Source organism: Nonomuraea insulae, from assembly GCF_042656245.1.
In genome coordinates this window covers 1-56,790 of sequence record NZ_JBHSPA010000064.1, presented here as the reverse complement: position 1 = coordinate 56,790, position 56,790 = coordinate 1, and the positions used below count along the sequence as shown (strand labels likewise).

The 56,790-nt window shown below is 68.2% G+C and carries 49 protein-coding genes and 3 pseudogenes (1 of these 52 only partly in view); 21 read left to right on the top strand and 31 right to left on the bottom strand.

Annotation, left to right across the window (positions count from 1 at the left end; all coding sequences use genetic code 11):
• Together ACFPZ3_RS47120 and ACFPZ3_RS47115 are read left to right on the top strand one after the other, a co-directional pair.
• A protein-coding gene (locus ACFPZ3_RS47120; RefSeq protein ID WP_379520937.1) for a type II toxin-antitoxin system Phd/YefM family antitoxin crosses the window boundary here: on the top strand, positions 1–56 show its final stretch. It extends 238 nt beyond the left edge of the window; the window shows 56 of its 294 coding nt (coding positions 239–294); the start codon falls outside the window, past its left edge; it ends in the stop codon at positions 54–56.
• A gap of 531 nt (positions 57–587) precedes the next feature.
• The gene (locus ACFPZ3_RS47115; protein ID WP_379520936.1) at positions 588–1,763 is read left to right on the top strand and encodes an outer membrane protein assembly factor BamB family protein; all 1,176 of its coding nucleotides are present in this window, start codon (positions 588–590) and stop codon (positions 1,761–1,763) included.
• A gap of 115 nt (positions 1,764–1,878) precedes the next feature.
• Here ACFPZ3_RS47115 and ACFPZ3_RS47110 read toward each other — a convergent pair whose 3' ends face one another.
• The 3 genes from ACFPZ3_RS47110 to ACFPZ3_RS47100 all read right to left on the bottom strand — a co-directional run bounded on the left by ACFPZ3_RS47110 (position 1,879) and on the right by ACFPZ3_RS47100 (position 5,185).
• On the bottom strand, positions 1,879–2,658 hold the full coding sequence (locus ACFPZ3_RS47110) for a class I SAM-dependent methyltransferase (protein WP_379520935.1): 780 nt from the start codon (positions 2,656–2,658) through the stop codon (positions 1,879–1,881).
• Positions 2,659–2,844: 186 nt separating this feature from the next.
• Entirely contained in the window at positions 2,845–4,941 is a 2,097-nt protein-coding gene (locus tag ACFPZ3_RS47105) for a golvesin C-terminal-like domain-containing protein (protein ID WP_379520934.1), read from the bottom strand.
• Positions 4,942–5,005: 64 nt separating this feature from the next.
• Positions 5,006–5,185, bottom strand: a complete 180-nt coding sequence (locus ACFPZ3_RS47100; RefSeq protein WP_379520933.1) for a hypothetical protein — start codon at positions 5,183–5,185, stop codon at positions 5,006–5,008.
• A 77-nt stretch (positions 5,186–5,262) separates the two neighbouring features.
• Here ACFPZ3_RS47100 and ACFPZ3_RS47095 point away from each other — a divergent pair, with 77 nt between their 5' ends.
• The 3 genes from ACFPZ3_RS47095 to ACFPZ3_RS47085 all read left to right on the top strand — a co-directional run bounded on the left by ACFPZ3_RS47095 (position 5,263) and on the right by ACFPZ3_RS47085 (position 7,169).
• On the top strand, positions 5,263–6,501 hold the full coding sequence (locus ACFPZ3_RS47095; protein WP_379520932.1) for an FAD-dependent monooxygenase: 1,239 nt from the start codon (positions 5,263–5,265) through the stop codon (positions 6,499–6,501).
• Positions 6,502–6,594: 93 nt separating this feature from the next.
• Positions 6,595–6,720 (top strand): hypothetical protein, encoded by a 126-nt coding sequence (locus ACFPZ3_RS47090; RefSeq protein ID WP_379520931.1) that lies wholly within the window; start codon positions 6,595–6,597, stop codon positions 6,718–6,720.
• 53 nt (positions 6,721–6,773) lie between these two features.
• Positions 6,774–7,169, top strand: a complete 396-nt coding sequence (locus tag ACFPZ3_RS47085) for a hypothetical protein (protein WP_379520930.1) — start codon at positions 6,774–6,776, stop codon at positions 7,167–7,169.
• Between the two features lie 94 nt (positions 7,170–7,263).
• Here ACFPZ3_RS47085 and ACFPZ3_RS47080 read toward each other — a convergent pair whose 3' ends face one another.
• Both ACFPZ3_RS47080 and ACFPZ3_RS47075 read right to left on the bottom strand, forming a co-directional pair.
• Positions 7,264–8,535, bottom strand: a complete 1,272-nt coding sequence (locus tag ACFPZ3_RS47080; protein WP_379520929.1) for a serine hydrolase domain-containing protein — start codon at positions 8,533–8,535, stop codon at positions 7,264–7,266.
• A gap of 1,066 nt (positions 8,536–9,601) precedes the next feature.
• Positions 9,602–9,877, bottom strand: a pseudogene (locus tag ACFPZ3_RS47075) (transposase); the annotation flags it as partial.
• Between the two features lie 139 nt (positions 9,878–10,016).
• On the opposite strand from ACFPZ3_RS47075, the gene ACFPZ3_RS47070 reads away from it, so the two are divergent.
• Positions 10,017–12,821 (top strand): AfsR/SARP family transcriptional regulator, encoded by a 2,805-nt coding sequence (locus ACFPZ3_RS47070; protein WP_379520928.1) that lies wholly within the window; start codon positions 10,017–10,019, stop codon positions 12,819–12,821.
• An 11-nt stretch (positions 12,822–12,832) separates the two neighbouring features.
• Here the strand turns inward: ACFPZ3_RS47070 and ACFPZ3_RS47065 are convergent, their stop codons facing one another.
• The 8 genes from ACFPZ3_RS47065 to ACFPZ3_RS47030 form a co-directional block, all read right to left on the bottom strand.
• Positions 12,833–13,261, bottom strand: a complete 429-nt coding sequence (locus ACFPZ3_RS47065) for a S26 family signal peptidase (RefSeq protein WP_379520927.1) — start codon at positions 13,259–13,261, stop codon at positions 12,833–12,835.
• Positions 13,258–15,093, bottom strand: a complete 1,836-nt coding sequence (locus ACFPZ3_RS47060; protein WP_379520926.1) for an ABC transporter ATP-binding protein — start codon at positions 15,091–15,093, stop codon at positions 13,258–13,260. Before ACFPZ3_RS47060 ends, ACFPZ3_RS47065 begins: the two co-directional genes overlap by 4 nt.
• Positions 15,090–15,629 (bottom strand): TlpA family protein disulfide reductase, encoded by a 540-nt coding sequence (locus tag ACFPZ3_RS47055; protein ID WP_379520925.1) that lies wholly within the window; start codon positions 15,627–15,629, stop codon positions 15,090–15,092. Before ACFPZ3_RS47055 ends, ACFPZ3_RS47060 begins: the two co-directional genes overlap by 4 nt.
• 13 nt (positions 15,630–15,642) lie before the next feature.
• Complete coding sequence (locus ACFPZ3_RS47050; RefSeq protein ID WP_379520924.1) at positions 15,643–16,164, bottom strand: MauE/DoxX family redox-associated membrane protein; 522 nt, start codon at positions 16,162–16,164, stop codon at positions 15,643–15,645.
• 51 nt (positions 16,165–16,215) lie between these two features.
• A complete protein-coding gene (locus tag ACFPZ3_RS47045; protein WP_379520923.1) occupies positions 16,216–16,431 on the bottom strand; it encodes a hypothetical protein in 216 nt (71 codons plus the stop codon).
• A gap of 226 nt (positions 16,432–16,657) precedes the next feature.
• Positions 16,658–16,780, bottom strand: coding sequence for a hypothetical protein (locus ACFPZ3_RS47040; RefSeq protein WP_379520922.1), 123 nt, complete (start codon positions 16,778–16,780; stop codon positions 16,658–16,660).
• A 28-nt stretch (positions 16,781–16,808) separates the two neighbouring features.
• Complete coding sequence (locus tag ACFPZ3_RS47035) at positions 16,809–17,474, bottom strand: DUF5317 family protein (protein WP_379520921.1); 666 nt, start codon at positions 17,472–17,474, stop codon at positions 16,809–16,811.
• A gap of 531 nt (positions 17,475–18,005) precedes the next feature.
• On the bottom strand, positions 18,006–19,424 hold the full coding sequence (locus ACFPZ3_RS47030) for a M4 family metallopeptidase (RefSeq protein ID WP_379520920.1): 1,419 nt from the start codon (positions 19,422–19,424) through the stop codon (positions 18,006–18,008).
• A gap of 577 nt (positions 19,425–20,001) precedes the next feature.
• On the opposite strand from ACFPZ3_RS47030, the gene ACFPZ3_RS47025 reads away from it, so the two are divergent.
• Genes ACFPZ3_RS47025 through ACFPZ3_RS47015 form a run of 3 tightly spaced genes read left to right on the top strand, consistent with a single transcriptional unit; the run spans position 20,002 to position 22,570 of the window.
• On the top strand, positions 20,002–20,481 hold the full coding sequence (locus tag ACFPZ3_RS47025; protein WP_379520919.1) for a MarR family winged helix-turn-helix transcriptional regulator: 480 nt from the start codon (positions 20,002–20,004) through the stop codon (positions 20,479–20,481).
• Positions 20,478–21,977 (top strand): MFS transporter, encoded by a 1,500-nt coding sequence (locus tag ACFPZ3_RS47020; protein ID WP_379520918.1) that lies wholly within the window; start codon positions 20,478–20,480, stop codon positions 21,975–21,977. The genes ACFPZ3_RS47025 and ACFPZ3_RS47020 overlap by 4 nt, the downstream gene beginning before the upstream one ends.
• Positions 21,974–22,570 carry a cysteine hydrolase family protein gene (locus ACFPZ3_RS47015; protein WP_379520917.1) on the top strand — a complete coding sequence of 199 codons (597 nt, stop codon included), beginning with the start codon at positions 21,974–21,976 and terminating at the stop codon, positions 22,568–22,570. The genes ACFPZ3_RS47020 and ACFPZ3_RS47015 overlap by 4 nt, the downstream gene beginning before the upstream one ends.
• Before the next feature lie 376 nt (positions 22,571–22,946).
• On the opposite strand, the gene ACFPZ3_RS47010 is transcribed toward ACFPZ3_RS47015, so the two are convergent.
• The 5 genes from ACFPZ3_RS47010 to ACFPZ3_RS46990 form a co-directional block, all read right to left on the bottom strand.
• A complete protein-coding gene (locus tag ACFPZ3_RS47010; RefSeq protein ID WP_379520916.1) occupies positions 22,947–24,431 on the bottom strand; it encodes a GMC family oxidoreductase in 1,485 nt (494 codons plus the stop codon).
• Between the two features lie 10 nt (positions 24,432–24,441).
• Entirely contained in the window at positions 24,442–24,639 is a 198-nt protein-coding gene (locus ACFPZ3_RS47005; protein ID WP_379520915.1) for a CDGSH iron-sulfur domain-containing protein, read from the bottom strand.
• Positions 24,640–24,654: 15 nt separating this feature from the next.
• Positions 24,655–27,252: a molybdopterin cofactor-binding domain-containing protein gene (locus ACFPZ3_RS47000; protein ID WP_379520914.1), complete on the bottom strand. Its 2,598-nt coding sequence runs from the start codon at positions 27,250–27,252 to the stop codon at positions 24,655–24,657.
• A gap of 133 nt (positions 27,253–27,385) precedes the next feature.
• Complete coding sequence (locus ACFPZ3_RS46995) at positions 27,386–27,700, bottom strand: alpha/beta hydrolase fold domain-containing protein (protein ID WP_379520913.1); 315 nt, start codon at positions 27,698–27,700, stop codon at positions 27,386–27,388.
• Between the two features lie 25 nt (positions 27,701–27,725).
• Positions 27,726–27,965, bottom strand: coding sequence for a hypothetical protein (locus ACFPZ3_RS46990; protein WP_379520912.1), 240 nt, complete (start codon positions 27,963–27,965; stop codon positions 27,726–27,728).
• Between the two features lie 165 nt (positions 27,966–28,130).
• Here ACFPZ3_RS46990 and ACFPZ3_RS46985 point away from each other — a divergent pair, with 165 nt between their 5' ends.
• A complete protein-coding gene (locus ACFPZ3_RS46985; RefSeq protein ID WP_379520911.1) occupies positions 28,131–28,574 on the top strand; it encodes a nuclear transport factor 2 family protein in 444 nt (147 codons plus the stop codon).
• 65 nt (positions 28,575–28,639) lie between these two features.
• Here the strand turns inward: ACFPZ3_RS46985 and ACFPZ3_RS70350 are convergent, their stop codons facing one another.
• The 9 genes from ACFPZ3_RS70350 to ACFPZ3_RS46935 form a co-directional block, all read right to left on the bottom strand.
• Positions 28,640–29,041 carry an aldo/keto reductase gene (locus ACFPZ3_RS70350; RefSeq protein ID WP_465263589.1) on the bottom strand — a complete coding sequence of 134 codons (402 nt, stop codon included), beginning with the start codon at positions 29,039–29,041 and terminating at the stop codon, positions 28,640–28,642.
• A gap of 32 nt (positions 29,042–29,073) precedes the next feature.
• Complete coding sequence (locus ACFPZ3_RS46970; protein ID WP_379520910.1) at positions 29,074–29,502, bottom strand: nitroreductase family deazaflavin-dependent oxidoreductase; 429 nt, start codon at positions 29,500–29,502, stop codon at positions 29,074–29,076.
• Positions 29,503–29,657: 155 nt separating this feature from the next.
• Complete coding sequence (locus ACFPZ3_RS46965) at positions 29,658–30,569, bottom strand: alpha/beta hydrolase (RefSeq protein WP_379520909.1); 912 nt, start codon at positions 30,567–30,569, stop codon at positions 29,658–29,660.
• Between the two features lie 333 nt (positions 30,570–30,902).
• The gene (locus ACFPZ3_RS46960; RefSeq protein WP_379520908.1) at positions 30,903–33,536 is read right to left on the bottom strand and encodes a winged helix-turn-helix domain-containing protein; all 2,634 of its coding nucleotides are present in this window, start codon (positions 33,534–33,536) and stop codon (positions 30,903–30,905) included.
• On the bottom strand, positions 33,533–33,841 hold the full coding sequence (locus ACFPZ3_RS46955) for a hypothetical protein (RefSeq protein WP_379520907.1): 309 nt from the start codon (positions 33,839–33,841) through the stop codon (positions 33,533–33,535). The genes ACFPZ3_RS46960 and ACFPZ3_RS46955 overlap by 4 nt, the downstream gene beginning before the upstream one ends.
• Positions 33,832–36,228, bottom strand: a complete 2,397-nt coding sequence (locus ACFPZ3_RS46950) for a hypothetical protein (protein ID WP_379520906.1) — start codon at positions 36,226–36,228, stop codon at positions 33,832–33,834. Before ACFPZ3_RS46950 ends, ACFPZ3_RS46955 begins: the two co-directional genes overlap by 10 nt.
• A gap of 62 nt (positions 36,229–36,290) precedes the next feature.
• On the bottom strand, positions 36,291–37,307 hold the full coding sequence (locus ACFPZ3_RS46945) for an alpha/beta hydrolase family protein (RefSeq protein ID WP_379520905.1): 1,017 nt from the start codon (positions 37,305–37,307) through the stop codon (positions 36,291–36,293).
• A gap of 389 nt (positions 37,308–37,696) precedes the next feature.
• The gene (locus tag ACFPZ3_RS46940) at positions 37,697–38,107 is read right to left on the bottom strand and encodes a DUF1801 domain-containing protein (protein WP_379520904.1); all 411 of its coding nucleotides are present in this window, start codon (positions 38,105–38,107) and stop codon (positions 37,697–37,699) included.
• A 260-nt stretch (positions 38,108–38,367) separates the two neighbouring features.
• On the bottom strand, positions 38,368–38,661 hold the full coding sequence (locus ACFPZ3_RS46935; RefSeq protein ID WP_379520903.1) for a hypothetical protein: 294 nt from the start codon (positions 38,659–38,661) through the stop codon (positions 38,368–38,370).
• Positions 38,662–39,140: 479 nt separating this feature from the next.
• On the opposite strand from ACFPZ3_RS46935, the gene ACFPZ3_RS46930 reads away from it, so the two are divergent.
• From ACFPZ3_RS46930 to ACFPZ3_RS46915, 4 genes are all read left to right on the top strand, one after another.
• Positions 39,141–40,487: a cytochrome ubiquinol oxidase subunit I gene (locus tag ACFPZ3_RS46930; protein WP_379520902.1), complete on the top strand. Its 1,347-nt coding sequence runs from the start codon at positions 39,141–39,143 to the stop codon at positions 40,485–40,487.
• Positions 40,480–41,697 (top strand): cytochrome d ubiquinol oxidase subunit II, encoded by a 1,218-nt coding sequence (locus ACFPZ3_RS46925; protein WP_379520901.1) that lies wholly within the window; start codon positions 40,480–40,482, stop codon positions 41,695–41,697. Before ACFPZ3_RS46930 ends, ACFPZ3_RS46925 begins: the two co-directional genes overlap by 8 nt.
• A gap of 350 nt (positions 41,698–42,047) precedes the next feature.
• Positions 42,048–44,396: an FdhF/YdeP family oxidoreductase gene (locus tag ACFPZ3_RS46920; RefSeq protein ID WP_379520900.1), complete on the top strand. Its 2,349-nt coding sequence runs from the start codon at positions 42,048–42,050 to the stop codon at positions 44,394–44,396.
• An 894-nt stretch (positions 44,397–45,290) separates the two neighbouring features.
• Positions 45,291–46,733 carry a DUF7405 family protein gene (locus ACFPZ3_RS46915; protein ID WP_379520899.1) on the top strand — a complete coding sequence of 481 codons (1,443 nt, stop codon included), beginning with the start codon at positions 45,291–45,293 and terminating at the stop codon, positions 46,731–46,733.
• On the opposite strand, the pseudogene ACFPZ3_RS46910 reads toward ACFPZ3_RS46915, so the two are convergent.
• Positions 46,642–47,253 (bottom strand): annotated as a pseudogene (locus ACFPZ3_RS46910) (IS5 family transposase); the annotation flags it as partial. The gene ACFPZ3_RS46915 and the pseudogene ACFPZ3_RS46910 overlap by 92 nt on opposite strands.
• Here ACFPZ3_RS46910 and ACFPZ3_RS46905 point away from each other — a divergent pair.
• The 5 genes from ACFPZ3_RS46905 to chrA all read left to right on the top strand — a co-directional run bounded on the left by ACFPZ3_RS46905 (position 47,147) and on the right by chrA (position 50,978).
• On the top strand, positions 47,147–47,434 hold the full coding sequence (locus tag ACFPZ3_RS46905; RefSeq protein WP_379520969.1) for a hypothetical protein: 288 nt from the start codon (positions 47,147–47,149) through the stop codon (positions 47,432–47,434). The pseudogene ACFPZ3_RS46910 and the gene ACFPZ3_RS46905 sit on opposite strands and share 107 nt — an antisense overlap.
• A gap of 57 nt (positions 47,435–47,491) precedes the next feature.
• Positions 47,492–47,974 (top strand): Chromate resistance protein ChrB, encoded by a 483-nt coding sequence (locus tag ACFPZ3_RS46900; RefSeq protein WP_379520898.1) that lies wholly within the window; start codon positions 47,492–47,494, stop codon positions 47,972–47,974.
• Positions 47,971–48,402: a chromate resistance protein ChrB domain-containing protein gene (locus ACFPZ3_RS46895; RefSeq protein WP_379520897.1), complete on the top strand. Its 432-nt coding sequence runs from the start codon at positions 47,971–47,973 to the stop codon at positions 48,400–48,402. Before ACFPZ3_RS46900 ends, ACFPZ3_RS46895 begins: the two co-directional genes overlap by 4 nt.
• Positions 48,403–48,531: 129 nt before the next feature.
• Positions 48,532–49,614 (top strand): MFS transporter, encoded by a 1,083-nt coding sequence (locus ACFPZ3_RS46890; RefSeq protein ID WP_379520896.1) that lies wholly within the window; start codon positions 48,532–48,534, stop codon positions 49,612–49,614.
• Between the two features lie 11 nt (positions 49,615–49,625).
• On the top strand, positions 49,626–50,978 hold the full coding sequence (chrA, locus tag ACFPZ3_RS46885) for a chromate efflux transporter (protein ID WP_379520895.1): 1,353 nt from the start codon (positions 49,626–49,628) through the stop codon (positions 50,976–50,978).
• A 51-nt stretch (positions 50,979–51,029) separates the two neighbouring features.
• On the opposite strand, the gene ACFPZ3_RS46880 is transcribed toward chrA, so the two are convergent.
• Positions 51,030–51,404, bottom strand: coding sequence for an ArsR/SmtB family transcription factor (locus ACFPZ3_RS46880; protein WP_379520894.1), 375 nt, complete (start codon positions 51,402–51,404; stop codon positions 51,030–51,032).
• 65 nt (positions 51,405–51,469) lie between these two features.
• On the opposite strand from ACFPZ3_RS46880, the gene ACFPZ3_RS46875 reads away from it, so the two are divergent.
• Positions 51,470–53,470 carry a heavy metal translocating P-type ATPase gene (locus ACFPZ3_RS46875; RefSeq protein ID WP_379520893.1) on the top strand — a complete coding sequence of 667 codons (2,001 nt, stop codon included), beginning with the start codon at positions 51,470–51,472 and terminating at the stop codon, positions 53,468–53,470.
• A gap of 232 nt (positions 53,471–53,702) precedes the next feature.
• Here the strand turns inward: ACFPZ3_RS46875 and ACFPZ3_RS46870 are convergent, their stop codons facing one another.
• The gene (locus tag ACFPZ3_RS46870; RefSeq protein ID WP_379520892.1) at positions 53,703–53,831 is read right to left on the bottom strand and encodes a hypothetical protein; all 129 of its coding nucleotides are present in this window, start codon (positions 53,829–53,831) and stop codon (positions 53,703–53,705) included.
• A gap of 586 nt (positions 53,832–54,417) precedes the next feature.
• On the opposite strand from ACFPZ3_RS46870, the gene ACFPZ3_RS46865 reads away from it, so the two are divergent.
• Positions 54,418–55,566, top strand: a complete 1,149-nt coding sequence (locus ACFPZ3_RS46865) for a glutathione-independent formaldehyde dehydrogenase (protein ID WP_379520891.1) — start codon at positions 54,418–54,420, stop codon at positions 55,564–55,566.
• A gap of 218 nt (positions 55,567–55,784) precedes the next feature.
• On the opposite strand, the pseudogene ACFPZ3_RS46860 reads toward ACFPZ3_RS46865, so the two are convergent.
• Positions 55,785–56,233 (bottom strand): annotated as a pseudogene (locus ACFPZ3_RS46860) (transposase); the annotation flags it as partial.
• Between the last annotated feature and the right edge of the window lie 557 nt (positions 56,234–56,790).

The window sequence follows — 56,790 nt, the reverse complement described above, 5'->3', positions numbered from 1 at the left end:
CACGCCGTTTGGACATCGCGGCACAGGACAGTCCGCCGGGCGACGCCTCCTGCTGAATCTCCCCGCACCGCGTGTGTACGCGGTGGCCCGTAAGGCGGCCCGCATCGGTGAACAGCCAGACAACCTGATCAGCGGTGGGCGGAATCCTCAGTCGGGCTTCGGCGTGGCAGTGACACCCAGCCTGCGCGGGGGCGTTGCCGTTGCTACGGCGCTGGGCCGGGGCCATAGGTGCGGTGGATCAGTTGAGACGCAGGAACGACGGTCAGTCCGCAGCCTGAACCGCATCATCGTCGGCGAGAATCCGGTAGACGCCGGCGACGGATGGATGCCTGCCTTTGTTCTTGCCCGTAGGGATGACCAGCTTGCCAGCGATATCAGGCACGGCCACGCCACGGGTGCGCAGCGTCGGCGCACAGTCGACTCCCCGACATACGAGGACGCCGATCGCCGTGGGGGTGAGGGTCCGCAGCAGGGACTCCTACTGGCAACGGAATCTGGCGCTAACGGGGTTCACACAAGTCAGCAGGTTTTCGAGTGGCCTTTCGTTTTGGCCGCATTCGACGCGTTAAGGGGCCATGCTGGGCCTTATGCGGTTGATCCACATCGTGGCATGCGCCGTCGTCAGCATCCTGCTGCTCGGGCTCGTCGGCTGGCCGGGCGAGACCATGACGCCGGTGGGGGACTCCTCCTATCCCTGGCGTCCGGCGGGGCGGGGGACGCCGTCGATCGACGTCGTCGGCAGGGCTCCCTTCGCGGCCGAGGTCTACGGTGACGTGGCGGTGCGTTCGCGGTGGGGCCTGCGTACCGAAGGACTGGTCGGAGAGCGGATCACGGACGGATCCACGGCCTGGCGGTACGAGAACGCCTGGGCCGACGACTCGCTGGGGCCCGTCCGGGTGAACGATCGCCGGGTCGCGGGCATTTGGCGGGACGGCCGGGTCAGCCTCATCGACGTGCCGGACGGCCGCATCGTCTGGCAGGCCGACCTGCCGCCGGGCCCGTACCACGAGGCCAACCGGGCCTACGACGAGGAATGGGGGGCGGCCTGGGAGATCTCCGTGGCCAGGGACGGCTCCGTTCCCCTCGTGGTGGTCCTGCACGACGGCCGACTCGACGTGCTGGACGGCCGCACGGGGACGATCCGCTGGTCCTACCCGTCTGCCTCGTCCGCTTCCTGCCACACGGGAGACCCCGTCCTCGGCTCGGTCCGCAGCGCGGGCGAGACCGTGCTCGTCTTCCAGGACTGCGCGGGCGCGGAGTCGAACGTGGCGCTCAGCGCCGCGGACGGCAGGCGGCTGTGGGGGTTCGACGGGGGAGAGTTGTGGCACGCGCGTGCGCTCGGTGCAGATCGCCTGGCGTCGGTGGACGATGGCGGCGCTCTGGTCGTCCGCAGGGTCCAGGACGGGAAGGTACTCTGGCGCGTCCCGTCGGCGGGGCTCAAGGACAACCCCTACGGGGACGCGATGGGGGCGTCGGACGAGTTGGTGACCGTGCGCTCGGAGACCGAGGTGGCCGCCTACCGGATCGCCGACGGCGAGGTCGCCTGGCGCCGTACCCTGGGCGACGCGTGGAACGGCACCGTGCTGACGGACGGCGTGGACACCTACGTCGCCGAGGACGCGAGGACGCTCGTCAAGCTCGACGCCCGCACGGGACGCATCATCGACCGGCACCGCTTCGAGGACGACATCACCCCGCGATGGATGCGCGACGGCCTGGCCGGGATCGGCGTGGGCACCGGCGACGACGTGGTGATCGGCTGACTCGTCCCTCGTAAGCCCGCTGCGCCCGGGCGAGCGCGGCCACCGCCTGGTTCAGGCATGAACGACTGAGCCGATCGCAGTGAGCCCGCGACCGGTGGCGCAGATCACGCTCGGTTCAGCCGGTTGACGAGGCGGGCCGTCGGTGGCAGATCAGGGCGGTGGTTTCGTGCTGCATGCGTACATGACCGCCCAGGGACTCGATCGTGCCGTGCACCACCCGCAGCAGTGCCGCGAGCCGTTCGGCCCCGAGCCGGAGGTGATCGCTCGACGTCGCGACGAGCCCGACCCACTGATCGGCGGTCAGAACGCGTTCCCGCCGGTAGACCTTCTCCTCGATCGGGGAGAAGGCGTCGCGGCCGGACAGCGGCACACGTTCGGAACGGGTCGTGTCCCGTGGCCCCCAGACCCAGACGATCTCCGGCGCGTGCTGCTCGTACACGCGGGCGAACGCCGAAGCCACCGGCTCCTCGACCTGCGAGGAGTTCCAGAACCACGCCATGGTGCCACCGGTGGCCAGCACCCGTGCGGCCTTCGCGACGCCGGCGTCGGGGTCGATCCAGTGCCACGCGTCGCCGCAGGTGAGGAGGTCGAAGCGACGCCCCGCGTCATCCCAGGCCTCGAACGGTGCGACCTCCACCTCGACGCCGTGGCCCCGTGCGACGTCGGCCATGCGCTCGTCCGCCTCGACCCCCAGCACCGCCAATCCTCGCCTGGCCAGCGTCCGGGCCACTTTGCCGGTGCCGCATCCGACGTCGAGCACGCGAGTCGGACGGCCCGCCGTGAGTTCGTCGATCAGCTCGTCCGGGGCCTCCGGGCGGTACCGGTCATACTGCTCGGCCACCGACCCGAAGGACGTGCCACGTGCGCGGTCCAGATGAAGCTCATGAGATTCCATGATCCGACCATACGAGCCCGCCGCGCGGCAGAGTCAACACCTGACCGTGGTGACGCTGTCGCCGGGATCCGCGTCATCCATGCCGACCCCGTCGCCGACCTGCGGCGGCGGGGTGCGGACGTGGGGCGGGCGGTGCGCTGGCACAGCGAGGACCGCGTGAAAGGCGGGTCCGATGGCCGCATGCCGTTACCCGGATGCGCGGAGCAGGCGGACGGCGTCGGCGATGACCACCCCGTTCGCGGCGTTGCTCAGTTCGACCCTGCCCACGCCCTCGGAGATGCGGTACGTGCCGAGCGAGACCCAGGAGCCGCCGCGAGGCTCCGTCGCCCCGCTCTTGCCCTGATCGATCCGCACGAGCGTGGTCCCGTTGGCGTGGCGGATGCTGAAGGGTGCGTTGCTCGCGCGGTTGGCGTGCGCGGTGTAGGAGACCTGTACCTCGTAGTCGCCGGTGTGCGGGACCACGGGCCGCCACCGGACGACGTGTCCGCCCGTGCCGGAGGGCGCGTAGCGGTAGTCGCCGCCCCGGTAGCCGGGCACACCGGAACTGGCCGACCAGGTGCCGCTGATCACCTCGTAGCCGAGTTCGTCGTTGTCGACCACCACCTCGTCCCGGACATCGGGCTGCGAAGGCGCGGTTATCAAGCTCAGCGTGTCCAGCGAGACCAGCCTGCCGCCGCCCCGGCCCACCCCGGACGCGGTGAACCGGATCGTGTGCGGGCCGGCTGCCAGGTCGAGGCTGCCGAGTTGTACGACGTCGTAGCCGTCAGCCCGGTCAGCGGTGGTGTCCACCAGCGCGGCCCTGGGCTTGAGACCGTCGACCGTGACGGTGACCAGACCTCCGGCAGCACTCCGGAAGTAGCGCGACAGCAGCTCATAGGTGCCGGGCGTCTGGACGTTCACGGTGTATTCAAAGTAAGCGCCCGTCTGGGACGAGGTGAACACCACCCGGTTCCCCCCACGGGCCACCGGGTCTCGGACGACGGACATGGTGCCGCCGGAGGTGGAGGCACTGGCCGTGAGATCGACGAGACGTTCGGCGTAGCCGGGACCCCCGGACAGGCTGTCTCGGCCGTCGCTCAGCCATTCGAGCGAGAACCGGCACATGACCACCCGGCGAGGGAAACTCGGGTTGTCGCCGTCACGGCCGTACAGGAGCAGAATCCTTCCGTCGGAAAGCCGGCCGAGTTCGGAGTAGTACGACCGCCCCTCATGGATCACACGGCTGTAGCGGAAGGAGTGCGCGTCGTCGTAGCTGATCGATACGGTCAGGTTGGTACGCACCGGGGAGTCGGGGCGGCTGAACAGCACCCTGCTCACCTCGGACCCGCCCGGCCCGCCGGTGTAGCGCAGCAGGCTCGCATCCACGGCGTTGAACGTGCCGGTGGCGCCGTCCATACGCGGCGGCGACCAGGTCAGCCCGCGATCGGCGCTGACCGACACGATCCGCTGCCGGTTGCCGCCCGCCGCGGCCCGGCCGTTGATCAGCACCGTGCCGTCGGACCTCTGGACCAGCCTGGCCTCGTTGATGGGGTAGGCGGCGGAGACCGGCACCTCCCCGGTGGCCTGCCAGGTCCGGCCGTGGTCGTCACTGTAGATCGCCGCCACCCCGTAGAAGCGTTCCGTGACGGTGTTGCCCGTGACCTCGCGGCGGTGGCCGCAGTTGAGCAGCAGCCAGCCGTTGTCCAATTGGATGCCGTGTCCGGGGCCCGGGCCGTGCAGCGTCCATTTGTAGGGGAAATGGGAGAACAAACCCGACATGTCGCTCGGCTTGCTCCAGGTGAGGCCACCATCGCCGCTGGAAATCATGTACAGATCGCCGATGTCGCCGGAGCAGCCGGTATTCCCCGGCAGCCGGATGGACAGCATGTAGAACAGGAAGACGTCGCCGGTGATCCGGTCGACCACGAAGGTCGGGTTCCCCCACGACCGGCCGCCGATCGAGGCGACCAGCGTTCGCGTCGGCTCCCAGCTGTCACCGCCGTCGGGGCTACGGCGTATGAGCAGGTCCCGGGGGCCCGCGTCGCAAACCTCGTGCCGGCCTTCCGTGGCGACCAGGATGCTGTCGTCCGGCAGTACGGCCAGCCCGTGAACGTGGTAGCTCTCCAGCGGGTCCACCGTGTTGTCCCACAGCGTCGTCTCGTCGAACAGCATCGCCGATCGCCGTAACTCCGTCGCGCCCGCGGGTAACGCGGGGCCGAATGCGGCGGTCATCGACGCCGCGGCGACTCCGAGGCCGAAGGCCCTGCGGCTGATGAGGGGGTGACGGGGATCTGGCTGTGACATCTGGTGCCCTTCGTTTCAGGGGGATGTGGGGGCGAAACATGGTGTCGGTCGCGGGCTCAGGAGATCAGCATCGCGTGTCACTCTGGAAGTCTGCCGTCCCCATGAGCGGAACAGGACGGTCGAGCAGTGCGCCACTGTCTTCCAGCGCGGTGCGCAACTCGGCCACGTCGATGCCGGTGGGCGGCACGCCGGACCCGGCCGCGACGGCCGCCGCCGGCCTGGCCGGCCACCTCTGCCCCGGCACCGACGCAGGCCGGCCGAGCCGGCTGACCGGAACATTTGTCCAAGCCACCGGCGCGCACGGACGGCGACAGTGGGCCCATGAACATGCGGATTCTCATCTCCGGCGCCAGCGTCGCCGGTCCGGTGCTGGCGTACTGGCTCACCAGGCACGGCTTCTCCGTCACCGTCGTCGAGTACGCGCCGACCCTGCGCAAGACGGGCGGCCACGCGGTCGACCTGTTCCGGCCCGCGATGACCATCTCGGAGAAGATGGGCGTGCTCCCGCGGATCGAGGAGCGGGCCACCGGCGCGCACCGGATGACGGCCCACCGGGAGGGTGCGCGGCGTCCCGTACAGGTGGACCTCTCGAAGATCTTCAGCACCGCCTCCGAACGGCATGTCGAGATCATGCGCGACGACCTGAGCGAGATCTACTACGATGCGGCGCGCGACGACGTCGAGTACGTCTTCGGCGACTCGATCACCGCGATCTCGCCCGACGGCGAGGTGCGGTTCGAGAACGCCGCGCCGCGCCGTTTCGACCTCGTCGTCGGCGCGGACGGGCTGCATTCCAACGTGCGCCGCCTCGTCTTCGGCGACGAGTCCCGCTTCAGCGCCTACATCGGGGCCTACCTCGCCGTGCTGACGCTGCCCAACGCCTCCGGACTCGACGACGAGCTCGTCATGCACGTCGGCGTCGGCCGCACTGCCGGCATGTACGGCTCGCGGCACCTCGGCGACGCGCGGGCGTTGTTCCTGTTCCGGAGTGAGCGCGAGCTCGACTACCGCCACCGCGACGTGCCCCGGCAGAAGGAGCTGCTGCGTGGCGCGTTCAGCGGCATGCACGCCGACGTGGACCGCTGGCTGGACGAGCTCGATCGCACCCCGGCATTCTATTTCGACTCGATCACCCAGCTTCGCATGGACACCTGGTCGCGGGGGAGGGTGACGCTCGTTGGCGACGCGGGCTACTGCCCCGGCCCAGCAGTCGGCGGCAGCACCAGCCTGGCCGTCGTCGGCGCGTACGTTCTCGCCGGGGAACTGGCGCGGGCGGGCGGTGACCACGAGCGCGCCTTCCCCGCCTACGAGCGCGCGATGGCGGAGCACGTGCGGGGCAGCCGAGCGGGCGCGCTGAGCGCGGCGAAGACCCTGATCCCCACCTCCCGCCTCGGCACGTGTGGACTGGTCCAGGGCGCCCGCCTGATCTCCGCCCTGCCCGCGGGGCCCAGCCGCGCCCTCCTCCGCCTCGCCACCAAGAGCGGGCGCCTCTACAACTCCATGACCGTCGACGACTATCCTCCGTCGTTCACCGCACAGGTCGGCCTGGAAGATCACTGAACATCTTGTTCCGGGCGGTCGCGCCCGTTCTGCCCGCTGATCGGCTTCAGGCCATCACGGACCTGAACGCCGAAGGCGCCGAACAGGCCGGGCATGGGTGCGGGCGACCGGCTGGAGGCGGCATCGGAGTCCGGCGACGTGAGCCTGGATGAGGACCGGGCCCGGTTGCTGCGCGGCGAGTGGACGGTGCCCTGCCGGGGTCAACCTGTCCAGGCGTGAAAGAGCGGCTGGTTCCGCTGTCGTAAAAGTCTGTCACGTAGCAGAATGATCGTGTGACGGAGGTCATCCAGGCCGAGCCTATGCCGGCGACGGCGCGAAGTGCCAGGTTCATGATGACCCTTGAGGTGGCCTTCAGCCTCGTGGGGCTCGCGATGATGATCGGCACCGCAGCAGCTGCCTTCAGTGTCCCGTTCCTCCTGCTGATCCTTTATGTCGGCTCGATCACCGCGCTCATGGGCTGGTTGCTGTCGCGCTGGCCGTCGCGACGGAAGTTTGTGCGCTGGGGTGTCATCGCCGTCGAGGTGGTTGCGGGCGGCGGTTATCTCGCCATGGCCGCGCTTGATGGTGATCTCGGTTGGATCAACCTGCTCGGCCCGAACACGCTGCTCCCGCTGGCAGTCGTCGTTGCGTTGCTGATGCCCTCGGCAGCACGCTGGTTCGACCGCTGACCGGGGCCGCCACCCGGCACACCATCTGGGCTCACCTGCGCTGCCAGAAGCATCCATGCCCACATCCGCCTGCTCGGCCCGCGCGGTCGGCGGGCTATGCGCCGGTGATCAGGCGTCGTTCCAGGTCGATGATCGGCTCGATGCTCTGCAGGTCGTAGTTGCTCAGGATGACGGCCGTCCAGTCCATGTCGAGGTAGATGGACCAACTGGTGGATATGCCGCCTGCGCCACCTCCGTGGGTGATGATGCGCTGGTTGTTGTAGGTGGCGGCCACTGGCCCGTACGCCTGGAAGGTCTCCCCGCGCAGGGAGTTGCCGGAGGTGTCCTCCCTCAGGGGTTTGGCGGAGATCTTTCCGTTCACGTACAACTCGGTGTAGGGCCGGGCGGTGAGCTTGCCGCCTTGCAGTGCGACCGCGAAGCGCACGAGGTCCGGGGCGGTGGAGAAGCCGTTGCCGCCGCCTGTCCCCATCCATCCCCGGGCGGAGTTGCTGCCCTGGCCGGCGTCGCCGTAGACGGAGCCCTTGTCGAGGTTGCGGACGGCGTCGATCCGGGTGCCGTCCTTTTGGTACATGTACGGATGGGCGATGCGCCTGTCGGCCAGCCACCGGCGGCGGTCGTAGTAGGCGGAGTCCTGCATGCCGGCCGGGATGAAGACGTTCCGGCGGGCGTAGTCCTGGAACGACATGCCGGAGACCTTCGCCACGAGTTCGCCGAGCAGGGTGTAGCCCATGCTGCTGTAGGCCTTCTTCGTCCCTGGGGCGAACTCCAGCTCGAAGGTCTTGAGATTCGCCCAGAAGTCCGCCGTCTGCTCCTCGTAGCTGTTGTGGATCTTCTCCGGCGGCGGCTGCTCGCCGGCGCGCCGGGCGTCGCCCAGACCACTGGTGTGCGTGAGGAGATGATGCACGGTGATGTGCTCGGCCATCGCCGCCGGCAGGCCGTCCAGATGCTTGCTCACCAGGTCGTAGAACGTGAGCTTGCCCTGCTGAACAAGCTGCACGACAGCCAGCCCGGTGAACGGCTTGGAGGACGAGGCCAGAGCGTAAAGGGTGTCGATCTTGTTCGGGACCTTGCCTTCCTTGTCCGCCCAGCCATAGGCGCGGGCCAGGACCTGGCGGCCGCGGTGTGCGACCAGCACCGTGCCGGAGAACTGATCCTTGTCCGCCAGTTCTTTGATGTGCTGGTCGAAGGCGCCCCCGGGGCGCAGACCCTCGGGGATCCGGCCCGAGCCTGACGAGGGGCCGGCGTGCGCCTCCGCGGTTTCTCGCGCGGCCAGGAGGCCACCGGCCGCCAGCGGGACCGCACCCAGGAACCCGAGAGCCGACCGTCGCGAAGGGTCGTGGTCATGCGAGCGAAGCGACAACGCCATCGAAATCCTTTCACGAGGAGTGACCTGTGAGGGGATATCAGCACGCAGCGTGTTTCCTCGGCGTTTCCGTTGCCTTCGCGACAGGCCGAGCCGTCATCCCTTCCGCGGCCTGGTGATCGCCGCGACCGGGGTGGATCAGCCGGGCGGGCGCTGGTCTGCCGTTGTGTTCAGGCCGTCCAGGAGCAGGCCGAGGCCGGTGGTGAATCGGTCGCGGTCGTCGTGGTCGCGCAGGTCCGCGGTGGTGCGCGTCAGGATGCCTGCCTGACCCCGGTCTCAAGGTCCGCCCGGACATGATCGTGGTGTTCATCGGGGTGCTCCGCGGACTGCGCCTGCCGTTCGGCCATAGGTCATTCGAGCGCTCTTGACTGCCCTGGCACCTTTCTTCCAGAGCAAGGACGTACATGCACCGCACCTCACTCATCGCCGTCGCGATATCTCGCTCAGGTGGCACGGGGTTCGGGTGGCGAGGTCCAGGTGGAAGGGCGCGGCGAGGGCGTTGAGGTCCGCGCCCTCGATCCACATGGCGCTGAATCCCAGTGCCTACAGGCTCATCTCGGCATCCAGCCCCTCGGTGAAGATGGTCGAGACCAGAAGGTCGTGCAGGTAGGTCGGTGACTGCATGGCCGCCTCTCGGAGGAGGGGGTATCCCGCAGGACGCCCCGCACTGCGTGTCCGGACCGCGTCCGGGAGGCTTACATCTTGATCATCTGACAGCGCCGCAACAAGGTCTCTTTTCGGGTCCCGCACCCCGTCGGCAGATTGCCCGTTTTCATGGAGCAGGAGAGTCCAGGGCTCCGTTCCGCTGGTCGAGGGCGTCCTCGACCATCCGCCAGTCCAGGAATCTGAAGTCCGTGGATCAGTGTGCCGGGCGATGCCGGGCTTCATGCTCCTCTCGCGGTCAGGGTGATGCGTCGGCCTTTGGTCCCACGGGTGCACAGCTCCCGGCTGGCCGCGGTTGTCCCAGTCGATGGTGAAGTTGCTGACGGCGAAGCCGTTGCCCTCAGCGCTTTGCCAGGCGTTGTCGGGCATCATCGGTCCCAGCAGTTCGATGCCGCGGCGATCGGCGTGCGTACTTCCAGTCGATCCACGCTCGCACCGCCTCGGCCGCCTGCCGATCGGACAGTCCCTCGCCGAACTGCAGGATAGACACCAGCGCCAGCCGACCTGGAGACAGCGCTGGACGGCCCCGGGCGGAGAACGCCGCCGCGAAGTCCTCGTCCTGGAACAGGACATCCAATGCATCTCGGATACGGATCGCCAGGCTGCCCTTCGGGAAGGCAGCCCTAGCTACCGCCGGCGTGGCCGCCGGGATCTGATCCGAACCAGTCGAACGCAGCGACACCCACGGCTCCATCCGCGAGCAAAAACTCCATGCTCTGCCGCGCCGCGATCAATTGAAGCTTTGTTGAAGTGTCGGGCGGCCTGGACCCTCTTTTGTAGAGTCAGCTCTTGTCATCGTACGGCCCGGTCGAGGGAGGGCGATGCGAGTCGAGTTTCGGCTGCTGGGCGAGGTAGGCGCACGGCTCGACGGCAGGCCGGTCGACGTCGGACCGGCACGGCAGCGCTACGTGCTGGCTGCGCTGCTCGCGGAGGCGAATCGCCCGGTCTCCATGAAACAACTCGCCGAACGAGTCTGGGGTGACCCGCCGCTGCAGGCTGCGGGTACGTTACGCAGCTACCTGTCCCGTTTGCGGGCCGCGGTCCCGGTGACCGAGGAGTGGAGCATCGGGCGTCGTTCCGGCGGTTATCTCCTCAACGTCGACGAGACGGCCGTGGACCTGCATCTGTTCCGCCGCCTGCTGGCGCAGGCGCGAGGCGGCCAGGACGGCGCGGAGTCGCTGGCGCTGTACGAGCGGGCGCTGGCCCTGTGGCACGGTGAGGCGTTCGCCGACCTGGACACCCCTTGGCTGACAGCCCAGCGGCACGCCATTCAGGCCGAGCGCTTCGCCGCACAGCTTGACTATCAGGACATCCGGCTGCTGCGCGGCGAGGACGCCACCCTGCTCGCCGACCTCACGGCGCTGACAGCCGAGCATCTGCTGGACGAACGGCTGGCCGGTCAGCTCATGGTCGCGTTGTACCGGAGCGGGCGCCAGGGCGATGCCTTGGAGTGCTACGCGCAGATCCGGCACAGGTTGATCGAGACGCTGGGGGTCGATCCCGGCGCGGCCCTCCAGCGGCTCCACCAGCAGATCCTCGCCGCCGATCCGGTGCTCATCCCGGTGGCGGCCGATACGGCGCGTGCACCGGTTGTGATGATCGGCACCGCTCTGGTGCCGCGGACATTGCCGGCGGCTCCGCCGTTCTTCGTGGGCCGGGCCAAGGAACTGGCCGGTCTCGACGACGCGCTGAACGTACAGGTGACCAAGGGAACGGTACAGGCCGTCGCGGTCGGCGGCTGCGGCGGCATCGGCAAGACCTGGCTGGCCCTGCACTGGGCGCACCGGAACGCGGACGCGTTTCCGGACGGGCAGTTGTACGTGAACCTGCGCGGCTTCGACCCCTCCGACGCGCCGCTACCTCCGGCGGCGGCGATGCGGACCCTGCTCGCCGCCCTCGCCGTCGATCCGGTGGCGATCCCGTCGACGCTGGACGCGCACGTCGCGCTCTATCGCAGCCTGGTCGTCGGCAAGCGCATGCTGATCGTCCTGGACAACGCCCACGACACCACGCAGGTGACGCCCCTGCTCCCCAGCAGCCCGTCCTGCTTCGTGGTGGTGACCAGCCGGAATGAGTTGGCTGGTCTGGTGACCGGCCACGGCGCTCATCCGATCACCCTGTCCCCTTTCAGCGAGGCCGAGGCGCGATGGCTGCTGACCCACCACATGGGCAGCCGGCGTGCCGCTGCCGAACCCACTGCAGTGGCCGACCTGCTGGAACTTTGCGCGGGGCTGCCGCTGGCGCTGAGCATCATCGCCGCCCGCGCCATGGTCCGCCCCGGCTTCCCGCTGAGGAGCCTGGCCGAGAATCTGGGCAGGGACTCCGCCCGGCTGGACGCGTTGGACGCGGGGGAGCCGGCCGCTGACCTCAAAGCGGTGTTCTCTTGGTCTTATCGCACCTTGTCGGCACCGGCGGCCAGACTCTTTCGGTTATTGGGCATTCACCCCGGTCCGGACGCCGACGAGGAAGCGGCGGCCAGCATGGCCACCCTGGACCGTGCTCAGGCGCGACGGTTCCTGGCCGAACTGACGCGCGCGCACCTGCTCATCGAGCACCGCCCAGGCCGCTACGCCTTCCATGATCTCCTGCGCGCCTACGCCGCGGAGCAGGCGCTCGCCTACGATACGGAGACCGACCGCCGGGCCGCGTCGCACCGCGTACTGGACCACTATGCGCACACCGCGCACGCCGCCATGCTGCTGCTCTATCCACACCGCCACCCGATCACCCTGTCTGCGGCGCACGCGGGCGTGCGGCCGACGGTCCTGACGGACCCGCACCAGGCGATGGCCTGGTTCACCGCCGAGCACGCGGTGCTGATCGCGGCCGTACGCCAGGCCGCCGACCTCGGATTCAGCACCCTCACCTGGCAGCTCGCCTGGACCTTGGTCACCTATCTCGACCACCAGGGACGCTGGCAGGACCTTCTCGCCACCCAGCAGACCGCGCTGAGCGCCGCGCAGCGATTCGGCGATCGGCTCGGCCAGGCTCACGCCCACAGCGGACTCGTACGCGCCTACACCCGGTTCGGCCGCAATGACGACGTCCGCTTCCATGTCGAGCAGACGCTCAAGCTCTTCAGCATGCTCGGCGACCGGGTCGGCCTGGCCAACGCCCACCGCGGCGTTGCCTCGCTCCTGGAGACCCAGCACCGGTATCGAGAGGCGCTCGACCACGTGGAACAGGCCCAAGGCCTCTACCAGCAGGCCGGTCACCAGGCCGGGCTCGCGCACGCGTTCAACGCGATCGGCTGGTACCACACCCTGCTGGGCCACCACGACCAAGCCCTGATCCACTGCGAGCAAGCCCTCGGCCTGCACCGCGAGCTCGGCCACCAGCACGGCCAGGCCACCACCTGGGACAGCCTCGGACACGCCCACTTGCATCTCGGTCACCACGACCAGGCCGCCGCCTGCTACGAGCAGGCCCTGAACCTGTTCCGCGAAGTCAGTGACCGCTACAACGAGGCCGCCACCCTCGTTCGCCTGGGCGACGCCCACCAGGCCGACGACCACGACCGGCAGGCCGACGACGCCTGGCGTCGCGCCCTTGAGATCTTCGAGCAGCTGGGCCACGCCGACGCCGACCGGATCCGGGCCAAGCTCCACGACCGGACGGAACGGTAGCGCCGTGCTGGTCAGAGCCGTCGTGACACGATGCCGAACACCCGATCGCAGGCGATGTACCCCAGCTGCCGGGAGTCGGTGGATTGGTCCGTGTTGTCCCCCAGCACGACCATTTGCCCAGGTGGCACATGTTCCTCGAATACCTGTTCCAGGGCGGGCGCGCGATCCCGCGGTACCGGATCGCCCGCCACCGCGATGACTCGCTTGAGGATCCACCCTTCCGGGTGCCCGGGCGACGTCACGGACCGGTAGTCGGCGAACACCACGCACTGCCCGGTCCGTACCAGGGTGTGCCGACGGAGCAACAGGCGTTCTCCAGGGTGGTACGTGGGGATCATGCTCTCGCCGCGTACGGTGATCACTGCGTACCGTCGGCGCAACCAAAGAGCCCCGGCCGCGAGCAGCAGGCAGAGCAGCACGGGGACGGCCACGGCGATCATGACCGGCTCTTTGTGGCGTATTCGGAGGCGGACGACGGCTCATTCGTGTCGGCGTAGCCGGCGGCCTGAAGGGTGAACATGCGGGCGTAGGCGTCGCCCATCGCGATGAGCTCGTGGTGGGTGCCCTGTTCGACAATGACCCCGTCGGCGAGTACGACGATGTGGTCCGCGTCCCGGATGGTGCCGAGGCGGTGGGAGATCAGCAGGCTCGTGCGGCCCGCCCGCAGCTCCCGAAGCCGGGTGTGCACCTCATGCTCGGCCTCGGCGTCCAGGCCGGCGCTCGGCTCGTCCAGGATCACCAGATCGCGATCCCTTCTCAGGAACGCTCTGGCCAGTGCCACCCGCTGCCACTGACCGCCGGAGAGCGCCATTCCGGCTTGCGCTTCGCCTGATTCGGCTTGGCTGCGGAACGCCCTGGTCAGCAGCGTGTCGTAGCCGCGGGGCAGCGCGGCGAGGGTGTCGTGCGCCCCCGCCTCCCGAGCGGCCAGCTCGATCCTGTCGTGATCGTTGAGCGCGGGCAGGTCGCCGACCGCGATGTTGTCGGTCGCGCTGAACTCGTAGGCCATGAAGTCCTGGAACACCGCCCCCAGCCGGGCGCGCAGTTGGTCGACCGGCACGTCGCGGATGTCCACGCCGTCCCACCGGATGTCGCCGCGGGTGGGGTCGTAGAAGCGGCACAGCAGCTTGACGATCGTGCTCTTGCCGTCGCCGTTGCGCCCCACCAGCGCGACCGTCGCCCCGTGGGGCAGGAACAGGTTCACCCCGCGCAGGACCCACGGATGCTCGTCGGAGTAGCGGAACCACACGTCATGCAGCTCGATTCCACGGCGCAGCGCCGGCAATTCGCGAAGCTGCGCCGGGATCCGCAGATCGGGCTCGGCGGTCACCACCGCCTCGTAGTGGCGGAACAGCAGCAGCTGCTGATGCAGCTGAGCGATCGCACCGACCAGTCCGGCCGCTGACGCCTGCACCCCGGCCGTGGCCGCGACGAACATCGAAACGTCACCGACGGACAGCGCGCCCCGCCCGGCCGACATGATCACCCAGACCAGGCCGCCGCCGGCGACGAGGCCGGCGAGCGCGATCAATCCACTTTGCCGCAGCAACTCGCCGCGATCCATCCGGCGGCGGGTGGCGTTGCCGCGCCGCACCTCGTCGAGCATCCGCTCGCGCAGAAAGGCGCCGAGTCCCAGCAGCCGGATCTCCTTGGCGGCCTGTACGGTGCCGAGCAGCCCCGCGTAGAACAGTTCACGGCGCTGAATAGGGCTGATGTTCCACATCATTGAGGTACGCTGCCGGACCAGCCGCAGCTCGACGAAGAACGCGGGCACGGTCGCGGTCAGCACCACTGCGGTGAACCACGGGCTGATGACGGCGAGCGAACCGAGGAAACCCACCACCGTCAACACGCTCTGGACGACGCGGAATGTCGAGTCGACCAGCTGGCCCGAACTCGTCGCGCTCATGTCGGCCATCCGCAGCCGGTCCAGGAACGCCGGCTCCTCGAACCGCCCGATCCCGTCGAACCGGCCGACGGCGGCATACAGCGTGTCCTTGGCGCGCAGCCCGGCCCGGCGGTCGAGCTCCGCGCGCAGGTACTGGCCGAGCCGGGGACTGAGCGCGCCGACCATCCCCCACACCGCGATGCCACTGGCCAGTCCGACGAGTACGCCGAGCGGCCCGCGCGACACCAGCTGATCCAGCGCCGACCTCGTCATCCAGGCCACGATGACCGAAGTGAGCGCGCCCGCCACGGTCAACGCGAGGTAGAGCGCGATGTGCAGCGGGGCCGACCGCCAGATCAGGCCGGCCATCCGGGACGCGGTGCTCACACCAATGCCGGCAACCGGGAGAAGTCTGGCGCGGTCGCGACCACCATGCCGTCGATGGCCACACAGGCCGCGGGAAACGCGCTCACCCCGAACGCTGCGCACACCGGCCCACCGCCCGGATCGCGCACCACCCTGGCCACGTACGTCAACGCCGCGACCAGATCGGCACCATCGGAAGCCGATGTGTCGACCACCACCAGCACGCGCTCCCGGTCGCGTTCGCGGGCCCACTCCACCAGGCTCGGCAGTTGAGCGTGGCACGTCGTGCACCCCGAGGACAGGAACACCACCGCCGTGGTGCCGGTGAGCGAGCCGGTCGACACCGGCTCACCGTCCACGGTGGAGGCGGTGAACTCGCCGACCGCCGTTCCGACGACGGGAATATCGGTCGCGACGCCGACCTCGACGCTGTACCGCATGAGGTTGCTCAGGGTCTCGGTGTGGTCCCGCAGCCGCCGGATCACGCCGAAAGTCAGCAGCAAATCCAGCAGGCACAGCACGCCAACCAAGATCACCGCTACGGTCAGTACAACCATCAGTTCCGCCTTGTCATGGGATGGGGGCAAACAGGTCGATCACATCGTCGAAACGGATCACCAGCAGGGCAAGAACACTGGCTGCCGCGCCCGCGACGGCCAGCCCGACCGGCTCGGCGGCGAGGACGTCCCCGCTGACGAGCGCGAGCACCGCCACCACCGCGAGCAGGCCGTTGCGGACCAGATGCCGCCTGCCGAGCGGCATCTTCGAAGCCCCGAAACAGCGGCACGCGGTACGCTCGCCCCGCCGCAACGCGCCCGCGATACCGGCCCCGAACGCGACCAGCAGCACCACCGCCAAGCCGAGCCCGCCCTGGTGCAGGCGGGGAAGGACAAGGAGCACCGGAACCGTCGCCTCCAGCGTGATCACGACTGCGCTGACTGCTCTGCTCGTCGTACGCCACCGCGACGGTAACAAGTTGCGCGTGCTGGCGACGAACTCTGCGAACGCCGCCCGACCGCGCAACTTGGTCACCGCGGAGATCGCGAAGACCACTCCGAGTAACCAGTGGCCCGCGAAGCTCAGATATGTCACGGCGCGACTCTCACCACCGCGATGGCGCCTGGTGAGAGCACCGCGGCGATATCAACACCTGGAGAGGTACGGGGTCCAGCACGCGGTGCACGCCGTGCCGTGCAGCTGGTCGACCTGCCGGGTGCCGTACCAGGGCACCCAGCCCTCTCCGAATACGCAGCAGGCCTCGATGCTGCATTTGATCGCGTCGGCGGTCTTGTGCGGGATGATGCGCGCGAGAATCCGGTCGCTGAGGTGTCCGATCCCACTTCTGACTTTTGTCATCATGGTGTTGCTGCCTCTTTTCTCAAATCGTTGTGGAGCCCTTTGGCGCAGGCATTCGGATGAGAGTTGTAGCGGGGTCTGTCCTTTGGGCTGGATGCGGGTCCTCCGGTGTTCGGCGGCCAGAACATTGGGGGGTGCGAGATCGATGTCTCACGGCGCTCATGCTTTCGCATTGGCGTAGCAAGCTCGTTGTGGCTTCGTTGCGCCGGCCTGAGCCAGGCGCGCAACGTTACTGTGACTCGGTTTGCGGTGCGGCCAGGACATAGACGGCAAGCGCAAGGGTTGCGATCGACACAGCGGCGAACCAGATTCGCAGCAGCAACGGCCGATCCGCCAAGAGACTCATCAGCATGTACACCTCCTTCCACAGCGGACGTGATTCACAAAATCGGCGCCGGCCGTGACGCGGACCGGGCCGGCGTGTTGCACCAGGCCAAGGCACTGATGAGCCAGCAGATTCCGGCGAACATCAACAAGTCCCCAGGACTCAGCACTACTCCCAACCCTGGAACGGGAATGGCATCCGCGAAGATCCGCAACATGGTCTCCGCCGATGTCGTGTTCGAGGCCGCGATCGCCCGCTCAGAGAACCCGGCCTTGTGCGCAGCCCATGCCGAGAGCGGCATGCCTCCGTTCAATGCGATGGTCACGGTGTTCAGGGTGAACCCGAGCGCGAAGATACCCAGGCCAAGCCGGACGCCCTTGGACCTGGAGCGAAGATTGACAGCGACGAAGGCGCCTCCGAACAGCCAGATCAGCACCACCGGCAGCACACCATCGCCCGGCCGCAGGACCGCGGACGCCCACACCGGATCCGAGATCCGAACGAACTGCACGACAGCCGCAGCCCAGATGAGGGACAGGCCGCGCAGCCGGAGCGATGGGAGCGCGCGAAGCCCGCCGCGGCGGGTCGCCAGCACAAGCAGGGCAATGACAATGGGCAGCAGCGCAAGTGCCCAAAGGCGCCAACCTGGCACGCAACCTCCCATGACACCGGGGATGCCGGAAATCCGACACGCCATGACACCGTTCTTGTCGATGGCCATTTAGTGGACTAATCAGAAGACGTCAACGGCTGAAGTTGTGGTGCACGATCGGACCGCCGCTTCGACTTTTGTCATCACGGTGCTGCCGCCTCTTCCGCAAATCGTTGTAGGGTCCTTTGGCGCAGGCATCCGGATGAGAGCCGTAGCGGGGGGTCTGTCCTTCAGCTAGATGCGAGTAGGCCGGTATTCGGCGGCAGAACATTGGGGTGCGAGGTCGGTGTCCCGCTGCGCCCATAATTATGGATTGGCGTTGCGAGCTCGTTGTTGCTTCGTTGCGCCCCTGGTCCAGGCGTTGCTGAACGCTTTCGAACCGGCCCGCCAGGCGATAGGCGACATCAGGCGATACGCCGAGAGGGTCGACCTCGTCCGCACGCCCCCTCGCCGCGACCTCAGCTCCACCGGCTACGCGCCGGCACTGCGCCTGCCGAAATTTCATCCATGCAGGTCAAGCGGCGAGATCCGGCGTGGGCTTGGCGGCCCCGGCCGAGTGGTCCGGTGGCCTGGAGGTGCGCTCCAGGCCACCTGATGGCGTTACAGCACGTACCACATGAACCAGGTCGAGCCTTGCGCCTGCAGGGTGTCGGTCACTCCGACCGTCACCCGGTAGTCGCCCGCCTTCGTCGGCGTACCGGAGATCAGGCCCGACTGCGGATTGACGGTGAGGCCAGGAGGCAGCCCCGCCGCCGTGTACGTCAAGGCCCGTCCGCCGGGATTCGTGGCTTCGAGCTGCAGGCTGACCGCCGTCTTGACCGCGGTCTCCTGGTCTCCCGGGTTGACCGGATACGGCGTCTGGTCTCCGGGGAACGGCTGCCCGCCGCCGACCGACACGGCGGACCACGCCGCGTTGACCGTGTTGTACTCCAGGCTGAACGCGCCGAAGAGGTCCGCGGCCGCTTTCAGGGTCGCGACTCGAGCGGCGGCGTAATTGGTCTTGTCGGTGAAGTATTCGGCGAGCGCCCTGTGCCAGATCTTCGCCGCTTTGTCATTCCCGATGCCGGCGACCGGCATGTTGTTACAAGTCGGGCTGACATCGCCCTGGGCGGGGTTGCTGCCGACCGCGAGCAGGTAGAAGAAATGCAGGCCAGGGTTCTCGCTGCTCTGGGTGCTCGTGGTCCAGCAGCCGCCCGACGGATTGGCCATCGACACCGGCGCCGCGAACGTGCCTTCCGGGAATCCCGCGGCCAGGCGCTCGCCGATGAGGTAGTCCGGCTTGTCGATGCGATTGTTGGCGTAGAACTCGACCATCGTGCCGAATATCTTCGCGGTGGCCCAGGCTATCGCGTGCGATTCCGGTGGGGTGGGAAGGCTGGAGTCCCACCGGGTGGTGGGCAGGCCCGCCTCGGCGTGCGCCACGCCCATGCCGAAGGCGGCGCCGACCAGGTCCAGCGTGGCCGCATCGACCTGCCTGGCGTGATGGTCCAGCGCGATGTAGCTGTACGAGGCGGCGTAGATGATTCGGTCCGGTCGATCAAGGTCGGGCCTGGCCAGGGTGTACCTGGGCAGGGTAGCGGCGTCCGGGACGCCCGGATCCATTCCATAGGTGCCTATTCCTTGGCCGTCCCCGGCGATTCCGCGCCGTCCGTGCACGTCCGCGAAGTAATCCCACGCCTTGGCCGCCGCGTACTGTGCGTCCACGGCCATGGTGTCCCTGTCCGAGGCTATTCCGGTGCCCCAGTCGTTGTCCTGATCGGTGTACAGCACCGATACGGGAGCGGTACCGCCGACGGGCGCCTGCCGGACGCGATAACCACTCGCGCCGCCTCGTGCCGCGTCCTTCAGTTCGTACATCTCGCCGTTGTACGTGGTGTTCAACGAGATGGCTCCCGTGTGGAAGCCGTGACCGACCCCCGGCGCTTCCCTGGGGTCGGCCGCCGCGACGGGGATTCCCATCGTCGTGAACAGCAGACATACTCCGGCCACGGTCAGCCGGCGAGAATTGCGTAAGTTCATGTTCTCCCATTCGATTGATGAGTACCGATTCCCTTCGGTCGGGAAACAGTCGTGCGTCGAACCGGGACAAGCCCAGAACGCCAGCCGGACACCGAAACGCAATGCTGTGTCCGGCAAACGCTGTGTCCGGGCAGTCGCTGTTGCCGCGCGCCGAAATCGCGGATCGTGATCTGCCCGCCGCGTTCGCCGGCAGGGCACGAAGCTGCCCGGACTGCGCTCGCACCGACTCAGCATGCCCAGCCGGCGTTGTGGGAGCGTTGTGGGTTCATTGCGGCTGCCGCGCCCCTCGCGCAGGAAGCGCAGGGATCAGGTCGTACACGGGCACTGAGGGCGAGGCAGCGTCATGAACGCCGAACAGGCTCTGCGAGGCGCCGCCGTGCTGGCGGGGCGGATCCCCGGCATCGGCAACGAGAGGCCCGTTCCGTGCTGGGCTGGGAGCCCTCGGCCGTGTCCTGGCCAAGAAGTCCGAGGGTGCGGACCTGGGCAAGTCCACCGTCGGCATCGATTGAGGAGGCATCATCAGGAAATTCAACAAGTAACTTGGCAAAGTTGCTTGTTGAGTTCTATGGTGATGGGCATGACCGCGAACCCCGGGCCGCAGCAGCCTGCCGTGTCTGCCGCGACCGCGCAGCGACTCCAGGACGCGATGAAGCGGCTGCGGGCACGCCTGCGCGCGGAATCTGGACAGCACGCGATCGGCCTGACCGCCACGCAGCTCGGCGTCCTGTTGAGCGTCGTACGGGAGGGTCCCGTCACTGCCGCCCGGCTTGCCGCGCTGGAGCACGTCAGCGCGCAGGCCATCGCGCAGAGCCTGGCGGTGCTCAAGGCCGCGGGGCTGATCCACGGTGCGCCCGACCCCAAGGACGGCCGCAAGAAGCTGATGAGCGCCGATCCGTCGGCGACGGAGCTGATCGACAAGCTCCTGACCGGCCGCGCCTCCTTCCTGGCGCGTGCCATCGACCAGGTGGTCGCCCCGGGCGAGCGCGAGGACGTCGAGAAGGCGATCGACCTCCTTGAGCGGCTCGCCGACGCAGACCTCAGCGGCGGCGCGATATGAGGACCGCCGCGACGCAGGGCGGCGCTTCAGCGGGCAAGGCCAAGCGCGACTCCTTCGCGTGGCCGTTCACCACCCCGCTCTACGTGGGCTCCGCCCTCAACCCGATCAACAGCTCCATCATCGCGACCGCCATGGTTCCCATCGCCGCCGACCTGGGCGTCTCGGTCGGCGCCACCGCTGTCCTGGTCTCCTCCCTCTACCTGGCCAGCGCCGTCGCCCAGCCCACCGCGGGCAAGCTCGCCGAGGTGCTCGGACCGCGCAGGATCTTCCTGTCCGGCATCGTGCTGGTCCTGCTCGGCGGGCTGGTCGGCGGCTTCGGCCAGAACCTGGCCGTGCTGACCGTCGCCCGGGTCCTGATCGGCATCGGCACCTCGGCCGCGTTCCCGTGCGCCATGGTGATGATCCGGCGCCGTGCCGAGGACACCGGCTTGGGCGCCCCACCCGGCGGGGTGCTCGGCGGCCTCGCCATCGCGGGCATGGCCACCGCCGCCGTCGGCCCGCCGATCGGCGGGCTCCTGGTCGGCGCCGCGGGCTGGCGCTGGGCCTTCCTGATCAACATCCCGATCACCGTGATCGCCCTGGTGATGGCAGTGCGCTGGCTGCCCAAGGATCCGCCGCTCGACCGGGCGGACAGCGGCTTCCGTACCATCGCCGACCGGATCGACCTGCCCGGCATCCTCGGCTTCGCCACCTTCATGACCGCGCTGGTCGTCTTCCTGATGGGCCTGCCGGACCCTCAGTGGATCGCGTTCTCCGTCTTCGTCGTGGCCGCCGCGCCCACCGTTGTGTGGGAGCTGCGCACGCGGGCGCCGTTCTTCGACTTCCGCGGGCTTGCCGCCAACGGCGCCCTCGCCCGCACATATCTGCGTCAGGCCCTCACCCTGCTCGGTGTCTACTCCGTCATGTACGGCATGACCCAGTGGATGGAGGCCGCGCACGGCTTCTCCACCGTGCAGGCGGGACTTCTGCTGTTGCCGATGGGCGCGGTGTCCGCGCTGCTGTCCCGCCCGCTCGCCCGCCGCAACCTGGTCCGCGGGCCGCTGATCGTCGCGGCCCTGACCATGCTGCTCGGCTCGGCCGGCATCATGCTGCTCACCTCGACCAGCCCCGCGCTCGCGATCGTCCTGGTTTCCCTGATCTTCGGTGTCACGTCCGCCGCCACCACGGTCGGCAACCAGACCGCCCTCTACGTGGCGGCGCCGCCCGACCAGATCGGCACCGCATCCGGACTGTTCCGGACCTTCGGCTACCTCGGCACCATCACCTCGTCCGTCATCGGCAGCATCGTCTTCCGCGACGGCACGAGCGACCAGGGATTGCACATCCTCGGCTTCGTCCTGGTCGCGGCGGGCGTCGCCGTCCTGCTGCTGACCGTCCTCGACCGGCGCCTCACGGGGCGCGGAGCGCATGGCGCCCCGGGCACCTCATCTCACAGCCACACCCCTGAGAACACTGCGAACGCAGCGACACACCCCTGCAAGGAGAACCACGCATGACCACCCCCGCCCTTCCCGCGATCGACCCCAAGCGGACCGCCCTGCTGGCCATGGACTTCCAGAACGGGATCGTCGCCTCCGTTCCCGAGCCCGACGCGCTCGTCGAGCGGGTCGGCGGCGTGATCGCCGACGTCCGCGCCGCCGGCGGCACCATCGGCTACGTCCGCGTCGCCTTCACCGAGAACGACTGGGCGGCCGTCCCCGAGACCAACAAGACCTTCAGCGGGGTCGCGACGGCGAAGATGATGCACCACGAAGCTGCCGCCACCCAGATCGACGCACGGATCGCCCCCGAGGACGGCGACATCACCGTCCGCAAGACCCGGTTCGGCTGGGGTCTCACCACCGACCTCCACCAGCAGCTGCGCGACCGCGACATCGACACCCTGATCCTTTCCGGCATCAGCACCAGCGGTGTCGTCCTGTCCACCCTCATCGACGTCGCCGACCGCGACTACCGCGTCTACGTCCTGGCGGACGGCGTCGCCGATCACGACCCCGAGGTCCACCGCGTACTGCTCGACAAGGTCTTCCCCTCACGGGCCCACCTTGTCGACTCAGCTGCCCTGCAGGAGCTTCTGCGGTCCGTCTGATCAAGGACCCGGTTGGGGCATCTCGGACCTAGACTAGGGGACGGGCTCGTGGTCGTGGTCGGGAATGCCGCACCGCCCAGCCAGGTAGGGCGCGGTGCCTCTGGCGTGGGAGAAGACATCCTTCACGTCAGGGCGTAGGTCAGTGCGGTAAGCGCGCCGTCGAGGTCAGGCAGAGGGAGGCAGGCGAAGCCGCCGAACCGGTCAGGTCGGTCGCGGCGGTCAGCTCTGCGGCCAGCTCGTTACGCTGCCGTGCCAGCTTACGGGCTACGGCGTCGTCGCCGGCGTGCACTCCGGGTGTGCTGATCGAGGTGATGGTGACATCGATGCGGGCGTCGTCGAGGAAGGACAGGACGCTCGCGCGTGACCAGGTCCTTGGTCAGTCGGCGTAGACGCGCTGATAGATGTGTTCGGCCAGCATGATCACTGTGACGTTTGTCGTCGATGAGGGCACTTCGGGGAAGATCGCGGCGTCTGCCACCCGCAGCCCGCTGACGCCCTTCACCGCCCCGACCGGGTTAACGACCGCCCATGGGTCACTGGGCCCGCCCATCGGCGCCGTCGAGGTGGGATGGCCGTAGACCGCCGGATTCTCGGTTATCACCTGCGCCAGAGCCTCGTCGTCGGTCACCGCGTCACCGGGCGAGAGCTCTTGCGTGACGAACGGTGCGAAGGCTGGGTCGCGGGCGATGGCGCGGCCGAGTTTCACCGCCTCCAGCATGCGGCGGGTGTCGCGGCCGGTGCCGAGGTAGTTGGAGTCGATGAGAGGGGCATCCTGCGGGTCCCGGCTGGCCAGTTTCAGTGTTCCTGTCGACTCCGGCAGGGCGAGGGCGGCCATGAGCACGATCGCCCCTCCAGTGGGGCTGAGTGACCCGGGCATCAGGTGCGTGGCCGTGACATGGAGATCCTGCTCGCCGGCCGGGGCCTCGCTGGAGGACGTCCAGAGAAGGGAGCCGACCGCGGGGGTCATCTCGAGGTGGCCCGGGGCCAGCGCGTAGGCGTTGTAGTAACCAGGCTGGTCCTGGAGGCGCCGCCCCACGGGCAGGTCGGCGACGACTCCGATACCCAGTTCGGTCAGGTCGGCGGCCGGGCCGATGCCAGAGCGCAGCAGGATGGCAGGGCTTCCGTACGCGCCGCCGCAGAGGATCACCTCATCGCCCGCATACACCGTGCCGTCCTCGGCCAGCACCCCTGTCGCGGTCGTACCGTCGAACAGCACACGGTCGACGTTGACGCCGCCGCGGATGGTCAGGTTCGGCCGCCGACGCACCTCGGCGATGAGATAGGCCAGCCCCACGTTCTGCCGGACTCTGTCGACCACGTTGACCGGGTAGCCGCCGGCGCCGTTCTGCTCGGTGCCGTTGAAGTCCAGCACCCGCTTGTACCCCTGAGCGACCGACGCCTCGACGAATCCCAGCAGGGATGGGGTCAGCTCGTCATCGGTACGCTGCCGGATCGACAGTGGGCCGGAGCGCCCGTGGTAGGCGTCGTCACCGGTCGGGGTGTTCTCCAGCCGCTTGAACACCGGGAGGACATCTTCGAAGGTCCAGCCCTCGCCCCACTTGGCGAAGTCGGCCGGACGGGCCCGCAGTGCGACGCAGGCGTTGACCGCGGAGCTGCCGCCGAGCACCTTGCCCCGCGGGGTCGCAAGCGGGGGCGCCTGGGCGGTGCCGCGCGAGGTGTATCCCCAGTCGTGGGCCGGATCCGCGACGGTGTCCGCGTCCAGCAGGGAGGGCGGATACGCGTCGGGGGCGTAGACGTGGCCGGCCTCCAGGAGGAGGACCGATCGCGCCGGGTCCTGGCTGAGGCGGGCGGTGAGGACGGCGCCAGCCGTACCACCGCCGACGATGATGACGTCGGACATATCGACCTCCTCAGTTGGCGAGTGTGCCGTCGAAGTCGATGGTGAGGTGAGTGCCGTCGCAGAACGGCTTGTTCGCCGACTGGCCGCAGCGGCACAGGGACACTGGGTCCGGGTGCGGGATCTCCCGGCCGTCGACGTCGGTGATGCGTACTGGCCCTGAGACCAGGTAGGGGCCGTCCTCGCTGGGGGTGATCGTGATATCTGCCATGTGAAGTGTCCTTTCTCAGATGACCCGGATGGTCTTGTTGATGGGAAGCCGGCGGATGCGGGTGCCGGTGAGGGCCGCGATGGCGTTGGTCAGGGCGGGGGCGGCAGTGGGGACGCTGACCTCGCCGACTCCGGTCGGGGGCTCCTGGGAATCGATGAGGACCACGTCGATCCTCGGCACCGACTGCATCCGCATGATGGGGTAGCGGTCGAAGTTCTGCGTGACGATCTGACCGCCGTCGCCGAGCACCGACTCGCCCCAGGCGGCGGCGCTCAGCCCGTAGATCAGGCCGCCCTCCACCTGGGTACGGATCAGGTCGGGGTTGACGGTGATGCCGCAGTCGAGCACGAAGGTGACCCGCTCGATACGGACGCGGCCGCGGCTGTCGAGGGAGATCTCGGTGACCTGGGCGCTGTGGGAGAGGAAGCTGCTGCAGGCGACGCCGCGTGCGCGGTTCTCGGGCAGCGGGGTGACCCAGCCGCTGTGTTCTGCGGCCAGCTCCAGCGCCCGCAGGGTACGCGGATTGTCCGCCAGCAGTCCGCGGCGGAAGTCCACCGGGTCGCGCCCGGCAGCGGTCGCAAGTTCGTCGATCGCCGACTCGCGGGCGAACTCGGTGTGGGAGTTGCCGACCGAGCGCCACACCATCACCGGGACGCCGGTCTGGACGGTGACGGTCTCCAGCTTGAAGGTCGGCAGTGTGTACGGCGGGTCGACAGCGCCGCTCGTCGTCATGAAGTCGACACCATCGACGAACAGCACGTCGGACACGAACGGCAGGGCGACCGAGGTCGGCTGGGCGGCGATCCGCTGATGGAAGGCGGTGACGCGGCCCTCCTTGTCGGAGCCCGCCCGCACCCGGTGCACGGCCATCGCCCGGTACCGGCCGCTCTTGAACTCCTCCTCGCGCAACGACTGGAGCTTCACCGGGTACTTCCACTCCAGCGCCCGTGCGACCTGCACGGCCTCGCTGGTCGGATCGTGCCCGGAGGTGCTGTGCAGGCCGAACGACCCACCGGCGTACGGCACGTGCACCCGCACCCGGTCCTTGTCGATGCCGGCCGCCGCCGAGGCTGACATGCGCGTGTACTCAGGCCCCTCGGTGCCGGCCCAGACCTCCAGCACACCGTCCTCGCCCATCCGGCACACCGCGTTGTTCGGCTCCATCGGGGCGTGCGCGAGATAGGGCAGCTCGTAGACCACGTCCACGAGATGCGCCGCGTTCGCCAGAGCGGGTTCCACGTCGCCGTCCTTTCTGGCGGTCACGGCCTGCTCGCCGGATTCGAGCAGCCGTAGATGCTCGGCCAGGAGCTCCTCGGAGGTGCGCAGTTCGGCGTTCGTCTCGTCCCAGTCCACGCGCAGGGCCCGCAGACCTCGCTGCGCGGCGTCGAAGGTGTCGCCGACCACCGCGATGCCCTCCTCGATCGGGATCACGGCGGTGACGCCGGGCTCGGCCAGGGCCGCGCCGTCGTCGATCGAGGACGGTGTGGCGCCGAACTTGGGCGAGTGCAACACCACGGCGGTCACCATGCCGGGCAGCGTGACGTCGATGGTGAACCGCGTCGTCCCGAGGATCTTCCCCGGCGTGTCGACCCGGAGCCGGCCCTCGCGCCCGATCAGCTTGTAGGCGCCCGGTTCCTTCGGGCGTACGCCGTCGGGGACCGGCAACCGCTCGGCACGCGCGGCCAGTTCACCGAAGCCGGCCCGCTCGCCACTGGCGTGAGTCAGCGTGCCCGAATCGACCGCGATCTCCTCCGCCGGCACGTGCCAGGCCTCAGCCGCGGCCGCGACCAGCCGCGCCCGCGCCTGGGCGGCCACCAGGCGGTAGCGCTCCCAGTATCCCTGTGTCGAGGTGGATGCGCCGGTCAGCTGGATGAACCCGCCTCCCGCGGGCGTGCCGTACACATCGCCCTTGGGACTGGCGCCGTTGGCTGCGTTGACCACCCGGATGGAGGCGATGTTCGCGTCCAGTTCCTCCGCCACGATCGTGGCCAGCCCGGTGTGTGCTCCCTGCCCCATTTCGATCTGGTTCGAGTACGCGACCACGGTGCCGTCCGGATGAACACGGATATACGGATGGACCGGATCGGCCAGCTCCTCCGCTGTCAGCGGCTGCGTCTCCAGCTCCGTGGCGCTGTCCAGCGGCTCCGGGACTCGGCCCTCGGCCAGCGTTTCAGCCGCCTGGTTGATCGCCTCCCGGATACGCGGGTAGGTGCCGCAGCGGCACAGGTTCCCGTTCATCCACCTGGCGGCAGTCGCGTCGTCGGGTGAGCGGTCGGCTTCCAGGAGCGCGACGGCGGCCAGGGTCTGGCCGGGCTGGCAGTATCCGCACTGGACTACGTTCCCGCGGTACCAGGCGTCACGGACCGCGTCGACGACTGGACCGGAAGCACCTTCGACGGTGGTGATGGCCTGCCCGACGGCCCGCCCGGCCGGCGTTTGGCACGACTTGGTGTTGCGCCCGTCGATCAGGACCGTGCATGCCGCGCAGTACCCGATTCCGCAGCCGTACTTCGTTCCGCGCAGGCTCAGCACGTCCCGCAGTACCCATAGCAGGGGGCTGGCCGCGTATTCGTCGCCGACCTCGACGTCGGCGCCGTTCACGTTCAGTTTCACGAAAGCCTCCCGGGCTTCGGAGCGGACGGCGGGGGATACGACCTCCCGACCGCCCGGGGGTATGACCACATGAGACTCATCACCAACCAGGTGAGCGGTCGTCACTGGATTCCGGTGATTCCAAGGCGCCGTGTTATCCGGCCAGATGCGCCGACAAGAACCGTCCGGCCCTGTCCAGCTCGGTTCCGGCTTGGACGGGCAGGGGCGGCAGGCCGGACAGCTGATCATGGATGTTCACCAGGGTGGTGATGGCGAGCCCGCCACCGGCGGATTCTCCCGCGAAGACGGTGTCAGACGAGTCGGCGCCGGTCCGCAGGAGGGCTTCGTAGGCTGCAAGCGCGTCATCGACCGCCGCCTGGTGTGAACGCTCGGGGGCGAGGCCGTACTCGACGGGGATGGCCTGCTGCCGCAGGATCGCATCGAGTTTCTCTCGCTGCTCGGCGCTCACGAGGTTCTCCGTTCTGGTTGATCGTTCACGGCGGTTCTGGGTCTTGGCGGCGGCGGTGCCGTACCTTGTGGACTTCGAGGAGGTCGAGGCCGAGGGCCTCGACCTGGGCGAGGACACCGTAGAGGGCGGCGGCGTCCGCCACCATGCCGGTGAGCACGGTCTCGGCGCCCTGCTGCTCCGGCACAAAGCCCGGGAACGCCATCAGCAGGGTGGGGCCGAGACTGCCCTCGACCCGGATCTCGTAGAGGACGGGGTCATCACCCATGGGCACATGGTCATGTGCCGTCAGGTGAACCGGCATCACCGGAATCCGGTGATCGTGGCACGCTCTTATGCGGCCATTCAAGGATCACTGGAATTGGGTGATGCTCCGTCACCTGGCTTGCGGAGAGCCTGGCGTCGTCCGTCAGAACCCGTAGGAAGGAACGGCATGGACAACGAGCAGATCGTCCGCGGGGCCTACCAGATAGCAGAGGACAAGGACAGTAAGGCCTGGCTTGCTGCCTTTACGGAGGAGGGGACGTTCACCGACGAGTCGATCGGCGTCACCTACCGCGGCCAGGACCGCTACTACCCCGTGGAAAATTACGGACGCGCGTTCCCCGACATGCACCGCGAGCTCTATCAGGTCTACGTGAGCGGTGACATCGTCGTCGTGCAGCTGGCGCTGCAAGGCACACACAACGGCCCGCTGAGCGTGGCCGGCGGAACACTCGGGCCGACCGGCAACCGGATGGACGCGCCATGCTGTGACGTGTTCCAGCTGGTAGGCGGCAAGATCGCGCGGTTCGACTGCTACCCGTCCGGGAGTGTAATCCTGGCCCAGCTTGGCGTCCTCGGCGCCCTCGACGCCGCCGTTCGGCCGGACCCCTGACGACCGCGACCTGGTTGGGCCGTGACGTGGTCGGCCGAATTGAGGGGAACGAGAAATGTTCTCGCTCAGATGCGTGCGTGTGCGCGTGCCTGGGATGAGCAGGATGTTCGGCGCGAGGTCGAGCAGCCAGGCAAGGGCCGGCTGGGCGGGTGTCGCGCCGAGACGGGCGGCCTGTGCGGCGAGTACGGGGCCGGCGAGCAAGGTGCGCCGGATGGCGCCGGCTGGCCGTCGGAGCCCCATCGGGCGGCCACCTCGGTGACGATCGTCCGTTCGCCGAGGTAGGGGTGGAGGGCTTCGCGGATGAGGGTGTTGACGGTGCCGACGCCGTAGAACTGGGCGGTGTCGATGTGGTCGACGCCAGCCTCGACCGCCGTGCGCAGCACCCGCAGCGCCTCGTCACGATCGCGTGGTGGACCGTACACCCCGTTGCCGGCCAGCTGCATGGCGCCGTGTTTATCGAACCTCACTTGTCCTCGCCGGCCCGTCTTAGGGGTGTGGGCTACGCCCGCTTAAGTTCGAGGACAGGAATCGTGCGGACTCCAGCAGTTTGGCGTGCGTACTCGGCAAAGCCTGGGTAGTGCCGCGCTTGTTCGGCGTAGATGCGGTCGCGTTCATCGCCGGTCAGGTCGCGGACAGTCACCTGGTATATCTCGGTTCCGCGTTCGATGCTGGCGTCCACGGCGGCGGTCAAGTTGATGTACCAGTCCGGGTTGGTAGGTGCTCCACCCTTGGTTGCGAAGACGTAGATGATGTCCGGCTCGGTGTCGTGCGGGAGGTACATCATCGGGGTTGTGTACTCCCGGCCGCTTTTGCGGCCGCGGTGGTGCAGCAGGACAATCGGAGCACCCTCGAAGGTACCGCCGACTCTGCCCTCGTTCGCTCGGAACTCCGCGACGGTCTTCGCGTTCCAGTCGCGTGCTTCGCTCATGTCGAACTCCTGTCGTTCGCGATCCCGGGAAGGCGCTGGGACCGGGTGAGGGAAGACTGGCCGTTCCCCGGCGACCAGGTCGTTGGTTTGAAACGTCCTGGTGGCGAGGGCCGGGCTTGAACCCGCGGCCTGTGGCTCTGTGGACAGCGTTTTCGCTAGGCCGTGACGCGTTCCGCGCTTGCGAGATGCGCCGACAGGAGCTGTCCGGCTCTGTCCAGCGCCGCGGCCGCTTCGTCGAGGATGGCGTGATAGGCCTGGAAGACGTGGGGCACCCGGGGGGTGATGTCGAGGGTGACCTCGACGTCGGCGGTGGCAGCTTCACGGGCGAGGCGGAGGGCGTCGTCGAGGAGAACCTCGTTCGTTCCGGCCTGGATGATCAGTGGCGGCAGGCCGGACAGGTCGGCGAATATGGGGCTGATGAGGCCGAGTGTGGCATCTTGCCCCGACGTGTAGTCGGCGACTCGGGCCTGGAGTGCTTGGGGGCTGAGCAGCGGGTCGGCCTCGCGCTTGGTGTCCATGGTCGCCCCGGCCAGGGTGAGGTCGACATACGGTGACATGACGAAGGCCGCAGCCGGCAGAGGCAGCCCGTGATCGCGGGCGTTGACCAGGGTGGCGATGGCGAGCCCGCCGCCGGCGGACTCTCCCGCGAAGGCGATGTCCGATGGGGCTGTGCCGTTCCGCAGGAGGGCCTCGTAGGCGGCAAGAGCGTCGTCGACCGCTGCCGGATACGGATGCTCGGGGGCGAGCCGATAGTCAACGGAGATGACCTTGGCCCGGGTCCGACGACCGATCTGCGAGGCCAGGTCAGCGGCGAGGAATGCGTCACCCAGCACGTACACGCCGCCGTGGAAGTACAGGACCACATGGCGAGGGTCGATTCCGTTGACAGTGATCTCGGCCGTTGGGACGCCGCTGAGTGCGGCTGCGGTCACGGTCACGTCAGCGGGCAACGGCTGTGCCGATAGCAACTTCCTGAGCTGTCTCCGCTGCTCGTTGACGTCGCTGTCGGCAGGGAATGCCGACTGCCGCAGGATCGCATCGAGGTTCTCTCGCTGTTCGGCGCTCACGGAGGATCTCCCTTCGGTTGGAATGCGTCCGGCAGCACCCGGGCGGGCTCGCCCATGTCACTCGCTGTTGAGATTCCTTGCCGGGAGGCGCGCCATTGTCAGCCTTGCCGCCAGGCAGGTGAGGAGGCGTCACCGGATTATGGTGATTCGCGCGGCCGGAGCACCGCAGAACCGATCCTCTGCGGTGGGCGTCCACTGCTCGGATCGTGTCCAGCTCGGTGTCGGTGTCGGTGTCGGTGTCGGTGTCGGCGTCGGGCGGCAGGTCAGGACTGCCCCGGCGATGTTCTCGCGCAGGCCGCCGGCCCGTGGTCATGGGGCGAGGACCGAAGCTGGTCAGGTGCGGCCGGTCGAGAGGAGCCGCAGCTCACGGCCGCGTTGCACGGCCGAGGATCGGCCGGTGACACCGAACTTGGCGTAGATCCGACGGATGTGGGTGTTGACGGTGTTCAGCGATACCGTCAACTCGCCGGCGATCTCTGGTCTGGTGAGGTTCGTCGGGAGGTAACGCAACACACGGAGCTCGCTCGGGCTGAGCTCCTCGGCCATCGGGGCGGGTCGTCCGGTTCCGGAGGTGGCGCCGCCGCGAGCGGCGTCGAGGATGTCGGCGACCAGTGCGGCGTGTGATGTTCCCTGGGTTGGCAGGGCTTCGAGCAGTTCCCACGCTCCGGTCATCGCGAACGGCAGGATCAGCCGGTCCGGCTCGGCGAGGTTCAGCGCCTGCTCGACGGCGGCCCGTGCCGCACGTTCGTCGCCCAGTTCGCGGCAGGCGAGCGCGTCGAGGAGGTGAGCCTCGACCAGGGTGAGGTGCAGGTTCACGCGGGCGCTGCCGTCGAGGACGGTCTGGAGCTCGCAGCGGGCACCGGTGGGGTCCCGCTCGGCGAGGCGGACCGCGGCCGCCGCATTGCGGATCACGCCGGTGGTCGCCCGCCGATCGTCGACTGCGGCGAGCGTCGTCCGCGCCTGGTCGATCATCCCGAGGCGAGCTTGGGTGGAGATCGTCCAGGCGGTCACCTGGGGTGTCAGTGCGTGTTCGCCCGCCATGCGCGCCTGTACCTGGGCGGCGGCCACGAACTCCGCCAGGGCCTCGCGGTGGCGGCCGCGTGCCGCGGGAAGGATCGCGGAGATCAGGTGCACCAGGAGCCGGATGCCGGGTTCGCCCTCGGAGTCGGTGGCGTTCCGGGCACGCTCCAGCCACTGTTGGCCGTGGTCGAACTCGCCCGTCCAGATCAAGATCCCGGCGAGCGTCGCCTGAGCGGGGGCGATCACTGGCTCGGTGTCCCAGCCGTGCTCGGCCGCCAGCGTGATGGCCTCTTCACAGCGCTGCCGGGCCAGGGCGACGGAGTGGACGGTAGAGGCGAAGCCAAGGTGAGCGCGACAAGCGACCTCGATGTAGGGGCGGCCGATGTCGCGAGCGAGTTTGGCACCTTCCAGCAGGTGCTCTTCGCTGTCGGCCAGGCGTAGCGACCACGCCTCGGCGACACCGAGGTTGAGGAGGGCGACCGCGCGAAGGTCGCTGGCGAAGGCGATGTCGGCGTTGGATTGACCGACGACGGGGGATGGGAGCTCACCTACTTGTTGGAATACGCCGTCGAGGTTGCCGCCCAGCCGGGCCACGAGCAGGTCCAGTGCGACGAGCGCCGTCCGCAACTGGTACTGGCGGTCGGGCGGTGTCGTGGCGGCGTACGACCGGGCGATGTCCAGGTGCGCCTGGGCGCCATCGAGCCGGAGGTGATTGAGGTCGGCGATCGCGTATACCAGCGCCAGCTCTGGGGAGTTCTCGCCGATCTGGGCCGGGAAGGCGCGCAACAGCGCCGCCACCGTCCCCGCCCGGCCGTCGAGGGTGAGGCTGAGCGCGTGGTCGGTGAGCAGACGGGCGGCCTCGGTCCAGGCGTCGGCCGCCTGCAGGTGGCGGATGGCGTCCGCGGCCTGATCGTGGTTGGCGAACCAGCGTGCGGCGAGCCGGTGCAGATCAGGGATGCCCCCAGCGAGCGTGCGGCGCAACTCCAGCCGGAGCAGATCGCTGAACAGATGGTGGTAGCGGAACCAGGTGCGGTCGGGGTCGAGCGACAGGACGAACGCGTTGGCGTCCTCCAGATCCAGCAGAATCCGCTCGGATCCGGTGCTGTCGGTGAGGAGGTCGGCCAGCTCGCCGTTCACCTGGTCGAGCAGGGAGGTACAGAGCAGCAGACGCTGAACCCCGGGCGGCTGCCGTTCCAGCATCTCGGTCATCAGGTACTCGGCGACCGTGCGGTCGCTGCCGGAGAAGTCGGCGACGAAGCGTTCGGGGTCGGGGTGCCCTGCGAGGGACAACGCGGCGAGCCGCAGTCCGGCCGCCCAGCCCTCGGTCCGCTGATGCAGCATGTCGGCCACCTGGTCGGGCAGCGTGATTCCGGCGGCGGCCAGAACCTCGCGGGCCTCGTCCTTGGTGAAACGGAGCTGCGGGGCTCGGATCTCTGCCAGCTCCCCTGCCAGCCGTAGCTGGGGCAGACGGAGCGGCAGGTCGTGGCGCGTCCCGATGACGATGTGCGCGAACGGGGGGAGATCGATCAGCAGCGACGTGAGCTGCTCAGCGGCTTCGGGGAAGTCCAGCTCGTGCAGGTCGTCGATGATCAGGACGAAGGGCTTCTCGCCTGACGTGCGGATCTCGGACAGCACCTTCTCGACCATGGCGTGACCGTCGAAGCCCGACGTCGTGGGCGGGGGCGCCGCGTCCTTGTCGGAACGGACCGCCGCGAACAGGGTGAGCCAGAACATCTGTGCGTCCTGCTGGCCCGGTCGTACCGACATGAAGGCGACGCGCCGGTCTTGACCTTGACGTTCGGCCCACATGCGCAGCAGCGAGGTCTTCCCGCTCCCGGCGGGCGCCGAAATGATCGTCACCTGCTTCTCGACGGCGCGATCCAGCACGGCGATCAGGTCGCCGCGTTTGATCAGCCCTGTTCGGGCGGGCATCGGATCGGCGCTCATCGTGTCACCTCCCCCGGCCTGCCGTCAGCGTACCTCCCCGCGAGAACCGGAATCCGGTGACGACCTGTCACCCGGCCGCCGGCGAACCTGAGTGTGCCGTCGGAGACGTATCGGCGGCCGGTCGGCCCGGCCACCATGCACCGCATCCGCGCCACCCTGCGGCACGCGCTGAACATCGCGATCAAGCAGGACCGGCTGATCGACTTCAACCCGGTGATCAGCGCGTTGGCGCGGCTGCTGTCTCCGGCCGGTTGCCGGTGGTTGTTCGTGACGCCGGAGCCGCTCGCCCACGAACCTAGGGCCACCAGCGGTAGATGTCGTGCACGGCCCTTCGGTACTCGCATTCGGCCAGGGCGCCGCCGAGGTCCCGAGCGGCGCTCGTCAAGGCGGCCGAGCCTGGGGGATCCTGATGGCCATACTTCTCCAGCGCCGTACGAACGATCCCGATCACCGTCGTGCGGCCCTCGCCACGCCGCCATGCGCGCTGAGCCCGGCGCAGCAGGATTTGCCCGTCCTCGTCCCACCTGGGGTCCAGAATCGGCACCGGGACGTACGCGAACGGGACCGGACGGGCCGCCTCATCGGGGAGAGAGGCCAGTGCCTCTTCGCGTTCAGGCCGGAATCCGCGTTGGCGGAAGGACAATTCCTCGGCGAGCAGCGCGGTACGGCGTTCGGGCGGGACGCGGCGCGCGACATGGATCATGCCCTGCCGATTCTTGCGGGCCATGGCCTCGGCCTCAGACAGGACGGCGCGGCGTTCGGCGGAGGGCAGCCGGTCAGCGAGCGCGGCGAGCGCGGCAGCCTGATAGTGGGGGCGTTCGGTGAGCCTGCGGGAGATGTCCAGGCCGCGGTCCACCGCGAGGCCGGACAGGTGCTCGGCGACGCCGAGCAGGGTGCGGCCCAGGTACCCAGGGCGGTTCAGCCCATGGAGCTCGTTCAGTGCTCTGACCATGAGATCCTCGGGCAGGAGCGGTGCCATTCTCGCGAGCTGACCGTGGAAGTAGTTCTCGTAGCCGATGTCCTTGAGCCGGATGTCCAGCGCCTCGGCCATAGCCGTGTGGCGCCGCCGTCCGGTCAGGAGTTCGGCAACGGCGAGGAGGCCGTGGAATCGCTGGTCCTCGTCGTCGACCGCGCGGATCAGGTCGAAAGCTTCGGCGAGCACCTCCTCCGCCTCGTCGGGGGATAGCCAGGTGGAGATCTCCATGAGAAGGCGCGCGCGGTCATCCCAGTCTTTCTGGCCGTCGTCGATGTCGTAGGCGGGCAGCGACCGCGTGATCATCAGCGCCTCGGCCAGGACAGCGTGCCGTTGGTCGGCGGGCAGTGGTTCGAACATTTCGGTGAGCACCCACGCGCCGTAGGGCGGTTCGCTGATCCGACGCGATGCCGTGCGTGCCTCGGCGAGCAAGGCGGCCTGCTCTTCGAGTGGAAGCAGTTCGGCGAGCTGGATCAGGACGCGGGCCCGGACCAGCGGATCGGTGATGTCGTGCGCCGCTGTGAGGGCGGCGGCCGACAGCGGAGGGCGTTCGCGCACGGGTACGCGCTCGGCGGCGTGCATCAGGAGCTCGGCGCGGTCCCATGGGTCGGTCGGGAGGTCGGCCAGTGCCGCCGGGCGGTTCGCCGCGGGTAGCAGGGCCAGCAGTTCGCCCCAGCGCCACAGCCTCGCCTCGTCCTGGGGATCGATCGCGGTGACGGCGGCGCGCAGCGCGGCCAGCGGCTCCGGCCGGTCCTGGTCCAGGAGCCGCGGGATCAGTTCGGACAGCACGTGGGCCCGGTCGCGACCGTCCCTCAGCTCCGTCGCGGCGGGCAGGGCTGCACGTGCCAGAGCAGGCGGGAGGTGCGGAGCCAACGCCGCCAGGGCTTGGTCGCGGCGGTCGTCCAGGGGAAGCGCCGCGGCCAGCGTGATCGCCCGGCCCAGCAGCTCGGGCGGCAGGTGCGGTGCGAGCTCCTCCAGCTGATGACTTGCGTACCAGAGGTCGTCGTTCTCCAGGACGGTCAGCACCTCGGCGAACTCGTTCGCCTTCAGCTGCGGCCACACCTCACGGAGCACTTTCGGGAATCCTGGGTGGAGCAGTTCGCGCAGCACCGGCTGCCGCTTCTTCGCCGGCAGGTGAGGCAGCAGGGCGGCCAGGTACTCGGCGCGCCGTTCGTGGCCGTCTTCGCGCCGCGCGGCGGTGAGTGCCCGCGTGACGTCCCAGATCCCGGCTTCGACCAGCATCGGGGGCAGCTCGCCGTAGGTTCGGGTCCCCGTGAACCGCGCACAGATCGCCATCAACGCATACCGCATCTCCAGCCCGAGCGAGGGGGCCGTTCTGCCGGCGGCGATGGCGGTGTCGGTGGCCTTGCGGGCCAGGCGCCTCGCGATCTCGAGGTCGGCGAGGTAGCTGTCGGCCTGGCCGATGCGGTCACGGGCGTCGAACCACGCGTTCACCATGCCGGCCCGTCCCGGGGCGGGACGTTCGCAGGCCAGCAGCCGGTGCACGTCTTCGTCACGGCCTGCCGCGGCCAGGTGCCAGACCAGATGCCGCAGGCCGTGCTCGTCCTCCTCATCCAAAGCGGCGCCCAGCAGCGGCAGCCCGGCGGCCAGCCCACCCCACCGGTCCAGCATCTCGGCGGCGATGCGACTGTGCTCGGAGGCGTTGGCCTCGTCCCCGTCGATGGCCGGTGTCTCGCCCGGGGGGATCTCTGCTGCCATGCCCGACGATGCTAATGATCACGCGTTGCCCGGACCAGCCCCTTACTCTCAGCCGTGGTGAATCAGCCGCCCGCGCCCAGGCGCTCGCCGGGGCACAGCGGGTGCTGCGTCCGGGAGGTCTCGTGGTAGCCGCCGTCATCAGCCGCTATCTGTGCAGAACAACTATCCGCCGGAGTTTCGCCGGCAGATGGTGGAGCTGGTGCGCGCCGGACGGACGCCGGAGGAGCCGGCCAAGGAGTTCCAGCCTTCCGCGCAGTCGATCCGTACCTGGGACGCAGGTGTTGGGCAGGCGGCCGAAGACGCCGTGCATGCGCACGTCCCGTACGGCGACCAGGCGTGCGGCGGACATCGCCCGGCGCAGGTTCACGCCCTCCTGGTAGACCGTGACGGGTGTCGCCGGTGGCCTGGACGATCAGTGCGGGGACGTCGTTGCCGACGCGGGTCGCGGGCTCGCGGGGGGTGGGCCAGAAGGCGCAGGCGGTGATGTTGTTCGCATACGGCCCGAACACCGGCTGGGTGGCCCGGCTGCGCTGGATGTCGCGCCAGTACCGCTCGGGATCACGTGGCACCGCGGCATCGCCGCAGATGACGGCGGCCTGGCTCGAGTAACCCTGCGGCTTGCCGTACAACATGAACTGCAGTTCCTGTTCGAGGTCCTCGCTCGGGCGGACCGGCTTGCCGTCGGCCGCTTCGGCGAGCAGCCGCACCCGGGCGGCCAGACGGGCGTTCTCCCTGGCGTCGGGCAGCAGGGTGAAGATGGCCATGGGCAGGAAACGTTCGTCGACGAGATGCTTCCCGATGCGGATCGGGGTCTTGATCAAGCTCTCGACGCGGTCCCGCACCTGGCGTGCCGTCGTGCCGAGGTGGTATTCGGGGTCGCGCCTCGCGGTCCAGGCGACCCAGTCGTCGAGCGCGGCCTCGTTGGCCGGTCCGCTGTTCCTGATCGATCCGGCCATGTACTGGGCCGGATCGATCGCGCTGTCCAGCACGAAGCGATCGCTGCGCTGCGGGAACATCTCGGTGAAGACCGCGCCGAGGTAGGTGCCGTAGGACATGCCGAAATACGCCGAGCAGGGCATGGGGGAGATGTATGTGGGACGTCCTTCATCGGAATGCAAGCAACCGTAGTTGACTAAATCAATGGTAGTCAACCTGGGTTGCTTGTCGATGAGGGTGGTCGGTTAGGGGGATGGAGCGGTCTGTCTCACTATGGTTGTCCCGTCCGCTCCGTTCGAGGATGCGTTGCCGGTCCGGTCATTTCCCGTCGTTCAAAAGGGCAGCGAAACTTCCAGGTCAATCCGGAGTCGTTCGCAATATCAGTGGTCGGGCAGCACGATCGAGCACCACCCCTCTCAGGTCCGGCCGTTCCGCGGCTTCCGGCAGGTCACGGTGGCCGATGAGGACAAGCTGATCTTCTGGCTGGAGCGCCCTCTGGACAGATCCGCGACAAGCCCGCCGTCCAAGCCGCTTACCTGGGCTGATCCTTGAGCTTGCGCCACCCGCCGGCTCGGTTGTTGGCGATGATCTGCCGGAACATGGCAGTGAGGGCAGGGGTGTTGATCGTTTCACCTTCGCGGAAAGCCACCGTACGGGCGGTCTTGTTGTGGTGGCCGGCGGTGATGATGCCTTCTGGGTCGGGGACGATGGCGCCGTCGTACAGGAACACGTTGACGTGGTCCTTGGCGGCGAGCAGCGCGCACACGTTGCCGTCGAGCACGAAGTAGGGCCGGACGGTTCGCTTGATGGTCTCGGTGACCTCGGGATCAGCGGCGTGGATCAGGTCTCGGACCTGCTGGCAGATGCTCTGCTGCCACTCGGGCAGAGTCTTGATGTAGTCGTCCACGCGTGGATCGGTCTCATAGGGTCGTACGTCATTCACAGCCAGGCGCCCACAATCGCTGAGGTGACGAGAATTTTGATCAGCCAGTCGCCGGCGTGCAGTGCTGCGGTAACAGCCGGTGTCTTCTCCCACATTATGGACCCGGTCAGCAGCATCGCCGGGAACCCTGCCCGAAGCACCAGGCCGGGCACCACCGTGGGCTGTACGTGCCGAAAACCTTATCCGTGCAGCTCAGGTGGCGCGTTGGTACTCGTGGAGGATGCCGCCGAGTCGATCGCGTCGGCGGACGTCGAGGCCGTTCAGTTGTTCCGGTGCGATGATCCGTTGGGGGAGCGGGCGCGTCCAGGCTGCGGTGGGTGGGCGGGGGCGCCGAGGACGCGGACGCGGCGGGTGGCGTGCTCGATGACGGCGAAGACGTACAGCCGCGCGCCGGTCAGGGTCCGGGTCTCGAAGAAGTCGGCGGCGAGAATGACCTGCGCTCGGCTGCGCAGGAAGGTGCTCCAGGTCTGGCGGTCGCGCTGAGGCGCGGGCTCGATCCCATTGCGGTGGAGGATCTCCCATGCCGTGGAGGGGGCGATCTTGATTGCCGACACGGCCAGCTCGCCATGGATGCGTCGGTAGCCCCAGCTCGGGTTCTCCCAGGCCAGGCGCAGGACGAGGGTTTGGATGCGGCGGTGGGCGGGGCGGTCGGCCAGGCCGTTTCGGGCGGGATGCCTTGGCGTGGTGGCGGCGTTGCAGGTCGCGGTGCCGGCGTAGGACGGTGTCGGGGGAGACGATCAGGTGGAGCTGTCGCAGCCTGAGCCGGGGGAGTCGGTGGAGCAGAGCGGCGAGGAATGCCCGGCCGGGGACGGTTCGGAACAGCTCCTGCTCCAGTCAGACAGCCTTCCGGCGACACGCCCACCAAGAGCTCACTCTCATCCACACTTGCCGCTTAACCTGCAGAAACAGGATCACGCCAAGATCGATCATGTCTCACGGCGTGGACGTGATCGCGGACAGCGTCAGCCGCCGCAGATATTGATGGGTGTCGTGCACAGCCGCCAGGCCGGTGAGGTAGCGAGGTGGAAGACGGATGATCACGGCCATCGGAGCTGCCTTCGCGTCGATCGATCAGGATTACCTGTTTCAGGCGCGGCAGATGCAGGCGCTGTCGCTTGCCGTGCACATCCCCTTGGTGTGCTTCGGGATCGCCTTTCCGGCGATGGTGCTGTTCTGCGAGTGGCGTTACTTGCGGACCGGAGATTCCCTGTTCCGTATCCTTGCCCGCCGCTGGTCGAAGGTGATGTTGGCGCTTTTCGCCGTCGGCGTGGTGACTGGGACGATCCTCAGCTTCGAGTTGGGACTGTTGTGGCCGGGCTTCATGACCAGTTTCGGCAACGTGTTCGGTCTGGGGTTCACGTTGGAGGGCTTCTCGTTCTTCGTCGAGGCGATCTTCATCGCGATCTACGTCTACGGGTGGGAACATTTGCGGCCATGGCTGCACTTCCTGTCGGGCATCCCCGTAGCGATCGCGGGAGTGACGGGATCGATGTTCGTGATCTCGGTCAACGGATGGATGAACCACCCCGGTGGGTTCGACCTGCGGGACGGTCGCGCCGTCGACGCGCACCCGTGGTCGGCGCTGTTCGGGAACAGCTATTTCTGGCACGAGTTCGTGCACATGTATTTCGCCGGTTACATCGTCGCGGGGTTCCTGGTTGCCGCTCCGTACGCGTGGGGCTTCCTGCGCGGCCGCTGGGACCGCTATCAGCGCACAGCATTGACGATCGCGTTGTCGGCCGCGGCGGTTGCCGCGCCGCTGCAGGTTGTCATCGGCGACTGGGCCGCGCGCGAAGTCGCGCAACAGCAGCCGGTGAAGCTGGCCGCGTTGGAAGGACTCGGTCAGACTACCCGCGGCGCACCTGAGCACCTGCTGGGCTGGTACAACGGCCACGAGGTCGTCTACGGCATCGAGATCCCGCGCCTGCTGTCGCTGCTGGCCTTCCATGACCCGAACGCGACGGTCGCGGGCCTCAACACGGTGCCGACCCAAGACCTTCCACCGGTCAACATCGTACGCTTTGCCTTCCAGACCATGGTCGGGAGCGGGACACTGCTGGCGCTGCTCGGCCTGATCTATCTCTATGTCCGGTTGCGCCACAGGCGGCTGCCCTACTCACGCTGGTTCTACCGTGCCGCGGTGCTAGCAGGCCCCTTGTCGGTCGTTGCGCTCATCGCCGGCTGGATCACCACCGAGGTCGGGCGTCAACCCTGGATCGTGTACGGGATCATGCGGACCAGCCAGGCGGTCACCGGCGCGTCGGGGATTCCCATCGGCTACGGCACACTGATCGTGGTCTACCTGGGACTCGCTGGTGGGGTCGCGTGGCTGCTGCGCCGCTTCAGTCGCGTGCCGATCGAGGGGCACAGTGATGGCTGAGATCCCGATGGTGTTCATCCTCGCCGGTCTCGCCGCCTACACCGTGCTGGCCGGCGCCGACTTCGGTGCAGGGCTGTGGACGCTGCTGGCCGGAGGGCGAGGAGCCGACCGCGAGGCGATCCGGCACCACGCACACCACGCGATGGGACCGGTGTGGGAAGCCAATCACGTGTGGCTGATCTTCGTGCTGGTCGTGTGCTGGACGGCGTACCCCGTCGCATTCGGTTCGATCGCGTCCACGCTGGCGGTGCCGCTGTTCATCGCCGCGGTCGGGATCATCCTCCGGGGCGCCTCTTACGCGCTACGCGGCCAACTGGACGGTGCACTCGGCGAGCGGCCGATCGAGTACCTGTTCGCCCTCTCCTCGATCTTGACGCCGTTCGCGCTGGGTACGGTCACGGGCGGGATCGCCTCCGGCCGTGTCCCGGTGGGCAACGCCGCAGGGAACCTCGTCACCAGCTGGCTGAACCCCACCTCGGTGTTCATCGGCGGGCTCGCGGTCGCGACCGGCGGATACCTGGCCGCCGTCTATCTTGCCGCTGACGCGCGCCGGATCGGGTCGAGGGCATTGGAGCTCGCCTTCAGAGACCGCGCCCTCGCGTCAGGCGGGTGTGCGGGCGCGCTCGCGCTGGCCGGCCTGATCGTCGTCCACTACGACGCCCGTCCGCTGTTCACCGGCCTGACCAGCGACGGCGGTGCCCTCATGGTCGCCGTCTCCGCCGCAGGGGGAGTGGTGACCCTGATGCTGGTCTGGCGCAACCACTTCGGCCTGGCCCGCGCCTCGGCAGCGGTCGCCGTCGCAGCGATCGTCGCGGGCTGGGCCCTGGCCCAAAGACCGCGCTTCCTGCCCGGGCTCACCCTTGAGCAAGCCGCCGCCGGCCGATCGACGCTGCTCGCCGTCATCATCGCCGTCGCAGGCGGAGCGATCGTGCTGGTTCCGTCGCTCGTCCTGCTGTTCCGGCTTTTCCTCCGGGGCCGCCTGGACCCCAGCGTCATCGCCGCGGCCGCCGTCTCCACCCCACCTCCCATCGCCCACCGAGCGAGACGTCGCCTGCTCGGAGCCTTCGCCGGAACCACGCTGCTCATCGGCGTGATCATGACCGTCGTCGGTAGTCTCGGATGGGTCCTCGTCGTCGGCGTCATCTGCCTGTTCGCCTGTGCGATGGCGACATTCGCTCTCGTGACGGCAGAGTCGGACCACGGGAGCTGACCGTTATGAGACTTTCGCTGGGACGTCGAACTCACCGGACAACGCTCAGAAACGGTGATCCGGGCGTCCGTTCGGTCATGATCCGCATTCCATCTGGTTTAGGGACAACCGGCATCAAGGCTGTCGCGGGGTGGAAGGGTTCGCGCTTGACGATCCGGCGGGCACGTACCCCGTTCGGGCGCAGGTCGAGGGCCGCAATGTTCGCGTACCCACCCGGCGGGTAGGGCGGATTCTGCCTGTCACCACAGCAAGGCATCGACGACGTCGGAGTGCTCCCCTCGGCATCAGGGTCGGATTCAGTGGCTTCGGGCCACTGTGTTGATTCGTTTCGTCAAGCGGAGGGAGCGAGAATGACATCGCCGCCTGAAAAGAGGCAAGACGCAGAGCAGCGGATGCTGGGCTCGGTGCCGAGTATGCCCGCACTCGGGCGCGGGCCTGCTCCGGGTGGCTACTCTCGTCATGACTACCACCATCCCGCCGCAGGATGGGGCGCCTCGCGCAGCGTCTCGCACGTGCTCGAACGCGCCGGCGAACCGCTGGAGGGCCTGCGCGCCCTGTTTGTGATGAACCACGAGGACGGCGGGTTCGACTGTCCGGGCTGCGCGTGGCCGGATGACCCGAGCGGACTGCGCCTGGACGTCTGTGAGAACGGTATCAAGCATGTCACCTGGGAGCTCGCGCCTGCGAAGGCCGACCGCGAGTTCTTCGCGGCCCACACCGTCAGCGAGTTGGCGCAGTGGAGCGACTACGATCTTGAGGCGGTGGGACGGCTCGCCGAGCCGATGAGCTACGACCCGGCCACCGACACCTACCAGCCGATCTCCTGGGAAGATGCCTGCGCTCTGGTCGGAAACACCCTACGCGGATTGGATAGCCCGCATCAGGCATCGTTCTACACCTCGGGACGGCTCAGCAACGAGGCGACCTTCCTCTACCAGCTCTGGGTTCGCGAGTTCGGCACGAACAACCTGCCCGACTGCTCGAACATGTGTCACGAGGCTAGCGGCCGGGCGCTGACGGCGGCAATCGGCAGCGGTAAGGGCACGGTCGACCTCAACGACTGGGAGCACGCGGACGCGATCTGGTTGATGGGCGACAACGCCGCGACGAACGCGCCGCGGATGCTGACCTGGCTGGCTGAGGCCGACCGGCGCGGTGCTGCGCTGGTCCACATCAACCCGTTGATCGAAGCCGCATCGAGGCGGACGATCGTGCCGCACGAGTTCGTCGACATGGCGACGTTCCACACCACCGAGACCGGCACGATGAATGTGCAGGTGCGTATCGGCGGCGATATGGCCCTGCTGCGCGGCGTCGCCAAGGCCGTCTTCGAGACGGCGGAGAAGTCTCCGGACGTTCTCGACCAGGACTTCATCGAACGCTACACACACGGCATCGAGGAGTACCGCGCGCTCGTGGACGCCACTGCCTGGGCGGACCTGGTACGTGATTCCGGCGTGGACGAGCGGAAAATCCGCAGGCTCGCCGATTCCTACCTGGCATCAAAGCGCGTGATCATCGCCTGGTGCCTGGGCCTTACGCAGCACGAGCACGGCGTCGACACCGTTGGCGAGATCGTCAACCTGCTACTGCTGCGAGGCAACATAGGCCGTGAAGGAGCGGGTCCGTGCCCCATCCGGGGACACAGCAACGTGCAGGGAAACCGCACCTGCGGCATCAATCACCGTCCGGATGACGCGTTTCTCAACCGGCTCGCCGAAGTCTGCGGGATCGATCCCCCACGGAGGCACGGAAGGGGCACCGTCGAAACGATCGAAGCAATGCGCAGCGGCGACGTGAAGGTGTTCGTCGCACTGGGCGGCAACTTCGCGCTCGCAGCCCCTGATCTGCCCTATACGTTTCAGGCGCTGCGCAACTGCGAGCTGACCGTGCAGGTGAGCACCAAGCTCAACCGTAGCCATATCGTGCACGGCAAGCGCGCGCTCATCCTGCCCTGCCTGGCCCGAACCGACAAGGACTACCAGAGCGGCGGTTTGCAGGGCATCAGCGTTGAGGACTCGATGTCGATGGTGCACATCTCCTACGGGATGAAACAACCCGCTTCGCCGCATATGCGCTCCGAGTGCGCGATTATTGCCGGCATGGCCCAGGCCACGCTGCCGAACAGCCAAACACCCTGGCAGGACTATGCCGGCAACTACGATCGCATCCGCGACACGATGGCCCGCGTACTGGACGGGTTCGAAGACTTCAACGCCCGCGTCCGCAACCCGCACGGCTTCCGCATTCGTCAACTGGCACGGGACCGCGTCTTCCAGACGCCATCTCGTCGCGCCGAATTCTCGCGCGCGCCGCTCCCCGACGACGCCCACCCTGGCGAAGGCCGTCTGCTACTGACGACGATCCGGTCGCATGATCAGTTCAACACCACCATCTACTCCAACGATGACCGCTATCGGGGGCTCAAGGGCCTGCGCACGGTCGTGTTCCTCAACGAGCAGGACATGCACAACCTCGGCCTTGCGGACTTCGACCTCGTCGACATCACAAGCTTCTCCAAGGACGGGACGCAGCGAACGGTGCACGGCTACCGGGCAATCTGCTATCAGATCCCGCCGGGCTGCGCCGCGGGCTACATGCCGGAACTCAATGTTCTCTGCGGGATCGCCGACGTCAGCACACAAAGCGGGCAACCCGTAACGAAACACCTCATCGTCGAAGTGAAGCCTGTCCAGTAAACGGGTTCCCCAAATCTTCGCGGATCTTGCGCGAGCACATCATCGACGCCGGAGTCATGGCGACCACCCTCGCCAGTCGCTGAGGGCACCGCAGAGCCATCCTCGGCGGCCTCATCAACGAGGACCAGATCGCCGGCTAACGCCACCCCGATAACCGGTAGCTCAGAGGCCGAATCCTGTAATTGAGATCCACCGGGTGGCGAAGACGCGGCCGCGGACGCATTCGGCCTTGACCGGTATCCGCAGGGTTTTTCGCCAGGGCTTTGTCGAATGAGTCTCTCTCCCGCCGAGCCCATGCAATCCATCTGACCCTGTCAAGGCCTTCCGCATCTCGACGGAAACCTCAGTTTGAGCGAGCCGATGGGTTCTGGGCCACACCAGATTGGTGTTGGCGTCGATGACCCAGGCGGCCGCGTGTTGGCTTCAATGACCCAGGCCGCGTGTGATTATATCGTGATAGCGAAGGTGATGACGATGGCAACAGCCGGCACACCCACCATCATCGGCTAACTGGCGGCACGTGCGCAGAGGACGTGTCGACGCTGCGAACCCCGCATCGCGAGCAGACCCTTATGGGGGAGACGTGGTAGCAGGCTAACCGGTGACGGTCCTCAGCGACGGCGCACTCACCTGGTCCTCAGCTTCTATTTCAACCCCTAGCCCTCCGATGCGCATTAGTGGCAGGAAGGTCGATCACGATCATTTGAGCAGTTCAGACCTTCGATGAAGGATGATGGCGGGCATCTCATCCACAATGAGGAAAGACGTTTCATGACAGATAGCAACGAAAATTCTCGTGCGGGACGACCACGCGGGAACTTGAGTAGGCGACGCCTTCTTCAAGGGACAGCGGGCACCTTCGGTGCCGCTCTGGCGTCCGCTGGCATCTATAAGATGATCAACACCATTGCAAAACCGCCGGACCGGCCCGCTGTCGCCGACAGCCCGCCCATCCAGGAACAATATATCCTGCAGAACGAGCAGGTGGTCATGGTCAATGGCTCGGGCGTGAAGAGTGGCAATGGCACGATCGCGGTCCGGGTGCCGGCCCTGCACGATCATGTCATTACCGCAAAGCTGAATGTTTCAGCGAATGCCAAGGCATTGCAGGAGGCGCAGCACCACCTCGAGTCCGTCCTCCTGGGCCTGGAACGCCAATTCCCGCCCACTCCCACAGGAGTGGGCATCACCATAGCCTGGGGACTTCCCTACTTCCACCACTACATCCCAACCCTGGGCAAAACATCAGGCTTCTTCAAGGCGGGAACACCTTATCCAGCGTATCTGCCGGTCGATTTGACGACCTCCAAGATGGAGGGCCGTACCGTATATGCGCTGCAGGAGGCCAGAACCTTCCCCAGCGACCAGCCCCCGCCTGGCTTCGGGCCGGTCCGCTTGGAACAGAATGACGTGGCCGTGCTACTCCGCAGTGACTCGCTCGCCAATATCATGGCAGCCACCAATGCCCTCTGCGGATCTGGAAGCAAGCAGGCGGGCAGCCTGTTCAAGGTGACGAGTATCCGCCAGGGCTTCTCCGGGGGCGGTTTCTACGGGCAACAGGGCCTGCCGAGCAAGCTGGCTCTGGCAGCTGATATCCCCGGTGCACAGTCGATTCCTCGACAGGCGCAGGGCTTCCTCGGCTTCGCCACCACCCTGGACTCGAATATGGGACCCGGCATCATCGCCAATCTGGAGACCCTGCCCGGCCTCACCGATCAGTGGCCCAACGGGTACTTCAAGCAGGGGACCACCATGCATCTCTCGCACCTGTTCCAAGATCTGGTGGCCTGGTACGAACAGAACTTCCCTCAGTACGCGGATCGCGTCCAGGCGATGCTCCATCCCGGCCTCTCGCCCGCGCCCGCGCCGGGTACGCTTGCCCTCCAACCACCAGGTCAAAGTGAGGCCGAAGTGGCGCAAGGGGTCCAGCGGTACCACGCCTACGGCCACACTGGGAGCATGTCGGAGGTGGACAGCACCACATCGCCGACCACCAGCAACTACGGGAAGGCCTACCCCGCGGGGACGACCATCCCCGTGCGCGGCGATTTCGACACGCTGGACAATCCATTCCACTACACATCCGATCCGACGGCAGACCACTACAGCAAGAAGCCGGCGGCCGGGTTGCACTTCATTCAGTTCCAGCCGACGATTGCAATCTTCAATATCGTTCGGCTCTCGATGGACGGCCACTATCCCGATAGGACACTCCCTGTCGCACCGCGCAGCCCCCACGCCGGCATCAACTCGGTCCTGCACACGACCCACCGGCAGAACTATCTGGTTCCACCACGTCGCCATCGCTCCTTCCCGCTCGCCGAGTTCCTTGTCTGAAGGCTTCGTGAATGTCGTTGCGGACCTCCCGGCGGATGCGCAAGCGGCGGAACCAGTTGCAGGAGTGCGATCGTCCGCTTGACCACCCAGCGGTGGATGCCCAGGCCAGAGCCGTGTGGAGTGCCGCGGCGGGCGATGATGGGCTTGATGCCGGTGCGCCGCACCGGGCGGCGGTACTTGTCGTGGTCGTAGCCGCGGTCGGCGTACAGGCAGGCGGGTCGCTTGCGAGGCCGTCCCACCCGGCCCCGCACCGGCGGGATCGCCTTGATCAGCGGCATGAGCTGGGTGATGTGGTTGCGGTTGCCGCCGGTCAGGGAGACAGCGAGGGGGATGCCGCCTGCGTCGGTGATGACATGGCGTTTCGAGCCCGGTTTGGCGCGGTCGACCGGGCTCGGGCCGGTTTTGGGCCGCCCTTGAGCGCCCGTACGTGGGAGCGGTCGATCACCGCCCTGGACCAGTCGAACTGGCCGGCGGTGTGCCGTTCGGCGAGCAAGAGCTGGTGCAACTTGTCCCATACGCCGTGCCGCCGCGTCCCCTGCGCGCGAGCGACGATGCGGCACGTCCAGGGACGCGGCGGACTTGCCGGATACCTCCTCGTGGGCGCCGGAACGTACGGACCGCATCATTCGCCGACCTTCGACCTGGACGAGGCCGCGCTGGGCCCGGTCGCCGGCCTCCTGGCCGCACTCATCCGATCCTGAGGTTTCCTTCTTCTGAAACCGTGGTTACAGTAACAGTGGTTTCTCGAAGGAGGTTGGATGGGCGCGACGGGCCAGTGGGTGCTGCTGGCGTACCGGATTCCCCGGCAGCCTTCGACGCTGAGGATCACCATCTGGCGCAAGCTGGATCGGCTCGGCGTGGCGCGGCTGGGGGACGGACTGGTCGCGTTGCCCGCTGACGCCCGTACCCGTGAGCAGTTGGAGTGGATCGCCGAGGAGATCGGCGAGGTGGGCGGAACGTCCACGCTGTGGCTGGCTGCTGCGGGAAGCCAGGCTCAGGAGCAGGTGATCGCGGCGGAGATGCGGCAGGCCAGGGCGGAGGAGTACCGGACGGTGATCGCGCAGGTGGGCGCGGCGGCGCAGGCCAGGCCAGGGGAGCGGACCCGGGCCGTCAAGCGGTTGCAGGCGGAGTTGCGCAGGATCGGCCGTCGCGACTACTTCCCGCCGCCCGAGCGTGACGAGGCTCGGCTCGCGGTGCGGGCGCTGGCTCAGGAGGTCATCGTCACGGAGGAGAGCCGGTGAAGTGGGTCACGCGCAGCGGTGTGCACATCGATCGGGCGGCGTGTGCCTGGCTGATCCGCCGTCACGTCGATGCCGATGCGGTGTTCGTCTTCGTTGACGATCCCGCCAGGGTGCCTGAGGACGCGACGCCCTTCGACATGCGGGGCGTGGACCTGTCGCATCATGGCGGAGACTGCACGTTCGAGACGATCCTGCGACGCTATGACCTGGTCGATCCGGTGCTGTGGAAGATCGCCGAGATCGTCCACGAGGCGGACATCGACGACGAACGTTTCGACGCTCCGGAGGCGCCCGGCCTCGACGTGGTTCTGCGCGGCCTGTCGATGATCTGCGACGACCCGCGGGTGCTGGAGATCACCGGGCCGGTCTTCGACGGCCTGTACGAGTTCCACCGGCGGGCGCTGCTGCTGGGGCGAGAACCGGCATGAGCGGCATCTCCGTCGTTCGCGTCCTGCTGGCCGCTCAGGCGGTGCGCGGGCTCGGCTACGGCGTCGCGGCCGTCCAGCTCGGGGCGCTCCTGCGTGCCGAAGGGCTGTCGCCTGCCGAGGTGGGGGATGATGCTGACGGCGATCCTGGCGGGCAGCCTGTTCTGCAGCCTTGTCCTGGCGCGTTGGGGCGATGGCATCGGCCGGCGGCGGGCGTACCTGATGCTGTGGGCGGCGCTGGCCTGCGGCGGGGTGGTCATCGCGGTCGGCGCTCCCTGGTGGCTGCTGGCGGTGGTGGCGTTGACGGGTGCTCTGTCGGTGGAGGTGATCGAGTCCGGCCCGTTCACCACGCTGGAGCAGGTCATGCTGGCCGGCACGGGGCGCCCGCAGCACGAGGTGGTGCGAGGGTTCGGCCTGTACAACGCGGTCGCGGCGGTCGCCGGGACGGCCGGGGCGCTGCTCGGCGCGCTGCCGGCGGACCGGCGGCTGCTCGGGGGCGTCCTGGTCGTGGCCGGAGTCATCGGTGCTCTGCTGGCCGCCCGCCTGCCCGGCGATGTGGAGGCCCCGGCGACGCTGCCCGGCGATGTGGAGGCGCCGGCGACGCTGCCCGGCGTGCCCCGTCCACGGCTGCTGGCCCGCTCCCGCGGCCCGGTGGCCCGGCTGGCCGCGTTGTTCGCCGTAGACAGCCTCGCCAGAGGGTTCGTGGTGCAGGCGTACATCGGCTACTGGTTGAGCGTCCACCACGGCGCCACGACTCAGACGATCGGCCTCACCTTCGCCGCGCTGGGTGTGTTGCAAACGGCATCCCTGCTTGCCGCGCCGCTGGTGGCGGCCCGCGTCGGGCTGTTGCGCACGATGGTGTTCACCCATATCCCGTCCAACCTGCTGCTGGCCGCCGTGCCCCTGGTGCCCGGCCTGCCCGCGGCGATCGCGCTGCTGCTGGCGCGCGCCTGCCTGTCGGCGATGGACGTGCCCACCCGGCAGGCCTACGTGATGGCCCTCGTGCCGCCCGAGGAACGGACGGCTGCGGCCGCCGTCACCAACACCGCTCGCTACCTGACCCGTCCGGCCGGGCCTGTCCTGGCCGGTGTGCTCTTCCCGCTCGGCGCCGCGATGCCGTTCCTGATCGCCGCGATCGCCAAGACCGGCTACGACCTGAGCCTGTGGCGGATCTTCCGGTCAGTCCGCCTGCCCGCCGACCAGCACACCCCCTGATGAGGCCCGTCATGACTACCGAAGCAACACGCGATGTGATCCCGTTCCGGCAGGCCGTGCGGGCCTGGTTCCTGATCTCGCTGCAGACCTTCGGCGGCCCGGCCGGGCAGATCGCTGTCATGCAGCGGACGCTCGTGGAGGAGAAACGCTGGATCGGCCAGCAACGTTTCAATCACGCGCTCAACTACTGCATGCTGTTGCCGGGGCCGGAGGCGCAGCAACTGGCGATCTACGTGGGCTGGCTGCTCAACGGCACCCGCGGCGGTCTGGTCGCCGGCACGTTGTTCGTGCTGCCCGGCATGCTCGCGCTGCTGGCGCTGTCGGCCGTGTACGTTCTGTGGCAGGACACCGGCATGGTGACCGCCCTGTTCGCCGGGATCGCGCCTGCGGTGCTGGCCATCGTCGCCCAGGCTGTCATCCGGGTCGCCAAGCGCTCGCTGACCCATCCGGTGTTCGTCGCCGTGGCGGCGGCGGCCTTTCTCGCGCTGGCATTGTTCGGGGTGCCGTTCCCGATCGTGATCGCCGTTGCCGCCCTCATCGGGTGGGCGGTGCACAGGCTGGCGCCACAGGTTCTCGCGAAGGGGAACGGGCACGGTGGCGACGGCGGACCGGCGCCGCTGATCTCCGACGACGCCCTGCACCACGCTCAGCCAAGCTGGCGCTCGGCGGGCAAGATCCTCGCCGTGGGGTTGGTCGCCTGGTGGCTGCCGGTGGCCGCGGTGGCCCTGTTCCTCGGCACCGGCAGCGTGTTCACCACCCAGGGGCTGTTCTTCTCCGGCACCGCGCTGGTCACCTTCGGTGGCGCGTACGCGGTGCTGGCCTTCGTCGCGCAGCGGGCGGTGGAGACCTACGCCTGGCTCACGCCGGGTGAGATGGTGCGCGGGCTCGCGCTGGCCGAGACCACTCCCGGGCCGCTGATCATGGTGGTGCAGTTCGTCGCCTTCCTCGGCGCCTACCGTGACCCTGGCGCGCTGACCCCGTGGGCGGGTGCGCTGCTCGGCGCCCTGCTGACCACCTGGGTCACCTTCGTGCCGTGCTTCCTGTTCATCTTCCTCGGCGCCCCCTACGTCGAGCGGCTGCGTCACAACACCGCCATCAGCGCCGCCCTGACCGGCATCACCGCCGCCGTCGTCGGCGTCATCGCCAATCTCGCCCTCTACTTCGCCGAGCACACCTTGTTCGTCCGCACCTTCACCTGGGATTGGGGCCCGTTCAGCAGCCAGCTTCCCGAAACGAGCACACTCAGCCCCATCGCTCTGGCGATCACCCTGGCCGCACTTGTCATGACCTTCGTCCTGAAATGGCCGATGCTCCGCATTCTCGGCATCTGCGCCCTGCTCGGCCTGGCCACTGTGCTGCTGTGAGTACGAAAGGTCATCAAGCGCCTGCGGGATCGCCGCTGGGAAGCGTTGTGCCTATCCGGTGGTGGATCGGTCGGCGGTGGCGAGGCTTGGTGAAGGGTGCTGGTCGCCGCGTTCGATGTGGTCGGCGTGGTACAGGCCCTGGGTCAGCAAGCGGCGCACGTGGTCGTCGGCGGCACTGTAGTAGACGAAGGTGCCCTCGCGGCGGCCCTTGACCAGCCCGGCCAGACGAAGTTTGGCAAGGTGCTGGCTGACCGCGGTGGGAGCTGCGTCGGCGAGTTCGGCCAGGCAGGCGACGTTGGACTCGCCCTGCAGCAGTGCCCAGAGGATCTTGATGCGGGTGGGGTCGGACAGCAGCCGGAACGACTCGGCGGCCAGGTGCACCTGCTCCTCGTTCGGCATGTCGAAATCCGGCAACGACGTGTGCATGCCTCCAACCTATCCCCGACCTGACTGCTTGCATATCTTCGTGTGTACGCATATACGATGGCTCGATGATATCGGACCTGACAACCTCCGCCACCGGCCAGGCTCCAACCGCGCCTCCGTCACGGACCACCGCATCGTGGCGGGCGGGGATGTGGTCGGTGCCGGAGGTGCGCTGGGCGACGGTCGCGACCGGCTTGTTCGCCGCCGCCGGCATCAGCCAGTTGGCCGGGGCGCCGCCGTGGCTGTGGTGGGGGCTGTATCTGGCCTGCTACGCGGCCGGTGGATGGGAGCCCGGCCTGGCCGGGCTCAAGGCGCTGCGCGAGCGGACGCTGGATGTGGACCTGCTGATGGTCGTCGCGGCGATCGGCGCCGCGGCGATCGGGCAGGTCTTCGACGGCGCGCTGCTGATCGTCATCTTCGCTACTTCCGGCGCGCTGGAGGCGCTGGCCACCAAGCGCACCGAGGATTCGGTACGTGCTCTGCTGAACCTGGCACCCGAGCAGGCCACCCGCCTGACCGAGGCGGGGGAGGACGTCGTCGACGCGGCCGCGCTGCAGGTCGGCGAGGTCATCTTGGTCCGGCCCGGAGAACGCATCGCCGCTGACGGGCAGGTGCTGGCCGGGGCCAGCGACGTCGACCAGGCATCCATCACCGGCGAAAGCCTGCCGGTGGACAAGCAGCGTGGGGATGAGGTGTTCGCCGGCACGGTGAACGGCACCGGAGTCTTGCGGGTGCGGGTGATGCGGCCGGCGGGCGAGACGGTGATCGCCCGGATCGTGGCCATGGTGGAGCAGGCCACCGCCACCAAGGCGCGTACCCAGCTGTTCATCGAGAAGGTCGAGCAGCGCTACTCCGTCGTCATGGTCGCCGCCACGCTGGCGGTGTTCGCGCTGCCGCTGTTGTGGGGAGTGGGGGTGCAGGACAGCCTCCTGCGCGCGATGACGTTCATGATCGTGGCCTCGCCGTGCGCCGTGGTACTGGCCACCATGCCGCCGCTGCTGGCCGCGATCGCCACTGCCGGTCGGCACGGCGTGCTGGTCAAGTCGGCCGTGGTGATGGAGCAACTCGGAACGGTGACCCGGGTGGCCTTCGACAAGACCGGCACGCTGACCGAGGGCCGCCCGCAGTTGACCGGCGTGCACGTCCTTCCCGGAACCGACATCACCGCCGAACACCTCCTTGCCCTGGCCGCCTCGGCCGAGCAGGCCTCCGAGCATCCGCTGGGCCGCGCCGTGCTGCGGGCCGCCCGCGAAGGCGGCCTGATGGTCATGGGTGCCGACGACTTCGCCTCCGAACCCGGGCGCGGCGTGCGGGCTCTTGTCGAAGGTCGCCTGGTCGAGGTCGCCAGCCCTGCCCAGCTGCTCGACTCCGATGACGGCGCCGCTTCCGAAGTGATCGCCGAACTGCAGAGCGGCGGGCACACGGCCGTGGTGGTGCGCGTGGAGGGCGTCGTGGCCGGGGTGCTTGCCCTGGCCGACCGGATACGGCCCGGCGCGCCCGAGGCGGTGGCCCGTCTGACGGCGCTGACCGCGTCCGCGCCGGTACTGCTGACCGGCGACAACGGACGGGCCGCGGCCCGCCTGGCCGCCCAGGCGGGCATCAGCGAGATCCACGCGGACCTGCTGCCGGCCGGCAAGGTGACGGCGGTGCGCGAGTTGCAAGCCGGCGGCGGACGGGTGGCGCTGGTCGGCGACGGCGTCAACGACGCCCCCGCGCTGGCATCGGCGCATGTCGGCATCGCGATGGGCCGCAGCGGATCGGACCTGGCTCTGGACACCGCCGATGCGGTCATCACCCGTGACGAACTGGCCACCGTACCCGCGGTGATCGCACTGGCTCGCCGGGCCCGCCGCCTGGTCGTGGCCAATCTCGTCATCGCCGGCACCTTCATCGCCGTGCTGGTGGCCTGGGACCTGTTCGGCGACCTGCCGCTGCCGCTGGGGGTGGCCGGGCACGAGGGCTCCACCGTCATCGTCGCTCTCAACGGGCTGCGTCTGCTGCGCAACGCCGCCTGGCACCGCGCCAGAGCCGAAGCACATGAGATGCCGCCGGTGCCCGGCCGGTAGCCACTCCGCCGAGCGTGCCGGGTGGAGCGGTGAGGCGGTCGCACGAGCGGAAGCGGCGCAGCGCGGTCGCGAGCGTCCGGTGGTCGTTGTCGCGGGCGGCGCGGTCGTCGGCGCGCATCTCGACCAGCAGCGCGACCGCTTCCAGCACCGCCCGCAGTAGTACGCGGCCGCCACTGGGCCTGTACGTCGTGGGTGGGCTGGCGGTCGTGCTCGGCTCGGCCATCACCGGTCTCTACGCCGAGGCGGGCCCGCTCATCCCGGCACTGAAGTCCGGCTGGCTGGCCATCCACGTCACCGCCGCGGTCGCGGCCAGCCGCGCCTTCACCCTGGCCGCCATCGCCTCGGCCCTGTACCTGCCCACGCCAGAGGCGATGCCACGGCCTGCGTCCAGGCCAATTGGAAACGCTGGCCCGCAGGCTGCACACGCTCGCCTTCCCGGTCTGGACGTTCGCGGTGATCGCGGGCGCGATCTGGGCCGACAGCGCGTGGGGGGGGAGACTGTCATGTCCGGATCTGTGAGGGCCGGAGGCTGCGATGCCCCCGGCTACTCGGCCAGGCGCAGTGACCGCGCGGGGCGCATCGAGGACGGCGCCCGTGGACGGCCCGCCCGGAACGCGACGCGCCCAACATGCCCGCCAGGCCGAGCCCAGCAGCCTGGTCACCCCGAAACCGATTTCGGACCGGCCATGCGAATCGCCGTAATTGCCCTGGGTGGTCATGGTGGTGCCGTGCCGGACCGTCTCCTCCACCATTGCGTGGGATGAGCATATCCATGGTCACATTTGGCCGGCGGGGGAACCTGCGTGCGGGATTCCAGGGGAATGAGGTCAGATGGGCGCGGCCGCTCATCGGGCCGTACTCGTCTTGCCCAGATCAAGTGATCCACATCTGATTCGCCGCGTGAGGGCCTTGCGGCCCATCTGCGCCGCAACCAACCGGAGGACCTTATGAAGGCGCTCATCTACAACGGCACCCGCGAAGTAGCCGTGCAAGACGTACCCGACGCCCGGATCGAGCGGCCGACCGACGTCCTGGTCCACGTCACCACCACCAACATCTGTGGCTCCGACCTGCACATGTACGAGGGTCGCACCGACCTGGAAGCGGGCCGGGTGCTGGGTCACGAGAACATGGGCGAGGTCGTCGAGATCGGATCAGCGGTCGACCGGGTCAAGGTCGGCGACATGGTCTGCCTGCCGTTCAACATCTCCTGCGGGCACTGCAAGAACTGCGAGGCCGGCCTGACCGCTTTCTGCCTCACCCTCAACCCAGACGCGGCCGGCGCCGCCTACGGCTTCGCCGGGATGGGCCCCTACAACGGCGGCCAAGCCGAACTGCTGCGCGTCCCCTACGGCGACTTCAACTGCCTACGGCTGCCGGAGGACGCCCGGGAGAAGGAGACCGACTACGTGATGCTGTCGGACATCTTCCCCACCGGCTGGCACTGCACCGAACTGGCCGGCATGCGCCCAGGGGAGTCGGTCGTCGTCTACGGCGCCGGACCGGTCGGGCTGATGGCCGCCTACTCGGCGATGATCAGGGGCGCCAGCCAGGTCATGGTCGTCGACCGTCACCCCGACCGGCTCCGGCTCGCCGAGCAGATCGGCGCGATCGCAATCGACGACTCCAAGGGCTCCCCGGTCGACCAGGTGCTGGAGCATACCCGCGGGGAGGGAGCCGACCGCGGCTGCGAGTGTGTGGGCTACCAGGCGCACGACCCGCAAGGCGTCGAACACCCTGAGATGACCATGAACGATCTGGTCAAGTCGGTGCGGCCTACCGGCGGCATCGGCGTGGTGGGCATCTTCCTGCCGCAGGACCCCGGAGCCCCCGACGACATGGCCAAGAAGGGCGAGATCCGCTTCGACATGGGACTGTTCTGGTTCAAGGGCCAGAAGATCGGCACCGGTCAGGCCAACGTCAAGGCCTACAACAGGCAACTGCGCAACCTCATCCACACCGGCCGCGCCAAGCCATCGTTCATCGTCTCCCACGAGCTCCCGCTGGAGCAGGCCCCGGAGGGCTACCGGCACTTCGACGCGCGCGACGAAGGCTGGACCAAGGTCGTCTTGCACCCCAACGGCCACCGGCGCTGACACCGGCCCTGAAACGTCAGCCAGGCGAACGTGGCCGTGCCCCGTGCGTTTGTCTCACTCTTGGACGTTCGACATGGCCGCCGTGGGGGCTCCTCGTACGCGTGGAGGCGCAATCCGGCAAGGAGGAGAAGGTCGCTCAGCTCCTTCGGCTTGGAGCGTCCGCCAGTAGGTCATCGGATCCGTGGTGTGCGGGGTCGTGTGTCCCATCGGTAGTGGGTTCAGGCCCGTCGGATCAGGCAGCGCACAGTGATGATCGCGGACGCCAGAGCGAGGAAGAAGCAGACGGTGGCTCTGCGTCTTTCCGTGCAGCGACGCAGCCTGCCGAAGTTGTTCATCCAGGAATTCGTGCGCTCGACCACCCGCCTTCCGCTGGTCTGGATCGGGACCTTCGACCCGCGTGGGACGACGCGTGCGTCGATGTCCCTGTCGGCCAGGCCCTCGTGGACAACGCGATGGTCGTAGCCCGCATCCAGACTCAGGCGGGGGCGCTTCGGCAGTGGACCGAGGGCTTTCTCCAGGCCGGCGTAGCGTTCGAGGGTGGTCGGCAGCAGGGGGTGTGGTCACGCACGTTCGCGGGCCGCGGTTCGGTGACCAGCGGTATGCCCCGCGCCTCGGTCAACTGCGAGCGTTTGGCCCGCTCGACCGGGCTCTTGCCGGCACGCATCCCCGATCATCATGAGACGTAGACAACTCCATGATCCGTGGGGCCTGAACCAGCGCAGCTATCTACGGAGGACACTTTTGAGGCTCGTGTTACGAGTTCTCAGTCTCTTAGTGGTCTTTCAGAGCCTGGTGCGGCCCTTGCTTCACCTGGTCGATCGCCTCGGCCGGGCGGGCTCGCGGACCGGCTGGCAGAACTCCGCCCTCCCACTGCTTCGGGTGAACAGGTAGGTGCCGTGCTCGGCGTACCAGATGGAAGCCGATGTCGACCTCCTTGAGGTCGAGGGCGGACTCGAAGGGCTCCCGCACTACGTCGGGACATGTCACGCCGCCCGAGGTGATCGGTCACTCGCTCGCGGAATTGCGCCGCCTGGCCATCTGGGCCACCCGGTCGAACTGTGCCGTAGTTCGCTCTTACCCGCTCCTGCCGGCCACAGGTCAGCGGTCCCATGGCGGTTTGTCGCCCATCTTCTCGTAGTAGCGGGCGAGGTGGGCTTTGACTCGGTCGATCTCATCGGTGGGGATGTCGATGCCGCCACGGGCACCCTGCATGATGTTGCCGGC

Coding starts and splice junctions, on each gene's coding strand:
- ACFPZ3_RS47115 (WP_379520936.1), top strand. CDS start 588: ATGCGGTTGATCCACATCGTGGCATGCGCCGTCGTCAGCATCCTGCTG.
- ACFPZ3_RS47110 (WP_379520935.1), bottom strand. CDS start 2,658: ATGGAATCTCATGAGCTTCATCTGGACCGCGCACGTGGCACGTCCTTC.
- ACFPZ3_RS47105 (WP_379520934.1), bottom strand. CDS start 4,941: ATGTCACAGCCAGATCCCCGTCACCCCCTCATCAGCCGCAGGGCCTTC.
- ACFPZ3_RS47095 (WP_379520932.1), top strand. CDS start 5,263: ATGAACATGCGGATTCTCATCTCCGGCGCCAGCGTCGCCGGTCCGGTG.
- ACFPZ3_RS47090 (WP_379520931.1), top strand. CDS start 6,595: ATGGGTGCGGGCGACCGGCTGGAGGCGGCATCGGAGTCCGGCGACGTG.
- ACFPZ3_RS47080 (WP_379520929.1), bottom strand. CDS start 8,535: ATGGCGTTGTCGCTTCGCTCGCATGACCACGACCCTTCGCGACGGTCG.
- ACFPZ3_RS47070 (WP_379520928.1), top strand. CDS start 10,017: ATGCGAGTCGAGTTTCGGCTGCTGGGCGAGGTAGGCGCACGGCTCGAC.
- ACFPZ3_RS47065 (WP_379520927.1), bottom strand. CDS start 13,261: ATGATCGCCGTGGCCGTCCCCGTGCTGCTCTGCCTGCTGCTCGCGGCC.
- ACFPZ3_RS47055 (WP_379520925.1), bottom strand. CDS start 15,629: ATGGTTGTACTGACCGTAGCGGTGATCTTGGTTGGCGTGCTGTGCCTG.
- ACFPZ3_RS47045 (WP_379520923.1), bottom strand. CDS start 16,431: ATGATGACAAAAGTCAGAAGTGGGATCGGACACCTCAGCGACCGGATT.
- ACFPZ3_RS47040 (WP_379520922.1), bottom strand. CDS start 16,780: ATGCTGATGAGTCTCTTGGCGGATCGGCCGTTGCTGCTGCGAATCTGG.
- ACFPZ3_RS47035 (WP_379520921.1), bottom strand. CDS start 17,474: ATGGCCATCGACAAGAACGGTGTCATGGCGTGTCGGATTTCCGGCATC.
- ACFPZ3_RS47030 (WP_379520920.1), bottom strand. CDS start 19,424: ATGAACTTACGCAATTCTCGCCGGCTGACCGTGGCCGGAGTATGTCTG.
- ACFPZ3_RS47025 (WP_379520919.1), top strand. CDS start 20,002: ATGACCGCGAACCCCGGGCCGCAGCAGCCTGCCGTGTCTGCCGCGACC.
- ACFPZ3_RS47020 (WP_379520918.1), top strand. CDS start 20,478: ATGAGGACCGCCGCGACGCAGGGCGGCGCTTCAGCGGGCAAGGCCAAG.
- ACFPZ3_RS47015 (WP_379520917.1), top strand. CDS start 21,974: ATGACCACCCCCGCCCTTCCCGCGATCGACCCCAAGCGGACCGCCCTG.
- ACFPZ3_RS47010 (WP_379520916.1), bottom strand. CDS start 24,431: ATGTCCGACGTCATCATCGTCGGCGGTGGTACGGCTGGCGCCGTCCTC.
- ACFPZ3_RS47005 (WP_379520915.1), bottom strand. CDS start 24,639: ATGGCAGATATCACGATCACCCCCAGCGAGGACGGCCCCTACCTGGTC.
- ACFPZ3_RS46990 (WP_379520912.1), bottom strand. CDS start 27,965: ATGGGTGATGACCCCGTCCTCTACGAGATCCGGGTCGAGGGCAGTCTC.
- ACFPZ3_RS46985 (WP_379520911.1), top strand. CDS start 28,131: ATGGACAACGAGCAGATCGTCCGCGGGGCCTACCAGATAGCAGAGGAC.
- ACFPZ3_RS46970 (WP_379520910.1), bottom strand. CDS start 29,502: ATGAGCGAAGCACGCGACTGGAACGCGAAGACCGTCGCGGAGTTCCGA.
- ACFPZ3_RS46960 (WP_379520908.1), bottom strand. CDS start 33,536: ATGAGCGCCGATCCGATGCCCGCCCGAACAGGGCTGATCAAACGCGGC.
- ACFPZ3_RS46950 (WP_379520906.1), bottom strand. CDS start 36,228: ATGGCAGCAGAGATCCCCCCGGGCGAGACACCGGCCATCGACGGGGAC.
- ACFPZ3_RS46945 (WP_379520905.1), bottom strand. CDS start 37,307: ATGCCCTGCTCGGCGTATTTCGGCATGTCCTACGGCACCTACCTCGGC.
- ACFPZ3_RS46930 (WP_379520902.1), top strand. CDS start 39,141: ATGATCACGGCCATCGGAGCTGCCTTCGCGTCGATCGATCAGGATTAC.
- ACFPZ3_RS46925 (WP_379520901.1), top strand. CDS start 40,480: ATGGCTGAGATCCCGATGGTGTTCATCCTCGCCGGTCTCGCCGCCTAC.
- ACFPZ3_RS46920 (WP_379520900.1), top strand. CDS start 42,048: ATGACATCGCCGCCTGAAAAGAGGCAAGACGCAGAGCAGCGGATGCTG.
- ACFPZ3_RS46915 (WP_379520899.1), top strand. CDS start 45,291: ATGATCAACACCATTGCAAAACCGCCGGACCGGCCCGCTGTCGCCGAC.
- ACFPZ3_RS46900 (WP_379520898.1), top strand. CDS start 47,492: ATGGGCGCGACGGGCCAGTGGGTGCTGCTGGCGTACCGGATTCCCCGG.
- ACFPZ3_RS46890 (WP_379520896.1), top strand. CDS start 48,532: ATGCTGACGGCGATCCTGGCGGGCAGCCTGTTCTGCAGCCTTGTCCTG.
- chrA (WP_379520895.1), top strand. CDS start 49,626: ATGACTACCGAAGCAACACGCGATGTGATCCCGTTCCGGCAGGCCGTG.
- ACFPZ3_RS46880 (WP_379520894.1), bottom strand. CDS start 51,404: ATGCACACGTCGTTGCCGGATTTCGACATGCCGAACGAGGAGCAGGTG.
- ACFPZ3_RS46875 (WP_379520893.1), top strand. CDS start 51,470: ATGATATCGGACCTGACAACCTCCGCCACCGGCCAGGCTCCAACCGCG.
- ACFPZ3_RS46865 (WP_379520891.1), top strand. CDS start 54,418: ATGAAGGCGCTCATCTACAACGGCACCCGCGAAGTAGCCGTGCAAGAC.